Source organism: Clostridium sp. BNL1100, from assembly GCF_000244875.1.
GTDB lineage: Bacteria > Bacillota > Clostridia > Acetivibrionales > DSM-1351 > Ruminiclostridium.
Map to the genome: position 1 here is coordinate 1,792,573 of NC_016791.1, position 57,671 is coordinate 1,850,243.

A 57,671-nucleotide genomic window follows, 5' to 3' on the forward strand; every position below is an offset into this window, starting at 1 on the left:
AAAAGACGGCAACTGAAAAGCCAAAACCTCCAATTAAAAGAGGTGAGGTCAAGATACCGAATATACCGACAAATGAATGTTCCTACACAAACGTAAACATAAAATCTAAAGATACCTTAAAAGTATTCAATAAAATAAGCCTTACTCAAATAATTCTTCAACCAGTAGTTTTAATCATTCTCATTACAATTTTATCAAGTAAATTCGTAAGAATGTCAGAGAGTCCTAAAACAACTGCAATAATTTTGTCATTTATTTTTATTGGAATAGATATTCTAGCAATAAGAATTTTGAATGAAAAGAAAGTGGGAAGTCCCGAAAGCTATAAACCTTTAAAATACATTACAGAGAAAATGCGTGAAAACAGTTTTGCACCTGCTAACAAGACAACTACAGATAAGAACAATAAAAAGCTTCAAGAAATGCATATTGAAAAAGAAAACTGCCGTGGTGGTGAAACGGTTATTCTTACGCAAAGCCAGCCTCAAGACACGCCATACTTGCAAGAAAGGGAGGGCAAGGACATTATAAAAGTTGACAAAAATAGCATTTTAGTTGGCAGGATGGGAAGTTTTGTAGACCACATAATAGATAATAATGCTGTGGGCAAGGTTCATGCAGAAATTTTAAACGAAGAAGATTCATACTTTATTATGGATTGTAGTTCGAGAAATGGAACTTATTTAAATGACGACAGAATTAAGCCTAATACGAAAATAAAAGTTAACAATAATGACATTATACGATTTGCAAACAAGGAATTTACTTTTATAATTCCGTCTTAGTAGTTTTATTAAAAATATTAAAGAAATGGGTAGTACATGATTAAGTACATAATTCTTTTTATAATTTTACTCCTTTCAGTATTAAGTGACCTAAAAACATCAAAAATCAGAAATATATATACAGTATCAACCATTATTGCCGGATTTGCGGTTAACATTTACTTTTCAGGTATATATGGTTTCAAGGAAAGTATAAAAGGTAGTATTCTTCCTGTATTGATATTAGGGATATTCTTTTACGCAAGGCTCATAGGGGCAGGGGATATAAAGCTTTACTCAAGCATTGGAGCTGTTTTTGGAATAGACTTTGTAATTATGGTAGCAGCGTACTCTTTTTTAATTTGCGGTTTATATTCATTGGTAATGTTAAAAATAAAAAGGAGAGTTTTAAGTACATTGGTTCCATTTATAAGGGAAATTAAAATATGTTTTATGACACATAGCCTTTTTGTTTTTGAGAATAAAACAACCCGTACATTTGTCAGATTGTCTCCTGCAATTGCAGCGGGTTGTTTATTTCAGATACTATTAACTTTATAATGAGGAAAAATTACTACAGTCTCCGCAAAGATGAATTAATTCCGAGTATTTTTCTTCGGCATCCTTATACCCTTCAGTATAGAGCTTTTTAAGATTTTCAGGATTTCTTTCAAACCTTGAAATTTCAATTGGTTTCTTGGGCCTTATAATGATTGCTTTATTTTCTTTCTCCAATTTTTCAGCCAACTTTACGCTCTCATTATAGTGAATATGCCTGTTTTTAATTGCTTCTGAAAGATTAGGATAGTTTTTTAGCTTAAGTTTACACAGGGGATACAATTTATTTGGTTTTTTCTCATAGCCACTATGCCGTGTAAGAATAATAACATGTTTGTCAAATCCGTTATTGACAGAGTAGTGAACAGGAATTGAGTCAGAAGGGCCCCCGTCAACCAGTTTTCTTCCTGCAGCTTCAACTATGGGAGAAACCAAAGGGATTGAACTTGAAGCTCTTACATAAACGTCATCAACTCTCATATCTTTAACGGAAGCATAGTAACTCTTACCTGTTTCACAATCGGTAGCCACAACTGTTAGTCTGCAATCGGAGCTTTTAAATTTATCGTAATCAAAGGGAATAAGCTTATTAGGAATATCATCAAAAAGAAAATCCATATTAAAAATAGAACCTCTTGTAAAAAGCCCCCTGATACTGATATAACGATTATCGTTGCAATACCCTGCATTAATCTCAAGATTTCTGCCACGCTGTCCTGTAATGTAGGAAACGGAATTGCAGGCTCCTGCCGATACTCCTACGATGTCCTTAAAATACATTTTATGGTCAAGAAAGCAGTCCAAAACACCTGCGGTATACAACCCACGCATACCGCCACCTTCAAGGATTAAATTCACTCTATTCATTAATGCATTACACTCCTTATATTTCCATGCTGTTTTAAAGAATTATATCTCTTTTCCCTGTTTGATTCAATGTAGCAAATTTTATGTTTTTATAAAATCATAATAAATGTACCGAGTGTTATAAAAACTCCTCCTAAAACAGTTTTAACTGTTACGGCTTCGTGTAATATAACAAATGCAAGCACTATACTTATGACTACACTGAATTTGTCAACAGGGACTACTTTTGAAGCTTCACCGATTTGCAATGCATAATAATAAAATAGCCAGGAAAGGCCGGTAGCTATTCCTGATAAAACAAGAAACAGCCAGCTTTTAGTGCTAATGTTTGTAATACCGTGGTGTGAACCCGTTACAAATACCATACCCCAAGCAACAATCAATACAACTATAGTTCTTATAGCAGTGGCAAGATTAGAGTTTATCCCTGTTATACCTATTTTAGCCAGAATAGATGTAAGTGCAGCAAAGAATGCTGACAAAAGAGCAAATGCAAACCACATGTTTCTACCTCCTTTAACCGTAAGTCATACACCTCCTAAAATGTACTTTAAAAAAATAACTGATATAATAAATATAAAAGAAGTTTATATAAAAAGATAGGTTTAGTATTTACAAGGTTATAAGAATTTTATTGGAGGTTTGCATTATGAAATCATTCAGAAAAGAGTTGTTTTTTAATATACCGAACAGAAGAGCTTATATAAATATAACACGGGAGGTTCAGCAGTGTATTGACGAAAGTGGTATTAAAGAGGGTATGGTTTTGGTTAACGCAATGAATATAACTGCAAGTGTATTTATAAATGATGACGAAGCCGGGCTTCATGCGGATTTTGAAAAATGGCTTGAAAAACTGGCACCTGAAAAACCCTATAGTCAATACAATCATAACGGCTATGAGGACAATGCCGATGCGCATTTAAAGAGGCAAATAATGGGCAGGGAAGCAGTTATAGCAATTACTAACGGCAAATTGGATTTTGGAACCTGGGAACAGATTTTTTATGGCGAGTATGACGGTAAGAGAGAAAAAAGGGTACTTGTGAAAATAATCGGGGAATAAAAAGCATTTGAATGGGACATTTTTAAATATATGTTTAATTCAAAGAGGTAAACTAATGTTAAATCAAGAAATTAAAGAACTTCTTACACAATGCGGAATTGAAAAAGAAATGCAGGAGTTGGAAGATTGCTTTTCCGAATATTCTTCAAGATTCATTTACAAGATGTATCCAATGCCAGAAAATACTGAAAACCTGCTGGGAAGGAACAGTATGCATTATATTCAGATGGCATTGTGCAGGTCGAGATTACTGGCGGAAGGTGTATTAACTTCACTTAATACAAAAAATGGGCTGCTAGCAATGCTTTCCGTCAGAGCACATTTGGAGGTAACAGGGGCTTTAGCATTTTTCCTGAAGAAACTCCACAATTATTATAATAATATTATAACATACCAAATTCTCAATGAAGCCCTTCAAAGGTTAATACTGGGCACTAAAACAAAGGAACTATCTGAAAATGCTCCTGCACCTGTAAATGTAATGACACTAATAGATGCGGCTGATGAGTATCTTGGCAAAACAAGAAATAGTGGTATTAAGGAATTCAGAAAGAATTATAATTATTTATCAGAATACTGTCATCCGGATTTTTTCGGTATAACTATGCAAAGCCGTATTGATAGCACAGGAATAGCAACATATAGCTTTTTTAACCATATAAAAGAACAGGATTTTACGTTTTTAAACAGTCTTTTGTTAAGCTTATCCACGTTCTTTCTCCTATATGATAGTATTCTTGAACTACTTAGGGAAAATGAGAAACTACCGGAATATGAATGACAATTCCTTAAAATGTTAAGGTTATTTCTTTAATATCCGTTTCTAATTTTCTGAGTATAACACCTGCTTTTTCAAACATCCTTTTGGATGCCTTTACATTATCTGTATCAGCGTATTTATCGCTTAAATAGATTACTTCCATTATACCGGATTGAATTATAGCCTTTGCACATTCATTGCAGGGAAACAGAGCGGTATAAATTTTACTACCATCAAGTGAAACTCCTCTGTTATTTAGAATTGCATTAAGTTCTGCATGTACAACATAAGGGTATTTGGTACAAAGAACATCTCCTTCTCTTTCCCATGGAAATTCATCATCAGAACAACCAAAGGGGAATCCGTTATAGCCAACACTCAAAATTCTGTTGTTTTTCCTATCAACAATGCAAGAGCCAACTGGAGTAGAGGGGTCTTTGCTTCTTTTCCCGGATAAAACAGCTATTCCCATAAAATATTCGTCCCAGCTAATATAATCAGTTCTTTTACTCATGATAAATATCTCCTTTGGATTAATCTATAATTAATTATACAATAATTGTGAACTGAAAGATAAGAGGGACTTAATTTATACCGGTAATATGAATAAAGTATGTCTTGTATGCATTATTTGTCCATGGGGTAAACCATGAATCTTCAGTATGTTCGGCTATTACAGGTTCATACCTGACTTTTGCACTATTGTAAATCATTCCTACAATAACGGCTGCATGTGAAATGGCGGATTTATTCTTCCAGTGATACTGAATTACATCGCCGGGAATTACATATTCCCCTATTGATGCGTCATATTGATTATCTCCAATAATTACTTTCTGAGTAGCTTTTGGACCAAATTCATTATTTTTTAAATTACCTGACAGGGTGCTGTTAAGTCCTCTGGCAGTACTCCAGGTCCAAGAATAATCATCATTGGAGGTTGCCAGAGTTCCCTTTTTATTATAGTACCATTGGAAAGCTCCTGATTTGTCATTGGCAGCACCCCCGGCCCTTAAGCATTGGGAAACAAAATTAGTGCAGTCTCCGCCTTTCCATTTTTCATCACCGAAATTCAGATATTCCTTTGAGTAGTTGTTCCAGTGGTTGTATGCCCAGTTGTAAACTTCATCTCTGTTATATTCATTAGTTGTACGGGAACTTTTCCATTCCGGCACAACAGGTAATAACTTGGAAGGCATGCTTTTTTTTGCCTTATCCAATACTTTTTCTGCTTCGGATTTTAGTGTACGTACCTGTTCCTCCAAATCAGAATAACTTTTTCTAGTTATTTCGTCGGAATTACCTTTTTTTGTTTGAAACTTATCTTGTGTAATTTTCCAAATACCCTTGTCCATTGATAGTGATAATAAATGTTTCTCTGCTTTACTGCCATTTATGGGATTTCCTAAAGGGTTTGCAGCATTCCAGAAAATATCTGCTGTCAAGGTCGCCTTAATGTGTGCATAAGTACCATCAAAAAGTGCCTCATTTATTTGAACTTTGGGATTTACTTTTACTATTACGTAATCGTTGGAAGCATAAGAAAGTATATAATCCTCTAGTACCTGTTTTTTTACAAATAAAAGATTCTTTTGAGAAGCTTCGGAATTATCGGCAAAAAAATTATCTAAAGCTTCAACATTATGCGAAACGGCAGACTGAATTTTGGCACATAGGAATTCTCTTGTTACTTGCTCTGGAAGTCTCATATCTACCGGTTTAGACTGTAGACTGATAGGACATAAAATGATGAGACTTAAAAAGATTAAAATCATAACTTTTTTTTTCATAAAAACTCCTGTTTGGATATTATTTATGCAGATCGACTTTTCTTACCATTTTGTTCTCTTTTGTTTTTAATTAATGAAATTATGAGTAATATTATTGGAAACAATACTTGAAGTGGTATTGAAATTAATGTTTCTACCATACCATGCTCCCAACTGTATAATTCCATGGCATCTGGAAATGCCCAGAAAGAGATTACAATTATAAGCAACCCGAAAGCGGGAACAAGAGGCTTATATTCTATGCAAAATATTTCAGCAGTTATTTTTGTAATTGCGTACAATGAAACTAAAACCTTAATCCCTCCACCAATAAGAAGATTCATATCAACAAGTGGGTCTATACTTATAGCAGGAATAATCTGAGCTGCAATATGTGAAGGATATCTTACGTACTCAATTAGTGCCGGACCTATTATTTGAAGGTTCCGGGATGAGATTAACAGAAGCATAAGTCCTGAAATACCTGTTGCCCAATATGCTGCTTTAAACCTCCCTTTTTCGCTGTTGGTGTACGGCAAAATCATAAGAAAAACTATAAAGTCTGCAAAAACAGAGCTTACCAAATCATAAGAACTTTTAATAACAGGGGGTATCTCAAGTAATACTGGCTTAAACCCCGTAAAATCAGTTACATTTAGTAATGAAAGAGTAACGATTACAATTGCTAATGGAAGTAGTGGTACAAGTACTTCGCAGCTTTTTCCGATTACTGAAAGACCACCTCTGGCCGCATAAACGGCTATAATCATTAGCACTAATACAATTACAATAATGGGCGTCTCGGGATAACTGACAGTTACCATGAATTCGCTAAAAGCTTTAGTATCTAGTATTGCATTATGCATAAAATATAAGATATACATAAGACACAAAATTTTTCCTGTTGTTTTCCCAAAACAAAACTCAATTATTTCACGAAGATTTTTCCCGTTGCTAATTTTAGATAGATATAACTGCATGGTAATAACTATAAATCCTCCCAGAGTTCCTAAAATAACTGCTAACCAGGCATCTCTTTTTGCTCCTATGGCAGGGTTGGAGATGGTAGTACTTCCATGGAAATAACCTATGGCTATCACTGCAAGCTGAAAATTAGATAGTTTTACCTTGCTCATACTATTCATCTCCCAAACCCATGTTGTTAAATATTTCGGTGATAATTTCGTAGGGACTCGGAGGTGCTTTTTTGATACTTATAAGAATACCCAATATTAAAGAAATCCCAACAATTACAAAATAAACACCCATAACTTTACCCCTAGATGTGGATGTTAACAGTTCTTTTAGATTTAAAAGTACAAGTATTAAAATACCTATAATTACTTTTAGCAAATAATCTCACCTTACCTAATTTTTATTGTTTTACTTAAAAGTCCGGTTCTGTTAATTTTAGCATCTACTTTTACTTTTACCTGAATAGAAGGAAAAACTTGCTCACTCCATACATTTGTAACTTTTCCCCAATATTTTGGATATTTATCAAACACGTGAATTCCAAAGCCAAATATGTCACTTTTATATTCATTCTGACATTTAGTAATTGCACTATAACATTCTTTTGTGATTTGTTTTTCAAGACATTTGCTAAGAGATTTACATACTTTATCCGGACTTTGTCCCGGTTGACTTTGCTGTTCGCCAACATTGCCTTCCGCTTTGATTTTAACGTTAACTTCTATAGAATTATTACTTGAAGCTTTAACTTCAATTTTGGAAGAACCCTTCATTAATTCAATTCCGATTATTTCTTTAGGATTATCAGGACTTTCAATTTCTACAATTCCTGACTTAGCACGGCCTGTTATAAACATATACCCACGGGTTTCATACTTGTCAAGCCAACCGACCATTTTATCCTTTTGAAAAACAGCCAAACCTTCAGTAGAGGTTAAGTTTTCAGTTTTTTCTATAGTACCAATAGATAGCTCGCGGCCTTCCGTTGCCAATTCTCTTGCCATGTCCAGCAACCGTATTTCTTTAGTAAATCCTCGAGATTTAGAATTCTTTATGGTATCTCTTATATAACCGCCGGGAATTTTTGAAAGCCCATACTCCTGTTCTACTATTTCCTTTGCGGTTGTACCCTTTGCAACGATAATAAGTGACTTAAACTGGGTTTCATGGTCTCTTAGAATGAAATCTACATAGTTTTTAATTCCTGATTTAGCAAGCTCCTCACTAAAAACTATAACTTGTGAGGAACTGTAAAATATCTTTTTATTTATTTTGGCTAATAAGCTTCTTAATGCTGCAAAAATAGTACTTTCTGTATTGCTTACAGTTACAAAGCTTTTTTCACCGCCACCTCCGCCTCCGGAAACTCCTGCACCGGAGCTGTTGACATCTACAGGTTTGATAATCTGTGCTGTTACCATTATTTTACCATCATCAGTCTGATCAATTCCCATAGCTGTAAGAATAGACAATTCGCTTAGATCCCTATTGTTCCAGCAACCTGTTGTTAAAGTCATAATCATACTGATACATAGCAATAACAAAATTATTTTTTTAATCATTTTTTACTCCCCCTTGGAGCAAAAGTTTTCCCGGTTGTACGTTTTCGGTTCTGGTTTTGAGTTAATGAACGGGGGCGGTTAAACATGGACCATACAGGTGTTACTATAAAGGAATCTTTCAGGCTTTCTCCACGGAAAGGTGCAAATGGGGAGAGTAAAGGCACAAAAAATGATTTCTTTCCGCACAGATAAATAGTAAACATATACGTAACAAAGCCTATTCCCAATAACCCAAGAATATTGGCTGCGATTAATATAACAATCCTTAAAATTGCTCCTACTTTCATAAGAGGAGGTACAATAAAACTGCAAATTCCTGCTAAAGCAGCAATAATAACCAATGGGGCAGAAGCTATACCTGCACTTACTGCGGCATCTCCAAGTACAATGGCTCCTACAATGCTAACTGCCTGACCTATAGCCCTTGGCATACGAAGACCGGCTTCACGAAGAATTTCAAAAGTAATTACCATAATTAAAGCTTCTACAAAAGACGAAAATGGGATTCCTTCTCTGGTCGCTGCCATTGTCAGCATAAGCTTAAAAGGTATTATGGTTTGGTGAAAGCTTGTAACCGCAACGTATAAGCCCGGCAAGTATACTGATATAAAAAAAGACATTAATCTTAGTAACCTCATAAAGGTCGCAAAATAAAATTCTCCGAAGTAGTCCTCCTGAGCTTGAAAGCTCTCAATCATCAGGAATGGAACAGTCAGTACCGTGGGTGTTCCGTCTGCCAGAATAGCAACTCTTCCTTCAAGAAGTTTAGCTGCAACCTTATCAGGTTTTTCACTGTTTCCTACCATAGGGAAAAAAGGCATTTTGCCATCTTGTATAAACTGCTCCATATATCCGGTAGCAAGGATTGCATCTATATTTATCCTATTAAGACGGTTTTTTACTTCTTCAACAACTTCAGGTGCTGCAATACCTTGTATATAGCAAATTGCTACATCAGTATTTGTTTGCTTGCCTAACACAAGGCTTTCAACTTTAAATTTAGTATTTTTGATTCTTCTCCTAAGCAGAATTAAATTTGTCTTGAGACTTTCTGAAAAGCCTTCTCTTGAGCCTTTAATACTTATCTCAGTGTCTGGTTCTCCGACAGCCCTTTTTTCAGGAGCTTTTAATCCTATTTTAAAGGCCTTGTCCTGTCCGTCAATGAACAAAACAACATCCCCTGTGAGAATACCGCTCAAACAATCTTTAAAGGAATAGAGCTCTTTAACATCACTTACACTTAATATACTCTCACTTAAAAGTGTAAAAACCGATGAATAGCTTTTTTCACCTGAATAATTTATAATAGGTTCAATAATATTCTCAGCAAGTATTGCCTTGTCAAAAAAACCTTCTATAGAAGCAATGATAATCCTTGTATTAAGCTTTCCCAAATGCACTTCACGCAGATTAAAGTCACTGCACAGGGAAAATTCCTGATTCAGCAGTCCTCTGACTTTGTCGATAGATTTAGGAATTTGAGTATTGCTGTTATTTTCACTATCTTCAGGTACTTCGGTACCCGCACGTTTTGGTTTTTTAGGCTCTCTGGATTTAAAAAAACTAAACATTATATCACCCAAAGTCATTGTCCCCAAATAAAACATTGTTATTCTATATGTATAAATACTGCTAATTTGGAAAATAATCCATAACAGGTTAATTTATTTAATAAGGAGTTCACATATATGACCGAAAAAGACAAACAAAAGTCTGCAGATATTTGGATGTTCAAGGTATTAACTATAGCTTTGGTATTGACAAGTACTTTACTTGCTTTTTTCTGTATCAGGGTAAACAATGTAGTAGATCAGTACAAAGAAAAATATAATAATGAATGTGTTCAATCCATGCTTATTATGAAATCAAATCAATCATTAACAACAAATACAAATAATTATAAATCTCAAAGTGATGAACTCAGTAAGCTTAACAACGACCTTAAGAAACAAAATGAAGAGATAAAAAAACAGCTTGAAGATTTAAAAAAACAAAATAAGCAATTGGAATCTACAAAGAAAGAACTAGCCGATGATAACCTTCAGCTTCAGAGATCACTTAAAAAGGCAGCAGCGGTGGGTGTAAAACCTCAATCATACAAGATATACAGTGGTGACAATCTCGAAAATAACAGTAAAAGAAAGTATCTTGGGAAATTTCTTGGTACGGCATATACCCCATGTGCTGAGGAATGTGGCAATAACAAGGGGATAACCAGCTCAGGTCAGCCAATAGTACCCGGTGTATCCATAGCAATTGATAACACACATTGGCCTTATGGAACAATATTCTATATTAAAGGATTAGGATATACAATCGCTATGGACACAGGAAGTGCAATAAAAGGTAAAAACAGATTTGATTTCGCAGTATTAGATAAAAAGTTCGCATATGAGCTTGGACAACAATATTATGACGTGTACCTAGTAAAGATAGGAAACGGTAAGATTAGTGAATCTATTATAACCAAACCGGCCTAAATGAAAGAATGTTAATAAAAACCAGGAAATATTGACTTATTTATAGAATTGGTATATACTAACAGTAGATTTAAGTCTAAAAATTAATAATTTATCGCTGAATTATAGCAGTTTGATTGCTATAAGCGGGGGAACCATTTAATGGGGTGAATCCTGGGTTATCAGGTAGGGTTAGTCTCTTACAACCCGAATCCGGCAGCTAACTTCGTAAGCGTTGGGGAGAAAGTGAATTTTTACATTTTGTAATTTTCTAACCAATGCTACAGTTTATCTGTAGCATTTTTAAGTTTATCCTTATTCATTTTCTTCAAATTTAATTATTCAATTTTAAATCTTACTTTATAATTTGAAAGGGAGGGAACTTATTTGATGAAAGTTTGTATATCAGGGTTGGGCCGCACCGGAAAGGAAATCGCAAGGACAATATTATTACAAAATGAAATTCAGCTTGTTTCTGCTATATGCAGTCCGAGCAGTAAATCTTTAAATAAGGATTTGGGAGAAATACTTGGAATGAATAAAACAGGAATTACGGTTACCGGATCTGATAAACTGGAGGAAGTAATATTCAGAAATAAACCGGACGTTGTTATTGATTTTTCAAATCCAAAATCAGCATTAAAAAATGCTTTAATTTTCTCAAAATACAGGATAAACATTGTAGTAGGAACCACAGGCTTCTCGGATTATCAGCTTAAAAAGCTTTACGTAATTTGCAGAAAGTTCAAAAACGGCATTGTTTATGCACCAAACATAACTATGGGTGTAAATGTTCTGATGCTGCTGTCAAATCTTACGGCAAGCTTGCTAAGTAATTACGATTTTCAGATCACAGAGTTGCATCATAAAAACAAATTGGATTCACCATCCGGAACGGCGAAAAAAATAGCTGGCGAAATACAGAGTGGTCTTTTAAACAAAGGAGTTGTAGTTTCAAATAAGGACATACCTATAAATTCTGTAAGGGCCGGAGGTGTAATAGGTAAGCATGAAGTAATGATTGTAGGTCAGGACGACAAAATAGAAATCAGTCATGAGTCTTTTTCAAGAAAAGCCTTTGCACAGGGAGCTGTAAGTGCAGCGAAATTTATTCATAAAAAATCTGGGTACTTCGAAATGAAGGATGTCCTTGATTTGGAAAAAGTATTAAAAACTTATATTGAAAATAATAACAGGTGGTCGTCTAAGCGCCACAACAAATATAATGCCAGACCGGCTTCAAATTAAAAAAACAAGGGGCTGTTGCACAATGAATAAATTTATTCACTGTGCAACAGTCCCCTTTTTGTCCCTAAAATAGTAAAATGCGGGTCCCGTAGGGCCCGCAAGTGTTGTATAATTTAATTTGTGAAAAAACTTATGCAACATAAAAATTATACCGAATTTAACGGATACTATCAATTAGTTTTGCCTTTAAATTTGGAGATGTTAATACCTGAAGATGATTCTGTCAGACTGTTAAGCCAAATATTGGAGGGATTGAATTACACAAAGTTGTATAAGGCTTACTCTTCTACTGGAAGAAAACCGGCAGTTGACCCAAAGACCATGTTTAAGGTAATAACATATGCAAACTCAAATAACATATACTCAAGTAGAAAAATTGAAACTGCATGTAAAAGAGATATTAATTTCATGTGGTTGCTCCAAGGGGAATCAAAGCCAGATCACTCAACTATAGCCAGATTCCGTAAGGATTATCTTCCAGAGGCAATAGAAGACCTATTCTATCAAATGGTACAGCACCTGCATTCTATCGGAGAAGTTAAATTCGAAAACCTTTTTGTGGATGGTACTAAAATTGAGGCAAATGCAAACCGCTATACCTTTGTATGGAAGAAAGTAGTCAATAAAAACGAAGCAAAGATGTTTGAGAAAATAAAAGCTTGCTTAGAGGATATAAACCAGTCATATTTGACTAACTTTTCAGTATCAAAAGATAGCATATTGGCGGATTTAGAGCAAGTTCTTGAATATTTAAAGGACAAGCAAAAAGAAGATAACATAGAATTTGTTCATGGAATCGGAAAACGTAAAACTCAATTACAAAGATTCACAGAGCAGTTCAAGGAATTTAAAGAACGTCAGGAAAAATACAATGCCCATAACCAGCTGTTCGAGGGGAGAAACAGTTATTCCAAAACGGATACTGATGCAACATTCATGCATATGAAAGATGACCACATGCGTAATACTCAGCTAAAACCTGCCTACAATGTTCAGATTGGAGTTGAAAGCGAGTATGTTACTGGCATTGGAATTTTTCAGGATAGGAATGACATTGCTACACTAATCCCATTTCTAAAAAGTATGGAATCAAACTTAGGTAGATGTTATGAAAACGTAATTGCAGACTCTGGCTATGAGAGCGAAGAAAACTATCTGTATTTGGAAGAAAAGCATCAGAAAAGCTATATAAAACCTCAAACATACGAGATATGGAAGAAGAAAAGCTTCAAGAAAGATATCAGCAAGCGTGAAAATATGCAGTATGATGAAGAGAAAGATGAGTATACGTGCCATAATGGAAAACAATTAAAAATGTCAGGAACAACTCATAGAAAATCAGCAACAGGATATCGTTCCGAGATTAGCATATATGAATGTGAAGATTGCAGTAATTGCCCCTATAAGTCTAAGTGTACAAAAGCCCAAGGAAATCGCAAAATGCAGGTATCTAAGACATTTGTAAAAAAGAGACAAAAATCTTATGAAAACATCTTGACGGAGAAAGGCATTCTTCTAAGGGTAAATCGTTCCATCCAAGTTGAAGGAGCCTTTGGAGTTCTAAAAAGTGATTACAATTTCAGCCGTTTTTTAACACGAGGGAAAAACAGTGTTAAAACCGAATTTATCCTGCTGTGTTTTGGCTATAACATAAACAAATTACACTCCAAAATTCAAAATGACCGATGTGGAAAAGAACTTCATGAAGTAAAAGCCTGCTAAAATTCCAACGAAATCTAATAGGCCTATTAAAGTGCGCTCAAATTCCACAAAATAGGGAATTAACTACAGAGTAATCAACAATTTAACAACAAAAAATATTGGAGCAAAAGAAGGGAGCACCGCTGACTACTTTTTAAGTAGTTTTGCGACACTCCCTTGTTTTTTTAGCTCTAAACATAAATTTTAGAAGATTTTTTATTATCAAAATGAGTTCAATAATTCCAAGAATAGCTACGATTGTAACCAAATCTCTGTTTTCGGTAACAATGTCTTTGATTTTTGTTCTGTAATCCTCAGGTGCTGATACAGTCTTATCCGAGTATAAATTAACTTCTATTACAGTATTATCATTAAGTGTGTATTTTAAAACACCTGCAATAGTTTCGGCATTAACCGGGAGTTTCAACTTTTCATTCGGTATAAAGCTTATATTTTTAATAAAACTGTCTCCTACCGGATAGGTGTAATAAACATCAATTTTACTTGCCAGATCAATCTTAACATTATCTACTTCTATACTTCTTTGAGGGATATTTTTGGGAACCAGCACTCCCGTATAAAACTTGGAAAATCCGTAATCAAAAAGTTTTGCAGTCTCGGAAAAAGCACTTTCTTTACTGGTGTTGAATACCACAGCAATAAGACGTTTATCATTTTGAGAAGCAGTAGTAACAGCGGAAAAGCTCTGGGGGTTTGTATTTGTACCTAATTTTCCGCCATCAACGCCTTTATAACTCCAAAAAAGGGTATTTTGGTTTGTTAAAATGGAAGAATTATTTCCATTGAGCCAGCCAAAACCTCTAGCACCAAATATCACATTAAAAGTATTGTTTGATATTGCTACTTTTATAAGTAAGGCAATGTCATTGGCAGAAGTATATTGAGCCTTCTCATAAAGGCCTGTTGGATTTACAAAATATGTATCTTTTAAAGACAGCTCTTTAGCTTTCGTATTCATATATCTAACAAATTTTTTGATATCACCGTCACCTACATATTCGGCAAGTGCCACAGCTGCATCATTCCCCTGTGAAAGCATTACGGCATAAAGTAAATCCTCAACAGTATACTGATTTCCCACCACAAGATTAAGCCCATTAAAGCTGGCGGCATTTTTACTGATTGTAACCTTAGCATTTAAATCTGTTTTCTCGATGGTAACAAGAGCAGTCATAAGTTTACACATAACTGAAGGTGATAAATGCTTATAAGCATTTTTTTCAAAAAGAACTTGTCCCCTTACGGTATCCATTAGGACTACAGAGCTAGAAGTAAGACTTTCAGCCGGCGTCCATGCAAAAACCGGGAAACTATTTAATATTAAAATTAATGCCACTATAACTGAAATTATTTTTTTGCTCATCAACTTTACCTGCCGAAAGTAATTATTTCATTTCTTAATATAATGATAGAACATAGAGGCTCAATTAACAAGGCAAAAATCAATAATTAAGGTTAAAAATAGGTTACAAATTTTACAATAATTAATAAAGATATTCAACAAATGAAAACAATGCATATAAGTAACCTTAAAATAAAATAATACATTTAAACCTAAGCATAATTTATAAAAAAGGAGCTTAAAATTGGGAATTGTAAAGAGACTAAGGAAATACATTATATATGACAAAAAAAGTATAAAACATGACTTTGAATTGAACGAAATAAAGTCGGTAAATTGTGACAGGGCAAAAAACGCTGCTTCTATGGATACATTTGATAGCGAAGAGTTTAAGAATTACTTTGAAGAATGCCCTGGTAATGATGAATATCTTGAAGAGCACGTATCAGACGAAATAGATAATAATAAAAGCATAATGAAAAAAATATATAACATACCTGAAAACAGTGATATTGTATACAGGGAGTTCAATATAACCGTTCAAGATGACAATTATCAGGCTTTTATAGTATTTATTGACGGAATGACGGACAGTAGTATTATAAGTAATAATATCCTTCAGCCTTTAATGATTTTATCAAACATAGATATTAAACAAGAGGTAAAGGATGTAGGAGAATTTATATTCAACAGACTTATACCTTTTAATCAGTTAAAAAAGGTAAAGGATTTTAAAGATGTTGTTAGCAATATAAATTTTGGCGGTTGTGCTGTATTTGTGGATGGATTGGAGTATGCATACACAGCGGATACTAAAAAGTGGGAACACAGGAATGTGGGTGAGCCAAATTCCGAAACTGTCATAAGAGGGCCACAGGAGGCTTTTAATGAACAAATTAGAGCAAATACAGCTCTTTTAAGGAAAATATTAAAGGACAAAGACTTGACAATCAAGGGGCTTACTGTTGGTAAGAGAAGTAATACTCCTTGTGCTGTTATGTATATCCGTGATATTGCAAATGAATCTCTTGTACGTGAAGTATTAAAGAGAGTCAAAAGTATAAAGGTTGATTATATATTTGATTCCGGTGAATTGGAGCAACTATTGGAAGACAGCACTTTTCTGACAGCACCACAGATATTTGCAACAGAAAGACCTGATACTGTTGCAAGAATGCTGGCCCAAGGTAACATAGCCGTTATATTGGACGGAAGTCCATATGTACTTGTGATGCCTGCAACAATAACAGAATACCTTAGTACCCCTGAAGATATAAACATAAGGTTTCCATATGTAAATTTTATACGTATGATAAGAATAATCGGTGTTATCATTGCACTGTTACTACCCGGACTGTATATAGCTGTAACAAATTATCATCAGGAAATGATCCCGACTAATCTTTTATTTGCCATTGAGGCTTCAAGGGAAATCGTTCCCTTTCCAACAGTTATTGAAATAATAATAATGGAATTTTCATTTGAGCTGATAAGAGAAGCGGGTATCAGGGTCCCGGGAGCTATCGGCTCTACAATAGGCATTGTGGGAGGTCTGATTTTAGGACAGGCAGCCGTTTCAGCCAATCTTGTAAGCCCAATACTTATAATAGTAGTAGCTATTACGGCGCTTGGTTCCTTTTCAATACCAAGTTTCTCTATGTCCTTTTCCATAAGAATAATTAGATTTGCTTATATTATATTAGGGTCCATAGCAGGATTTTTTGGGATAGGATTAGGTCTGCTGTTAAATTCCCTGCTGCTTGCATCATCGAAATCTTTTGGAGTACCCTTTCTCGCACCGTTCGGGCCTATTACAAACGGAAAATATTCAGACAAGCTAATGAGAAAGCCTATGTGGAAACAGGAAAAAAGGCCTGACTATCTGAATACAAAGGATATTATCAAGCAGCCTGAAGTAAGCAGAGGTTGGACTCACGGTGATGAAGGTGAGGATGGAGGTGAGGATAATGAGAAATAATGAGGGATTTGGTTCCTGGGAGGCAATCTGTTTACTAATAAATATGATTTTTGTCCAGGTAATATTGTATTTTCCAAAAGATGCTGCAGGTATGGGGGGAAGTGCAGGATGGATTATACCTATAGCAGTAACAATAATTGCCTATATATACTTTGCCATAGCCACTGGGTTTTATAGACAACATGGAAATCTTGATTTACTTGAGATATCGGAAAAGTCTGCAGGAAGAATATTTAAGATAATTGTAGGGCTTTTAGCAGCATTATTACTTATATTACTTGAAGTATCTCTTTTGGGCGAGTACGCACACTCACTGAAAATAGTATCACTTGATAAATCTCCGTTAGCTTATATTCTCATATTTTTTGTGTTGGGGATGGCTGCGGCAGCATATTATGGAATAGAAGTTGTGGCGCGTATAAGTGCCTTTATAGTACCGATATGCGTAATAGGATTTATATTAATAACAATAGGAGTTATCCCGGAATATAGTACAGACAATTTGTTCCCCATCTTGGGAAAAGGTATTGATTCAGTGATTAACGGAAGTACTGTCAGCTTGCACATATTTTCTCCACTGCTGCTAATATTTTTTATGATACCGTTTTTTAAGAGAAGGAATTTAAATCGTGTAGGTTATTTATCAATAACCATATCAGGATTAATAATGTTTTGGTCCACATTATCATTTCTATTGACTTACCCGTATGAAATGGCAGTTGATAAAAAAATACCTATATATCAGATGGCAAGACTTATTGAAATTGGAGATTATATACAAAGAGTGGAATCTGTATTTGTGTTGGTATTTTCATTATCTTCAATATTATACATGGGTGCCTTGTTTACTTTCATAATCCATATAATTGCTAAAACTCTTGATTTGGACAGGCATCAGCCAATTATATTGCCCACTGCAGTAATAATATACACTATGACATTTTATAAAAAGGGACTTCCATTTCACCTACCGGGCAATCAAATGACAAACATACTGTGGATTTTAGCACTTTTGCTGCCGATTATTGTACTGATTATAAGTTCCATAAAAAAAGTAGATTCTGAAAATGAAGGAGGGCAAGACTATGAGTAAAATAGCCAAACTCTTTTGTACCATTTTATGTATAGCTATAATTACGGTATCTTTGACAGGCTGTTATGATAATAGAGAAATCGAAGACTTAGCTTATGTAGTAGCAATCGGGATAGATGAAGCTGATAACAATATGTTTAATCTTACCTTTCAGAGTGCTGTACCAAAATCAATAACCACCGGCGAAGGGGAAACGACAGATATAAAAACCTTCAAGACTGATAATTTCCTTTCAGGCTTCAGAAAAACAGGAAGATATCTAAGTAAAAAAATAAATTTGTCCCATACAAAAGTAATTGTAGTTTCTGAAAAAATTGCGAATAGAGGACTACTTCCATTTCTGAATGGTTTACAAAACTACATGGAGCTTCGTCCTAACGTAAATATTATTGTTTCTGCAAATGGAGCCAAAAACTATATAGAATCCCTGCAACCTAAACTTTCAGCAAGCCCTACCAAATTTTATGATATGATGTTTAAATCCTACCAAACTGATTTCCGTATTCCAAGTTCTCAGCTGGGGGACTATCTTTACAGAACACACAGCTCAGGGTCCCAACCTGTAACAATATATACAGATGTGGACAATAGCGTTATTGACAGTAAAAAGCCTGAAACAGACAAACCTGAGGAAGAGACTGATAAGGGAAAGAAAAATATGTCCGTAAAGGGTTTGGCTGTATTTAATGGGGACAAAATGATAGGAAGTCTTGATTCCGGAGAAACCTCCATATATGCATTAATGACAGGGTCTATAGATAGCATAAAACTAGAGGTTAAAGACCCTCTGGACGAAAGATATAAAATATTAAGTAATGTAAGGAAAGATAGGTCCTCCAAAACAAGTGTACAGGTATATGGGAACAAACCCCAAATAAATATAGACTTAAATCTTCATGCCGATATAGAAGCTGTTCAAAGCAACATAAATTACTTCGATCCTACAAAATTACAGAAAGTTCAAAAGGAGTATGAAGATTATATAAAAAATGAAATGAACAGCCTTCTTACCAAAGCATCATATGAGTACAAAAGCGATATATTTGGTTTTGGACAAATAGCAAAGAAAAATTACATGTCTATATCGCAATGGGAGAAAGTCAAATGGCACGAAATTTTCCCCAATGTCGCTTACAGAGTCAAAGTAAGCACGACGGTATCGGATCAGCAATAAATAAAATCGGGAGTGGATAAAATGGCAGGTAATATCATTATAGTAATATTCTTAGTCTGGATATGTATATATTCATTCAGCTTCGGAGTATATACCTGGAAAAATAGAAACTGGTTCGGCGGATTGGTAGTAATTTTATTATCCTTAACATCACTGTTGCTTCCCGCAGCAATGATGTTTTTATAGACAACCCAACACCATAAATTGGTATTGGATTATCTATTGACACAAAAGTAATGGCGTGTTAACATAATCAAGCTGTCGCGAAAAACAACACTTAAACAGTTAAGGTAGTATGAACTACCAAAAACTGAAAGTAAAAAAAGTGTTGACAACAGGATAGCAAAGTGTTAATATAATTAAGCTGCTTGCGACAAACAAACAGCAAAAACCTTACAAAGCAGTCGTAAGAAGGCTTTATGGACTTTGAAAAGTAAACAGTGATAAACATGTAAAGGAACTCGAAAAATTCCGAAATCGTAAAACGATTTCAAAATTGAGTAACTTGCGAACTTTACAACCTGGTTTTTGGAAACAAGAACTAGAAAAAAAGTCAGCAATTTTTAATGAGCTAATTAAATTTTTCAAATATTAATTTGAGAGTTTGATCCTGGCTCAGGACGAACGCTGGCGGCGTGCCTAACACATGCAAGTCGAGCGGAGTTAATTGAAAGCTTGCTTTTGATTAACTTAGCGGCGGACGGGTGAGTAACGCGTGGGCAACCTGCCTGTTACAGGGGGATAACACAGGGAAACTTGTGCTAATACCGCATAATACAGCGAGAAAGCATTTTCTTGTTGTCAAAGGAGCAATCCGGTAACAGATGGGCCCGCGTCCAATTAGCTAGTTGGTGATGTAACGGACCACCAAGGCGACGATTGGTAGCCGAACTGAGAGGTTGATCGGCCACATTGGGACTGAGACACGGCCCAGACTCCTACGGGAGGCAGCAGTGGGGAATATTGCACAATGGGGGAAACCCTGATGCAGCAACGCCGCGTGAAGGATGAAGGTTTTCGGATTGTAAACTTCTTTAGTCAGGGACGAAAAAATGACGGTACCTGAAGAATAAGCCACGGCTAACTACGTGCCAGCAGCCGCGGTAATACGTAGGTGGCAAGCGTTGTCCGGAATTACTGGGTGTAAAGGGCGTGTAGGCGGGAATGTAAGTCAGATGTGAAATCCCAGAGCTTAACTCTGGAGCTGCATCTGAAACTATGTTTCTTGAGTGCCGGAGAGGAAAGCGGAATTCCTAGTGTAGCGGTGAAATGCGTAGATATTAGGAGGAACACCAGTGGCGAAGGCGGCTTTCTGGACGGTAACTGACGCTGAGGCGCGAAAGCGTGGGGAGCAAACAGGATTAGATACCCTGGTAGTCCACGCTGTAAACGATGGATACTAGGTGTAGGAGGTATCGACCCCTTCTGTGCCGGAGTTAACACAATAAGTATCCCACCTGGGGAGTACGGCCGCAAGGTTGAAACTCAAAGGAATTGACGGGGGCCCGCACAAGCAGTGGAGTATGTGGTTTAATTCGAAGCAACGCGAAGAACCTTACCAAGGCTTGACATATAGCGGAATATGGTAGAGATATCATAGTCCTTCGGGACTGCTATACAGGTGGTGCATGGTTGTCGTCAGCTCGTGTCGTGAGATGTTGGGTTAAGTCCCGCAACGAGCGCAACCCCTGTTGCTAGTTGATAACATTTAGTTGATCACTCTAGCGAGACTGCCGGTGATAAATCGGAGGAAGGTGGGGACGACGTCAAATCATCATGCCCCTTATGTCTTGGGCTACACACGTACTACAATGGCTATAACAGAGGGAAGCTAAGCTGCAAAGTGGAGCAAATCCCCAAAAATAGTCCCAGTTCAGATTGTGGGCTGCAACCCGCCCACATGAAGTCGGAATTGCTAGTAATGGCAGGTCAGCATACTGCCGTGAATACGTTCCCGGGCCTTGTACACACCGCCCGTCACACCATGAGAGTCTGCAACACCCGAAGTCGATAGTCTAACCGCAAGGAGGACGTCGCCGAAGGTGGGGCCGATGATTGGGGTGAAGTCGTAACAAGGTAGCCGTATCGGAAGGTGCGGCTGGATCACCTCCTTTCTAAGGAGACATGATTCATGCAGAACTAGTTTCTAAGATGAATCAAATCTTTAGGTCGAAGATAAATGACAGGAAGGCTTGAGCTAAGCTCGCCGGACTGAAAATCATTATCTTAGAGTTTCTTTACAATCACTGTTTAGTTTTCAAAGCCCATGAAAATGGACTTTGATTTTATGGGGGTATAGCTCAGCTGGGAGAGCACCTGCCTTGCAAGCAGGGGGTCATGAGTTCGATTCTCATTATCTCCACCAAGGCTTTTTAGAAAAGCCTAAAAAATACCAGTTGACATGATAATTGAAACTGGTATAATAGGAACTCCGCAGTCAGTGTGGCAACACAAACAACTGCGAGGTTTGTACCTTGAGAACTGAATAATGTTATTCAAAGAATGCGTTTCAAACGAAAGTTTGAAATACGTTTTAAGAAGATGAGAAGACAAGAGATATATAATTAATTATGTATTTTCTGAAAAGTAATAAGGGTAACATGTGAAAAGGAGAAATCCTTTGAAACACGTAAAGCAGTTTACGTTGGAAACATGCAACTCTTAGGAAACTAACTCATTGATAGGTTAAGACAATCACTTTAAATCAATTACTATGTAATTGACATTGAGAATCTGATCAATCGAAGATATTCGATAAAAATTGATAGAAGCAAGCAGTACAAGGAAGGCGACCGACGAGAAGCGGAGTTTACGGTGGTAAATGAGCATCGCAGGAGGGAAGCCTGACACAGTAATGCGAAGCTTATAGCAATTTTAGAGGTCAAGCTACTAAGAGCATAGGGTGAATGCCTTGGCACCAGAAGGCGATGAAGGACGTGACAAGCTGCGAAAAGCTACGGAGAGGCGCAAATAGCCATCGACCCGTAGATATCCGAATGGGGAAACCCGGCCGAGTTAAACACTCGGTCATCGTAACATGAATACATAGTGTTACGAAGGCAGACGTTGGGAACTGAAACATCTAAGTACCAACAGGAGTAGAAATCAAAAAGAGATTCCGTAAGTAGTGGCGAGCGAAAGCGGAAGAGCCCAAACCAAAAGATAGCAATATCTTTCGGGGTTGTGGACTAGCATAATGATCCTCAAGACATAGCAGAATGAGCAGCTGGAAAGCTGAGACCATAGAGGGTAAAAGTCCCGTAAGCGAAATGTTAAGAGGCAGGCTAGTATCCAGAGTACCACGAGGCACGTGAAACCTCGTGGGAAGCAGGGTGGACCACCATCCAAGGCTAAATACTAACTGGTGACCGATAGTGAAGCAGTACCGTGAGGGAAAGGTGAAAAGAACCCCGGGAGGGGAGTGAAAGAGAACCTGAAACCCTATGTTTACAAGCAGTTGAAGAGCGTTAAAGCTCGACAGCGTACTTTTTGTAGAACGGTCCGGCGAGTTATTGTATGCAGCAAGGTTAAGTACTTAAAGGTACGGAGCCGAAGGGAAACCGAGTGTTAAAAGCGCGTCAAGTTGCATGCTATAGACCCGAAACCGGGTGACCTACCCATGGACAGGTTGAAGCGGGAGTAAAATCTCGTGGAGGACCGAACCACATGACCGTTGAAAAGGTCTGGGATGAGCTGTGGGTGGCGGAGAAATTCCAATCGAACTCGGAGATAGCTGGTTCTCCCCGAAATAGCTTTAGGGCTAGCCTCAAGGGAAAATCAAACGGAGGTAGAGCACTGAATGGGCTAGGGGCCTTACCGGGTTACCGAACCCTATCAAACTCCGAATGCCGTAATGATGTTACTTGGGAGTCAGACTATGAGAGATAAGTCCCATGGTCAAAAGGGAACAGCCCAGACCATCAGCTAAGGTCCCAAAATCACAGTTAAGTGGAAAAGGATGTGGGCTTGCTAAGACAACTAGGATGTTGGCTTAGAAGCAGCCACTCATTCAAAGAGTGCGTAATAGCTCACTAGTCGAGTGAGCCTGCGCCGAAAATTACCGGGGCTAAACTGTGTACCGAAGCTATGGATCAGCGTACATCCAATAGTATTGCTAAATAAATTAAGAAGCGATGAGGTAATTTCACGAAATGTAACATATCAAAAATGATTCAAAACATTTCGTCAAATTCCCACAGCTAAACTTGTGCCGTTAGCAGTAGTATTGGATGTACGAGGGTGGTAGGGGAGCTTACTGTTGTAGGTTGAAGCAAGATCGAAAGGACTTGTGGACGAAGCAGTAGTGAGAATGCCGGAATAAGTAGCGAGAGTAAAGTGAGAATCTTTACCGTCGAAAACCTAAGGTTTCCTGGGGAAGGTTCGTCCGCCCAGGGTAAGTCTGGACCTAAGCTGAGGCCGAAAGGCGTAAGTGATGGACAACAGGTTGAAATTCCTGTACTACCGTTAATCGATATGAGAGAGGTGGGGACGCAGGAGGATAAGTCAAGCGATCAGCTGGAAAAGATCGTGCAAGCGAGGTAGATAGTCCGGTAGGCAAATCCGCCGGATGTTTCGAAGACGTGATGCGGAGGGAAAACAAGTACCGAAGTGACAGATTCCACACTGACGAGAAAAACCACTATCCAGATTAAAGGTACCAGTACCGCAAACCGACACAGGTAGGTGAGGAGAGAATCCTAAGACGAGCGGGAGAAGCGTTGTTAAGGAACTCGGCAAATTGACCCCGTAAGTTAGCGAAAAGGGGTGCCTCAAGAGATTGAGGCCGCAGAGAATAGGCCCAAGCAACTGTTTATCAAAAACACAGGTCTCTGCTAAATCGAAAGATGAAGTATAGGGGCTGACGCCTGCCCGGTGCTGGAAGGTTACGGGAATTGCTTAGCGCAAGCGAAGGCATGAACTTAAGCCCCAGTAAACGGCGGCCGTAACTATAACGGTCCTAAGGTAGCGAAATTCCTTGTCAGGTAAGTTCTGACCCGCACGAATGGCGTAATGACTTGGGCACTGTCTCAACAACGTACCCGGCGAAATTGTAGTACTTGTGAAGATGCAAGTTACCCGCGACTAGACGGAAAGACCCCATGGAGCTTCACTGTAGCTTGATATTGGGTTTCGGTATTTTTTGTACAGGATAGGTGGGAGACTGAGAAGTGGTGGCGCCAGCCATCATGGAGTCGACGTTGGGATACCACTCTAAAAGTACTGGAACTCTAACCTGAGACCATAAGCTGGTCTAGGGACACTGTCAGGTGGGCAGTTTGACTGGGGCGGTCGCCTCCCAAAGAGTAACGGAGGCGTCCAAAGGTTACCTCAGCGCGGTTGGAAATCGCGCAACGAGTGCAAAGGCATAAGGTAGCCTGACTGCGAGAGAGACACCTCGAGCAGGTACGAAAGTAGGGCTTAGTGATCCGGTGGTATGAAAGTGGAATTGCCATCGCTCAACGGATAAAAGCTACCCTGGGGATAACAGGCTTATCTCCCCCAAGAGTCCACATCGACGGGGAGGTTTGGCACCTCGATGTCGGCTCATCGCATCCTGGAGCTGTAGCAGGTTCCAAGGGTTTGGCTGTTCGCCAATTAAAGCGGTACGCGAGCTGGGTTCAGAACGTCGTGAGACAGTTCGGTCCCTATCTGTCGCGGGCGCAGGATATTTGAGAGGATCTGTCCTTAGTACGAGAGGACCGGGATGGACGAACCTCTAGTGCACCAGTTGTCATACCAATGGCACAGCTGGGTAGCCAAGTTCGGCAGGGATAAACGCTGAAGGCATCTAAGCGTGAAACCCACCTCAAGATGAGATATCCCACTAGCAATAGGTAAGACCCCATGTAGACTACATGGTTGATAGGTCAGGAGTGTAAGCATAGTAATGTGTTAAGCTGACTGATACTAATAGGTCGAGGGTTTGACCCAAAAGAAAACAGGTATTCAAAAGTAGAAGGTCTTAAAACTAGACAATGAGAGAGCTTCACATCTTCTTAAAGGATAACATTAGTCAGTTCTGAAGGTACAAAAAGTATCTTAAAAAAAGTTAATAAAATTGTCAGAAGCGAGTAGTAATACGAAGCTTATCACAATTTTTAAATCTTCTGGTGGAAATGACGAGATGGCCACACCCGTTCCCATACCGAACACGGCAGTTAAGCATCTCAGTGCCGATAATACTTGGCTGGAAACGGCCCGGGAAAGTAGGTCTTTGCCAGATTTATATGAAAGCCTCAAGCTCATTGCTTGAGGTTTTGCTTATTATATTTTGTACATATTCACAAACAAACCCCCCACGTCGTAAAACATGGGGGGTTCTAAGTATTGAGATATATTTGAACAGCTTTACAGGTTAAATTCTTCTTTTATTGATTTAATGGCTTTATCAGCGTCCTTTTCATATATGAGATAGGATATATCAACTTCGGAGGTTGTAATTAGTTTGATTTCAATTTCATTTTCAGCCATTAATGTAAATACTTTTGCAGCAACCCCGGGTTTATCCCTCATCCCTTCCCCAAAAACACTAATTTTAGTACTGTCTGAGTCTATTTCAATTCGCAGGTTTGGAACCTTTATTTTAAATGAATTTAAAATAGCAATTACCTTTATTATGTTTTCAGCAGGTATACTAAAATAAATATTAATTTTTCCTTTGTAGGGTGGACTCTGACTAATCATATCAATATTTATTTTTTCTTCTGCAATTTTATTAAAAATTCCCGCAATGAGAACCATATCATTTGGAAGATTATCTACTGCCACTAATGCTACATTGTATACTGTACTAATACTTGTAACCGGTAAAATGGTCATAATAATTCCTCCTTGAAGCATTAACATTAACTAATTGGTTTCAGAAATAAGCTCCGACATTGAATACAATCCCGGTTTTTTTGATGCAAGAAAGATGGAAGCCTTTAAAGCACCTACAGCAAATATCTCTTTTGATAATGCAGTGTGATTTATTTCTATTATTTCATCGTTTCCGGCAAAAATAACAGAGTGGTCACCTACTATTGTACCTCCGCGCACGGCATGTATACCAATTTCCTGCTTACTGCGTTTTTTCCTTCTGGAATGCCTGTCATGCATATATTCACATTTTTCATCAAGTGAATCATTAATAGCGTCAGCAATAGCAAGTGCTGTTCCACTTGGTGCATCGATTTTTTGATTATGATGTTTTTCAACTATTTCTATATCAAATTGGCCTTCAAGAACCTTAGCAGCTTTTTTCACCAAATCTATAAGTAAATTGACTCCAAGTGACATATTTGCAGAGAAGAAAACCGGTATTCTGCGGGCAACAGAAGTTTTTAGAACTGTCACCTGCTCTGTTGATAAACCCGTAGTAGCTAGCACCAGTGGTAAATGCTTTTCCTGAGCAAACTCTACCAATGGTGAAAATGCTTTTGGGTTTGAAAAATCTATTATTACATCAACATCTACATTACAGTCTGTTAATGATGTAAAAACAGGGTATGGGTTATTTATATTATTATTAATATCAAACCCAGCCGCAATCTTTAATTCAGGAAAATTATCGGAAAGTCTTGTAATAACCTGACCCATTTTCCCATTGCATCCACTTAATAGTATATTAATCATTAGCTTTTCCACATCCTATTTTTTGTATTTTAGTTATGGCAATAAACCATACTTTACAAGTTCTGTTTTAAGTATCTCCAGATTTTTATCTGACATTTCAACCAATGGCAGCCTGCATCCGCCTACATTCATTCCCAAAAGATTCATGGCAGCCTTAATTGGTATAGGGCTTACTTCACAGAATAATGCCTTAATAAGGTCAAGAGCTTTCAATTGTAGTTTTCTACTGCCTTCAATATCACCTGAAAGATATTTAGTAACAATATCGTGTGTATCTTTTGGTGCAATGTTGGCTAAAACAGAGATAACACCTTTAGCACCCATAGACAAAAATGGCACTATGGCTCCATCTTCTCCGGAATAAACCGTTATATCATTTCCACACAGGTTAATGACATCTCCTATCTGAGAGAGATTACATTCCTTTAATGCTACAATATTATCAATCTTTGAGAGGGCCTGTATGGTTTCAGGGGCTATATTAAGATTTGTTCTTGACGGAACATTATAAAGCACAACAGGGATTTTTATGCTTTCTGCAACCATCTTAAAATGTTCATATAAACCCTTTTGCGTGGTTTTATTATAATATGGGGTAACTGTGAGGATTGCATCAGCTCCAACCTCCTCAGCATATTTACTAAGTGCTACGGCGTGAACAGTGTGATTGCTTCCTGTTCCGGCAATAACCGGTATTCTTCCGTCAACCTTCTCAACTGTAAATTTGATTGCAGCCTTATGTTCATCATCATACATGGTAGATGCTTCACCTGTTGTACCGCAAATAATAATTGCATCAGTACCTTCTTTAATCTGGTATTCAATCAGTTCTGATAATTTATTATAGTCAGTACCGTCATTTGTAAATGGGGTAATAATTGCTACACCTGAGCCCGTAAAAATTGGCTTTTTCATTGTTCCCACCCTTTCTAAAACAATAATATAATTAAAAAACGTCGGCAGTCCCGCCGACGTCTGTTTAACCAATTATAATAAAATATAATTAAAAACAGATAGCGCTCCACCATTTCTTAAATGATGACAGTCACAAGGCTATTGACCTTGAAACCAGGCATTACGATGCTCGGGGTACAGTACTGCCTTCGGCGTCTTTTCCTTTCAGAACAAATCATTAGACCCCAGAATCTTCATTGTCCGTACTATTAAAAAACGCACCTCTATCTAGCATATATTCTTTTTTTCTATAATAACATTCGTTATATCAAGTGTCAATTTTTTTACATCTGATTTTTATATTATATGAACTATATTTCAATATTGTTACAATTCAGTAAACAAGGCAGGATGTACTTTTGAACTTGTCGAAGTTAGGAGAAAATGAAAAAGTGGGGGAGTTTAGTACGAATGAAAAAAATGTGCTTATTTTTATGCATTGTAATGATATTTACGATGCTGACCGGTTTCAACAACTTGAATACATCAGCGGCTGAGGCAACGTCCGTAAAAATAGGTCTGTATTACGGATCAACGGCTCAAAGCCAGATTAATATCAGTAGCGACAAGGGAGTATTATTCTGTGCGTATGATGTAAAAACAGGAAAATATAATAATGTATACGAATCGGATGCTGGTCAGACAATTACTCTGAGAAAAGACAGCTACTTTATACAAAGCGGAACAAAGTTCACACCAGTTGTTTTAACTGGAAATCCGACCAGTGGTCCTTACCATATTCAGCTTAATGGTACATATAATACTTATAATGATACAGTTTCAGTCATCCAAAGCTATAGTCAGAAAGGTGTTATCACATATCCTGCTTACACTGATTCAGGTTGGCAAATATGGACAGGTTTTTACGTTAGCCAATCTAAAGCGCAAGCAGCTGTAAATACTGTTAAAGCAAAATTGGGAGAGAATACATATAGCGTAATTACTGAGACTAATTCAAGAATTTACGGTACAGATCAAAATGGTAAAGTCTTATTCATGTACGCATCTTTAAATAGCCTTTTAAGAGGGAGAACAATGTCAGCAGGCAATCCAAATACGATTAAAATTGGAACAAGCTTATATCGCGGACAGGTTGAGTTTAATAGATTATCCGGCAGTGATATGACAATTATTAATGTACTGCCTTTTGAAGAATATTTATACGGTGTAGTTCCCAATGAAATGCCGGCATATTCAAACATTGAAGCATTAAAGGGACAGGCTGTAGCAGCCAGAACCTATTCTTACAAATCAATTAACAAGCATTCAAAGTACGGTTTCAATTTGTGTGCTACAACCGACTGCCAAGCATATAAAGGCTATAGCTCGGAAAATGCTAATACAAACAAAGCCGTTGATGAAACACGTGATATGGTTGTAACTTATAATGGAACTCTTGTTGAAACAGTCTATTCAGCGTCTACAGGAGGTAGAACTGAGGATGTCGTAAATGTTTGGGGGAATAGCCTGCCATATCTTAAAAGTGTTGAAGACAAATATGAGTCGGGGAAATCCTATAACTACAATTGGACAATGAAGTTTACGGTAGATGAAATAAGTACAAAACTAAAAAGTTATGGGCTAGGAACTGTAACGGGCATTGAGATTACAAAGTACTCAGCGGCCGGAAGACCAATCGAAATGGTTATTACCGGAACATTGAAGCCTGAAGGTGTTGTAATCACAAAAGACAAGTGCAGGACTTTTCTTAGCCTTCCAAGTCAAATGTATAGCATTTCTTCTGATGCTAATATAAATGTTCAGGTTAATAATAAAGTAGAAAATGTTTCGTTGAGCCAGATAAAGGTAATAACCAGTAGCGGAGAAAAATCTTATAATAATCCCAACCAGAAAGTAACTATTATTGGGGCAGACGGTAACGAATCTGTTGTTTCAGCAAGCTCTCAAGAATATGTTTTTACGGGTAAGGGCTGGGGACATGCTGTAGGAATGAGTCAGGAAGGTGCCATGGGTATGGCAAAAGCCGGCTTTACATTTGAACAAATATTGACTCACTATTATACCGGAACTAAAGTTGAGATAAAGAAATAGTTGGAACATAAAAAAGGGACTCATTTAAAGTGAGTCCCTTTTAATATATATTATTTGTATAATTTGTTAAGGAAAAATTCATTGTAGAGAGATATAACAGCTTTGTGTGCTTCATTCTCTCTTACAGCAAACATCATTGTTATTTCAGAAGAACCTTGATTAATCATTTCCAAACTGATGGATGCCTTAGCTAAAGCAGTTGTGGCCCTTGAAGCAGTTCCTACGGTATTCTTCATACCTTCACCGACTATTATTATCATTGCAAGGTCGTGGTCAATAGAAACATCATCGACCTTCAATTCAGCTTTAATCCGGTCAACTATTTTTTGCTCCATACCTTCCTTCAGTTGGTTCTGTTTTAATATTACAGATATGTTGTCAATGCCTGATGGAGTATGTTCATATGAAATACCTTCATCTTCAAGAATTTGAAGGAGCTTTCTTCCAAAGCCTACTTCTCTGTTCATCATAAACTTGCTCACATATATACAGCAGAAACCTGCATCACTTGCAATTCCAACAACATGATTTGGGGAATAATCTCTGACTAGGGATATTTTTGTTCCCGGAGCAGATGGATTATTTGTATTTTTTATACAAACCGGAACTCCAGCCATAAAAACCGGAACCAGTGTATCTTCGTGTAATACTGAGAAACCGGCATAAGATAGTTCTCTCATTTCACGGTATGTTAATTCAGGTACAGCTACAGGATTGTGAACCAAACCCGGATGAGCTGCATACACAGCATCAACATCTGTAAAATTTTCGTATAGATCAGCCTTTAATGCGGCAGCCAAAATGGAACCGGTTATGTCTGAACCTCCGCGCGGGAAAGTTGCAACTTTTCCGTCTTTAGTGTAACCAAAGAAACCCGGGAAGATAACAATTCCTTCTATACTGTTAATCATTTTAAGGTTTTCATAGGATTCAGGCAAAACCTGTGCATTTCCAAATTCATCACTCATGAGTAACCCTGCTTTTTTAGGCGATACATATTCTGCTTTTTCGCCTATACTGTTCAAGTATGCAGCTACCAATTTGGCACTGTTATCTTCTCCGGCAGCTTTCATGGCATCCATGAACATACCGGTATGAGAAGTATCAAGTTTAAGTCTTTCTTCTAAATCAGACTTGATCATTTTAACAATTTCATCATCAAGTCCAAGTTCATTTGCTATATCCTTGAACCTCTTTACAACAGCTTCAAGTTCCGCTTCTGCATTTCCTGTCTGCAGGTGTTTTTGAGCACAAGCAATAAGTAAATCAGTAACCTTGGTATCTGAACTATCCCTTTTACCGGGGGCAGATACAACAATAACCTTTCTCTCGCTATCAGTAAGTACGATACTGCAAACTTTTTTAATCTGTTCTGCATTAGCTAAAGAGGTTCCTCCAAATTTTGCTACTTTCATTTTGAATCCTCCATCCATTTATATTAAAAATTTACTCTCAAAACACGGGGACTTGTTGTCCCTAAGTAAATATAAGAGCATATGGAACTTCATACGATTATCTCATAAATTATACAAAAAAAGATTATGTATGGCAATAATATTTGTAATATAAACAATTATAATGTATGATATTTATTGGTTTATTTTATGCAGTAAGTTTTATGATTGTTATTTATAATAAACAGACATAATAATAGAAGAAAAATTGGAGGTTATTTTAGGTGAACTTGCACGATTTCGATTATTACCTTCCGGAGGAACTTATAGCACAGCATCCCATGGATAAAAGGGACATGTCCAGACTGATGGTGCTGGATAAGGAAACCGGAGAGATTGAACATAAATTATTCAAGGACATAGTTAACTATCTGGGTGAAGGTGATTGTCTTGTTTTAAACAATACCAGAGTAATACCTGCAAGGCTTTTAGGCGAAAAAAAGGGTACAGGCGGAAAGATAGAATTTGTTTTACTGAAAAGGGTTGAAGGAGACAAGTGGGAAGTAATTTTAAGACCCGGTAAGAAGGCAAAACCAGGGAGTAGATTTGTTTTTGGAAACGGAGAGCTGAAAGCTGAAATTCTGGAAGTACTTGATGAAGGAAACAGACTTGTCAGGTTTATATATGAAGGAGTTTTTGAAGAAATACTGGACAGGGTAGGTATAATGCCATTGCCGCCGTACATTACCGAAAAGCTTGAAAACCCGGAAAGATACCAGACTGTATATGCCAAGGTTAATGGCTCGGCGGCCGCACCAACTGCCGGACTACATTTTACCAAAGAACTTTTGGATTCCTTGGGGCAAAAGGGTGTAAAAATAGCATATGTTATGCTTCATGTCGGTCTCGGTACATTCAGACCTGTCAAAGTTGACGATATAACTCAACATAAAATGCATTCGGAATACTATTCAATAAGTCAAGAAACATGTGATATAATAAACGATACACAACAAAAAAGTAAAAAAGTTGTAGCTGTTGGTACTACCAGTTGCAGGGTACTTGAAACTGTGGGTAAAAGCGGGAGGATTGCTCCCTGTGATGGCTGGACGGATATTTTCATATATCCCGGCTACGAGTTTAAAGTGGTAGACAGGCTTATTACAAACTTTCATTTACCCGAATCAACACTTATCATGCTGGTAAGTTCTTTAGCCGGCAGGGATAATGTAATGCATGCATACAACGTAGCTGTAGAAGAAAAATACAGATTTTTCAGCTTCGGAGACGCAATGTTTATTAAATAAACTAATTAATAGAAAGGTAATTACTATGGCAGCAGTTACTTATGAATTAATAAAAACTTGCAAGCAGACAGGTGCAAGATTAGGTAAGGTGCATACGCCTCACGGCTCATTTGATACCCCTGTTTTTATGCCTGTTGGAACCCTTGCAACTGTTAAAGGTATGTCTCCTGAGGAACTAAAGGAGATAGATGCGAGAATAATTTTAAGCAACACATATCATTGCTACCTTAGGCCCGGCCAGGATATTGTAAAGCAGGCAGGAGGCCTTCATGGTTTTATGAACTGGGACAGACCGATACTAACGGACAGTGGTGGTTTTCAGGTATTCAGCCTGAGCGGACTCAGAAAGATTACAGAAGAAGGTGTAACCTTCAGATCCCATCTGGACGGTTCAAAACATGTATTTACACCTGAATCGGTAATGGGAATAGAGAATGATCTCGGTGCAGACATAATAATGGCTTTTGATGAATGTGCACCGTATCCGGCTGAATATGATTATGTTAAGAAGTCAATGGAGCGTACAACAAGATGGGCAAAAAGATGTAAGGAAGCTCATACAAATACTGAAAAACAATCTCTTTTCGGCATAATTCAGGGTGGAATGTACAAAGATTTGAGGATAGAAAGTGCTAACCAACTAAAGGAATTGGATTTTCCGGGTTATGCAATAGGCGGTCTAAGTGTTGGTGAGCCGGCCGAGATTATGTATGAGGTACTGGACTATACAGCCCCTCTTATGCCAGCCGATAAACCCAGATACCTGATGGGGGTTGGTACACCGGATTATCTTATAGAGGGAGCTATAAGGGGTATTGATATGTTTGACTGTGTCCTTCCAACAAGAATCGGAAGAAACGGTACAGTACTTACAAGCAAGGGTAGAGTTATTATCCGTGATGCAAAATACTCTAGAGATTTTTCAAAGCTGGATCCGGAATGTGATTGCTATGTCTGCCGAAACTATTCAAGAGCTTACATCAGACACCTTCTCAAATGCGGAGAGGTTTTGGGCTTGAGACTTACAACCTGGCACAACTTATATTTCTTAATAAACTTGATGAAACAAGTAAGACAGGCTATAATGGATGATAGGCTTGCCAGCTTCAGGGATGAATTTTATCTGAAATATGGCTATACTAAATAATATGGATAATACAGTTTAACTGTGTTAAATAAAATAATTACAGGAGGTTTTTAGTAATGGCAGTAGCAGCGTTAGTTCAATTAGTATTACCTATGGCTTTAATTCTGGGACTTATGTATGTAATGCTTATTCTCCCACAGAAAAAGAAGGAAAAGAAGACCCAGCAAATGCTTAATTCACTTCAAGTTGGGTGGGGTGTTACAACTATCGGAGGTATAGTAGGTAAGATTATAAACATAAAAGATGACGAAATATATATCGAATCCGGCGTTGATAAAAACAAGATACTTGTAAAGCGTTGGGCAATTAAAGATGTTATAAAGCCTGTTGAAGGCTAATAAGTAAAAATATAATTAATTATAGCCAACTGTTCTAAGTGGACTACCTCAAAAATATGATATACAAAGAACATTTTATATTATATTTTTGGAGGTACACTATGAGCGTACAGACACCTGGATTAAAGAAAACATTGGATGAGCACATAAACCTGATGAGGGTTATAAAAGGCTTAATAATTGCTTTTCTTATAACGCTTCCGTGTTTTTTAGGGTTCGCATTATTTTTAACATATACGGATTTTCCTGAAAAACACACCTACATTGCAGTTCTTATTACAACTGTATTGAGTGTACTGGTGGCATCAGCTTACTCCACAAAAAATGTTAAGAGTAAAGGTTGGATGAACGGCTGCTTTGTGGGAATCCTTTATGTGGCTTTACTTTACATTGCCAGCAGTATTGTTTTCCTAAATTTTAAAGTCGATGTTCAGGTGATATTATCTGTGGTTATCGGTGCCATTGTGGGGTGCCTGGGTGGCATCTTTGGAATTAATTTACGATAACGGGTTTTCTAAAAAATGGCTTTTCAAAACTAAATAGATATGCTATAATCTGCTAAGAAAATTGATGGGGGGGACTACATAATGAAACATATAAAGACTATTAACAATGCTACTCTTAAAAACAGCCTTGCAAAAGGTGGATGTGGCGAATGTCAGACTTCTTGCCAGTCAGCTTGCAAGACATCATGCACGGTTGCTAATCAAAGCTGCGAAAACAAGTAATATTAGATATGCATATTGATTTATCTTAATATGTATGAATTTATAAATTAGTGAAAGGTGAATTAACACTTTTCACTTTTTTAAATGTTCTAACCCGGTGTTGTATCCAGGATTTTTTAGCTTTAGGAGGTCACTTTAAATGATTCACAAGTATACTATGTTCGATACCAATATAGTCTTGGACGTAAACAGCGGTGCTGTCCATGTATTTGATGATGCTGCTTTTGATATAGTAGGTTTATATAAGAATGAAGCAAGGAAACAGATAATTGAATCACTATCAGAAAAATACTCAGGACAAGTTATTGAAGATGCTTATGAGGAAATTGCCGAACTTGAATCCCAAGGTTTGATTTTTAGTGAGGATGCATATTCCGATGCTCTAAATAAGTGGGAAAGAAAACCGGTAGTAAAGGCTTTATGTCTACATATTTGTCATGACTGTAACCTCAGGTGCAAATATTGTTTTGCCTCCACAGGAAGTTTTGGTGGTCACAGAACTATGATGGATCTTGAAACAGGTAAGAAAGCAATAGATTTTTTGATTGAAAAATCTGCAGGCAGACGTAATCTGGAAGTAGACTTTTTTGGCGGTGAGCCGCTAATGAACTTCGACGTGGTAAAAGGTATCGTTGAATATGCCAGAATCAGGGAAAAAGAATCTGGCAAGAATTTCAGATTTACTATTACTACAAATGCTGTATTATTAAATGAAGAAATAAAAGATTTTATTAATAAGAATATGCATAATGTGGTTCTCAGTATTGACGGACGTAAGGAAACCAATGACAATATGAGGCCTAGAGTTGACGGGTCAGGAACTTATGACAGAATTCTTCCTAAAATCCAGGATATGGCTGAATCAAGAAATCAGGATAATTACTATGTAAGAGGTACTTTTACAAGAGAAAATCTTGATTTTTCCGAAGATGTACTTCATCTGGCTGATCAGGGCTTCAAGCAGATATCTATAGAGCCTGTTGTTGCTGCTAAGGATTCCGGTTATGACATCCGCGAACAGGATCTTCCAAAACTTTTTGAAGAGTATGAAAACCTTGCAAGAGAATATGTAAAAAGAGATAGTGAAAAGTGCGGCTTTAATTTCTTCCATTTTATGATTGATTTGCAGCAGGGGCCCTGTGTCATCAAGAGACTTGGTGGATGCGGTTCCGGCCATGAATATCTGGCAGTTACGCCGGAAGGTGATTTATATCCTTGCCATCAGTTTGTGGGGGATGAGAAGTTTAAAATGGGCAATGTTCATGAAGGTGTATTCAATAGTGATTTTCAGAAAGATTTTCAAAAGTCTAATGTTTACACAAAAAAGGACTGCGCTGAATGTTGGGCTAAATTTTATTGCAGTGGAGGGTGTGCTGCAAATGCGTACCAGTTTAATAATGATATTAATGTTCCATACAAAATTGGTTGCGAACTTGAGAAAAAGAGAGTAGAATGTGCAATCTGGATAAAAACTCAAGAATAGAGGGGTTCATTGTGGTAAAGGATTTCAACAACATAACACCTAAAATCCACGAAACTGCGTTTGTTGCACCGAACAGTACAGTTATTGGAGACGTAGTTTTGGGTGAAAATACAACTATCTGGTACAATGCAGTTTTAAGAGGAGACATCGATAGTATAGTTGTCGGTGATAATACAAATATACAGGAAGGCTGTATATTACATTGTAAAAAGGGTATCGAAGTGAGACTGGGTTCTCATGTAACAATCGGTCACGGAGCAATTTTGCACAGCTGTAGTATAGGTAATAATACACTTGTCGGAATGGGTGCAATAGTACTTGACAGTGCGGAAATAGGCAACAATTGTCTTGTAGCAGCTGGAAGTGTAGTTACACCAAGGACTAAGATACCTGATGGCTGTCTTGTTGCGGGCAGTCCGGCAGAAATCAAAAGGACATTGTCAGAGCAAGAGATTGCTGAAATCAAATGTAATGCAAATGAGTATATTAATCTATTAAAATACTACAAATAAATAGTTTTCAGCAAAAGTGAATATCCTAAAATCACAGGATATTCATTTTAAATTCATAATATATCTTACAAAGGATGACATGTTTAAATTGATTAGTTGAATAATAAACTAAAATTAATTACTTAATTTGTAAATTTATGTTTAATATTGAGACTTATTTATTGACTAGCTTTTTTGTAAGTTATATAATGGCGTAAGTGGATTATAATTTAAGGGGGAATACTACAAATGAGAGGAAGCAACGCGGTTAAATTTTTCTCGATATTGCTTATCATCGGAATTTTAACCTGGATAGCAGCTTACGGTTCTATCCTAGGGTTTGAAATACCTGGTGTTAAGGAAATTAGAACAGGTATTGATATTCAGGGAGGCGTGGATGCTAGACTTTATGCAGTAACCAAGGACAACAGCAAGGCAAAAGCTGAAGACTTGGATGCTGCAAGAATTACCATAGGTAAGAGATTGGATTCTAAAAATATCTTTGATAGAGTTATCACTGTAGATAAAGATAAAGGATACATTCTGGTACAAATACCACACAAAAAAGGTGAAGCATTCGATCCACAGAAGTCAATAGAAGAAATTGGTAAAACCGCATTATTAACCTTCCAAGAGGTTGACGAAAGTAAAAAAGATGCAAATGGAAATTATCTTCCAACCAATAAGATTATACTTGAAGGTGGAGATGTAAAGGATGCCACTCCTGAAGTTGATGGTGAAAATGGTGGTTATTGTGTTTCACTGAAGCTTTCATCAGAAGGCGGTAAAAAGTTTGCAGAAGCAACAGGAAGACTTATTGGAAAACCTATAGCAATTTTTATGGATAATGATTTGATTAGTGCTCCAAACGTTCAGTCACAAATTACCGGTACTTCCGCAAGAATTACTCTTGGTGGTACTGCCAGTGATGAACAAAGAGAAGAAGCAAAAAATCTTGCCGGCCTTATTAAGTCAGGTTCATTGCCATTTAAGTTAGAGGCAAGACAGGTAAATAATATTAGCCCTACCCTTGGATCTAACGCACTTAATGTAAGTATAAACGCATTTATAGTTGCACTTATACTGATTTGTTTATTTATGATATTCTACTACAGACTGCCGGGATTAATAGCAAGTATTGCATTAATACTCCATACAGTAATGGAATTACTGGCACTGTCTTGGACTCATATAATTGTTACTTTACCTGGTATTGCGGGTCTCATACTGACAATAGGTATGGCTGTTGATGCCAACGTTATAATATTTGAAAGAATCAAGGATGAACTTAAAAACGGAAAAACTCTTCATGCAGCAATTGATGTTGGATTTAAGAGAGCATTCTCTGCCGTACTTGACTCAAATGTAACCACTCTTATATCTGCCGTAGTTTTATGGAAATTTGGTACAGGCCCTATACAGAGTTTTGCATATACTCTGGGAATAGGTGTTGTGTTAAGTTTTATAACCGCTGTAACTGCTTCCAGAATAATGCTGAAGTCGATACAGGATATAGAAGTTGCAAAACACCATTGGTTATATGGCGTAAGCATGAGAGGAGGAAAAGCAAATGGTTAATTTATATGCTAAGAGATACTACTTTTTTATACTCTCAGCCCTAATTATTTTATCAGGTGTTGTTATGTATCTAGTTGAAGGCTTTAAACTTGACATTGAGTTTGAAGGCGGAACAATAATAGAAATGAGAGCAAATGATAAAATGTTTACTGAGGCAAACACTCAGGATTTACAGACTAAAATCGCAGATTTTGTTACAAAGACAATTAATAAACCTGCAAAGGTACAGAAGTCAACTTCATATGATGTAAGCGGCACAAACTCTAAAAGTTTTGACATAATAACAATAAGTATAGGAAGTGAGAATACACTTTCAAACACTGAATTGACTAAGGTTGAAGAAGCAGTAGTAAAAGAGTTTAAGCTCAATGCTAAAGACGCTGTTGTCAGTGAAGAAAGTGTTGAACCATTCATTGGTAAGGAAATAATGAATAACGGTTTGAAAGCTGTTGTTATAGCTTTTGTATTGATTATATTATATGTTTGGTACAGATTTAAAGCTATGTCAGGATTATCAGCCGGTGTATTTGCGGTTGTAGGAGTTCTGCATGATGTTCTGATAATGCTCTCTGTATATGTTATTTTCCAAATACCATTAAATGAGTCATTTATTGCTGCGATACTGACTGTTGTCGGATACTCAATGAATGATACAGTTATAATTTATGACCGTATCAGAGAAAATAACAGGCTACTTAGGAAAGTACCTCTTCCTGAATTGGTAAACAGCAGTATAATTCAGACTTTAAACAGATCAATAAACACAGTTGTGACATCGTTAATAGCAATAACAACTGTATATATATTCTCTAAAGTAAACGGAATCAATTCAATGGAACAATTCAGCTTCCCGTTGATTATCGGTATTGCAGCAGGTTGCTATTCATCAATATTTATTGCAAGCCCACTGTATGTAATGTGGAAAGAAAGTCAGAAAAAGAAAAAGATTTCTGGAAAACCTGCAAAAGCTTAATAAATAAAAATAGACTGTTGGACATTCACTGTTCAGCAGTCTTTTTTTATACCCTGATTATGAAAAATGCGGGTCCTAAAAGGGACCCGCAAAGTGGTTGTTATACCAGGTAAAACTTAAGCCTTTTTTTTGATAACAATATCAATTACAAATGCTGCTATGAGAAACTCACACAAAACATAAAAGCTGTTAATAATAAAAGATGTTGCTGTACTATCAAAAATACTGCTATAGCTATTACTCATTCTGTTAATTATAAAAAATACCGTGCCTAATATTATCAATAAAAGTGCAGCCGGAGTGGCATATTTAATCATCTTTTTCGGTAAATCAGCCATATTGCATATAGCTGAACTTAACATACTAAGTTTGGCTTTTTTATCTTTTTGATTACTATTCATCTATTACCCCCCTAAATATTTAGACCTCTGATTATTAAAGAAAATTTTAAAGAACATGTATATACTTGGTTTATAAGATAAAATGATTTTACGTACAAATAAAATAGTAACATTTAAAATTTAGAACAGCAATGTTAATAATTGATAATAATCCATTATTCGACAAAAAACATCAAACAGAGTAAATTTTTTATGTAAAGTTGGTCGAATTAGAATAAAACTTTTGTATAGTTTAATATATTCCAATATATTATAATTACCATAAAAAGATGCGAAGGAGGAGAGCGGGAATGAGAGATTATGAAACAAATCTTATTTACTCAAAAAAAGTTGTTGTCTCCGAAGGTAAAGTAAAGGAATTATATCTCAAGTACTATCTTATCGCAAGCGAACAGACTAATTCCACTACTACGTATGGTATACAGGTAATTATGGAATATGATAGGGGAGGAATTGAAAAGGCATTTATTCCGGATGTCCTTCCATCCAAAACAGGTATAAATAACCTCATTTATTTGCTATACTCGAATTCAGTTACTCCGGTAAGCGTTTATGATGTTATATATGACTGTATAGCATAAAGATCAGTTACTTAATTGGATTATAAAGTATGTTCTAGCAGAACATGCTTTTTTTGTGCGATTAAAGGCTTTAATGATTGAATTTGTTATTAAAAATATTATTAAAAAAGAAGGATTATTAATAATAATGTCGAACACATATTAAGTGATTTTGGCTAAGTTTAAAATAAATTATAGCAGATATGTCTATAATATTTGCATATCAGTAAAAATAAGTAGATAGGGATATTGAGCATAATGGCAAATTTATTTCCAGACGACCTTATTGAAGAGATAAGAGTAAGTAATGACATTGTCGATGTTATATCAGAATATGTCAAGCTGGAGAAGAAAGGAAAGAATTTTTTTGGTAAATGTCCTTTTCATAACGAAAAGACAGGATCATTTTCTGTTGAACCTGTAAAACAGATATTTCATTGTTTTGGATGCGGTAAAGGCGGAAACGTTATACACTTTATTATGTCTATTGAAAATCTGGAATTTCCGGATGCCTTGAGGCTTCTTGCTGATAGGGCCAAAATTCAGATACCGGATATAACCGAAGGTGTTCGTAATGACGAAAAAGCCGAATTAAAAAAGGAACTCTTGGATATAAACCTTGAAGCAGCGAGGTTTTTTAGAGACAACCTTAATAATGAAAAGAATACCCTTCCAAATTCATACCTAATGAGCAGGAAGATACAGAAACAAACTGTAGCCAAGTTTGGAATTGGTTATGCCGAGGACAGATTTGATACACTTTATAAACACTTAAAAGCTAAAGGCTTTAGTGAGTCATCTATTATAAAAAGTGGGCTTGTTATATATAAGGAAGAAAGTGGTAAAATTTACGATAGATTTAGAGGTAGGATTATGTTTCCAATATTTAACATCAGAGGAAATGTAATTGCCTTTGGAGGGAGAGTTCTTGATTCGTCTCAGCCAAAATATATGAATTCTCCTGAAACTGAAGTTTATCAGAAAGGTAAACACTTGTATGCCTTGAATTTTGCTAAAAGTGCTTGTTCTAAACAACTGATTTTATCCGAAGGTTACATGGATGTTATATCATTACACCAAAGTGGAATAATAAATTCAGTTGCTCCGTTAGGAACAGCATTAACAGAAAATCAGGGCAGACTTTTGAAGAAGTACACTGAAGAAATAGTTCTTTCCTTTGATTCTGATTCAGCTGGCCAGGCTGCTGCATTCAGAAGCCTTGATTTATTAAATGAAATTGGCTGTAATGTTAGGGTTTTAACAATCCCATCAGGCAAAGACCCTGATGAGTTTATTAAAGCTCATGGAGTTACAGAGTTTAAACGGCTTGTTGATAGATCCAAAGGTTTGCTTGATTTTAAGCTTGGTTCGTTAAAAAATGATATAGATACCTCAACAAATGAAGGAAAAGTTAGGTTTCTTGATAAAGCTGTACTTATATTGGACAAAATTGACAATAATGTAGAAAAAGAACTTTATGTAAAAAAATTATCTGAGGAGTTGGGCGTAAGTACACAATCAATTTTATCAGAAATAGCAAAGCAGCAAAAGGACGTAGATACAAATTTTAAAAAACAAGTACCAAGTAATAATAACTTTAGCCGAAATCCAATACGAAAGAGTACAGTTGTTAAAAATCAGGAAGAATGGTTGGTCAGATTGCAATTAATGCTGTTGGCAACTATATGCATTGATAATAGTGTATACTTTAACATTAAAGATGTTGTTGGTTGGGACAGATTTGAATCGGATGAAGTAAAAAATGCATTCGATTTTGCAGTCGAAAGAATTGAAAGTAAGGCAGGGATATTAACGGGTGAAATATTAAATAAACTTTCTCCCGGAATGGCAGAAAGTTTTGCAAATATAGTGCAGTCTCAGAGCATATTTGAGGATAATAAAAAAGCGGCTTTGGATATAATTAGAAAGATAGACCTGTTTAGCTTGGAAGAAAGAAAAAATGAAATAATCGAGCTTAAAAAGAGAAGTGATCTGACAGAAGGAGATGTTGAATTATTAAATCGGGAATTAAGCAGTATTGTATCGAATATAGCTATAAAGAAAAAAGGTTTGTAATTGAGCTCGAAAGGAGGGGAAATAAGTGAAACATAGTCAGGAAAGTAGAAAGGCATTACTAAAAGAACTAATAGATAGAGGAAAGCAAAAGGGAATGCTAACCTACAAAGAGATTATGGATGCTTTTGAGGAAATCGAGCTTGAGCCGGAGCACATTGAAAAAATATACGAAACCCTTGAAACAATGGGAGTTGATGTTGTTGGCGATATGGAAGCTGAAATGGAAGAAATTCAGCTTACGGACGAGGAACTTGATATTAGTATTCCAGAGGGTATAAGTATAGATGACCCTGTACGTATGTACCTTAAAGAAATTGGTAAAGTCCCCCTTTTATCAGCAGATGAAGAAATTGATCTTGCTCATAGAATGGAAAACGGTGATATAGAAGCAAAAAGGAGATTAGCAGAGGCTAATCTAAGGCTTGTTGTTAGTATAGCTAAAAGGTATGTTGGTAGAGGAATGCAGTTCCTTGACTTGATTCAGGAGGGTAATCTCGGATTAATTAAGGCAGTTGAAAAATTTGATTATAGAAGAGGTTTCAAATTCAGTACCTATGCCACATGGTGGATCAGACAAGCTATCACAAGGGCAATTGCCGACCAGGCGAGGACTATACGTATTCCTGTTCATATGGTAGAAACTATCAATAAATTGATTAGAGTTTCAAGGCAATTGTTGCAGGAATTGGGTAGAGAACCACAACCTGACGAAATTGCAAAAGAAATTGGTATGTCTGTAGACAAGGTTCGTGAAATAATGAAAATTTCACAAGAGCCGGTATCGTTAGAAACTCCTATAGGAGAAGAGGAAGACAGTCATTTGGGTGACTTTATTCCCGATGATGATGCTCCTGCACCTGCTGAAGCTGCTGCATTTACTTTGCTTAAAGAACAGCTTATTGACGTGCTAGATACTTTAACTGCACGTGAAGAGAAAGTTCTGAGGCTTAGATTTGGTTTGGATGATGGAAGAGCAAGAACTCTTGAGGAAGTTGGTAAGGAGTTTAACGTAACCAGAGAGCGTATTCGTCAAATAGAGGCAAAGGCGTTAAGAAAATTGAGACATCCAAGCAGAAGCAAAAAGTTAAAGGATTATTTAGACTAATCTTTGGACCCGCTATCCGGAATAAATCAAGGATAGGGGGTTTTTTTGCACCTTAATAGTCATAATTTAGAAAATTAAAAATAATAGATATTATTCGATTGGTTTATTATAAGTTAGAAAAACGACAATAAACTATTTAAATAGTCTATATATAGTTATTTTGGTGTTGACCAGTTTAGAGTTCGTAAGTATAATAGTTTATGTGCTCGCGAGAGCAAGGCCCTCAGATGAGCGGCATAGAGATATTCCTCAATAGCTCAGTCGGTAGAGCATGCGGCTGTTAACCGCAGGGTCGTAGGTTCAAGTCCTACTTGAGGAGCCAATTCGGGCCTTTAGCTCAGTTGGTTAGAGCAACCGGCTCATAACCGGTTGGTCCGGGGTTCGAGTCCCTGAAGGCCCACCAAATAAAAAGAACACGCAAAAGCGTGTTTTTTTTATTTTATTTAATTCTGCTGGTATAGTCCGTACTTAACTTTTCGTCCTGCAAATCGATAGTTGTTTTATTTAATGCAGGGTCATTTGGATTAACCCCTAAAATATCTCTTCCCAAAAGAGTGCTTGATATGGGGGCTTCAATATCGTTTACCACGGTCTTATTTCTGAAAAAGCTCACAGCAGATACCTCATTTCATATTTTTTGTCCTACTTTCAAATCAAACATTGATTAATTATCTTTAGTATGTGTATAATTTAATCTGGTAATACAGAAAATGACGATATTAGTTACAATACTTGGAGGATGTTTTGATTTTAAATTTAAAGGGAAGGCTCAAATTAATCGCTGATAAAGTTCCTAAATGTAATGTGTTGGCTGATATAGGAACTGACCATGCATATATTCCTATTTATCTGGTTCAGAACGGTGTTTGCCAAAAGGCAATTGCATCTGATATTAAAATAGGGCCTGTAAAGATGGCTAGTAACAACATTTCTCTATATAAATTATCTGAAAAGATCGAAACAAGACTTGGCAACGGTTTGGATACTATAGAAATTAACGAAGCGGACTCAATAATCATTGCCGGAATGGGTGGAACACTTCTGACAGAGCTTTTGGAGTCAAACAGGCAAAAAGCCGTTAATACTGATGCACTGGTATTACAGCCTATGAATGATCTTCACGTTGTACGAAAATGGTTGTATGACAACGCTTTTGAAATATATGATGAAGAAATGGTTGCTGAAGGTCCTAAAATGTACTGTGTGCTCTCTGCCAAGTTCAGTGGAAATAAAAAACAATACTCTGACTTTGAACTTCATGTTGGACAAAGTCTTATAGATAAAAAAGATCCATTACTTGGTTCTTATTGTCGAATGAAGGTAAAGCAAATTGACAGGGTACTTGAACAGTTGGAAGATATGAAAGAAAATGATGCGCTTAAAACTCAATACGTAAGACAAAAGAAGGAGTATATAAGCTTGATTAATAAACTATAAATATGATTATTAGTAAGGGTGAAGGACATGAATGTAGGAGATATAATTAATTATTTAAATGAAATTGCACCTTGGCGGTATGCTGAGGAGTGGGATAGTGTAGGGCTGATGGTAGGCAGCAGGGACAGTAATGTAACAAAAATACTCCTTTGTATGGATGTAACATCTAACGTGATTTCGGAAGCTGTAGGAAATGGTGCTCAAATGATTCTTTCGCATCACCCTTTTATCTTTTCAAAGCTGAAATCTATAGATATGGAAACCTTTAAGGGAGATCAGATTGCAAAGCTGATAAAAAACAATATCACAGTTGTTAGTGCACATACAAATCTTGATACAGCCCCAGGCGGAGTTAATGATACTTTGGCAGAGTCCTTACACCTGACAAATTGTCAGAATTTGAAACCTTATATTCCAAAAGGATTGAATTGCGATTTAGGAATGGGGAAAATAGGAGAATTACTAAATTATAAGAGATTTGATGAATTTATTAAAGACATTAAGAAAAACTTAGCTATAGAGAATATCAGGATAATCGGTAAAAAACCTGAAAAGGTAAAAAAAATTGCAGTGTTTTGCGGCAGCTTTGATGACGACCTGGAGAACTTAAAAAGCCACAAGGTGGATATTTTAGTAACAGGTGATATTAAATACCATACTGCGCTAGATGCCGCTCAAATGGGCCTGTGTATCGTTGACGCGGGGCATTTTTCAACAGAACGAATAATTCTACCTAAATTAAGGGATATACTAAACAAAAGATTCAAGGAACTTGATATAATTTGTAGTAAAATGGAAGCTGATCCATTTACTTTTGCTTGACTTATATTAATTCAACATCTATAATTAATAGTCCTAAGAGAATTTTAAAGTTCTTAATTTATGAGTAAGCCAGATGATCGCAGATACTGCCTGAAAAGGCGTAGATGAGGAAAGTCCGGGCTCCATAGGGCAATGGTGCCGGGTAACTCCCGGTGAAGGTGACTTTAAGGAAAGTGCAACAGAGATATACCGCCATATTAGGGTCTACCATATATGGTAAGGGTGGAAAGGCGAGGTAAGAGCTCACCAGCGACTTGGCGACTTGTCGGCTATGTAAACCCCACCTGGAGCAACACCGTGGAGGGACGCAATGACTGCCCGTCAGTCCCGGGGAGGTGGCTTGAGCCATGCAGAAATGTATGGCCTAGATAGATGATCGTCTAATACAGAACCCGGCTTATAGACTTACTCGTAATTCATCAAAAACACTGGCTTTTTAGGCCAGTGTTTTTGCTTTTAACCAGTAGTAAGGTTTACTTTTGTTTACAAAAACATTTAATAGTCTGTAAATTTGGTATTGAGTTTAATATGCGAATAATGTAATATTAAATCCAAGTGTTTTTCTAATTCATTTGTTATGGTAACTTATATTTTTCTATTATATTGGGGAGAAGGGTAATGACAAACAGGAACAAAACTGAAGTTTACATATATGGAAGCAGGTACACGGTTTCAGGAGCAGAATCCGAAGAATATATTCATAAGCTTGCTCTCTACGTTGATAAAAAAATGAGGGAGTTTTCTGAAGTTAATAGTGCACTTAATTCGGGGATGATTTCAGTACTGGCTGCAATTAATATTGCAGATGACTATTTTAAAACTTTAGATAAATTAGAAAATATAACAAAGAACCAACATATTGAAACTGAATTAATAGAAAAAGAATACAAACAGAAAGTAGAAGAACTGACCTTACAAATACAAAAGTTTAAGTCCGATTCAGTTACCATGGAAGAAGCTATGACTTCTAAGACCAATGAATTGGAAGTTATAAAAAGCGAGTTTGAAAAGAATGAAAAAAGTCTTAAAGAGCAAATAGAATTATTGATGGTTGAAGCCGAATATAAGGATGAAGCAATTGCAAATCAGTTGGAGGAACTGACAAATGAGCATACTCAAAATAAAGATGACCTTAAAGATCAGATAAATAAGTTAAAGGATGAGAACGCTGCAAAAGAACAGGCAATGGCAGAATTAACGAGAAAGTTTGAACAATTAGAATCTGAATACAAGCAAATGGAAGAATTATATCAGGAAGAGTATAACCGAATTAAAAATGAAAAGTTTTAACAATCAGGTGTTTATTCCAAAATAAAAAGACATCCCTTTAATTACTTGCCTAATGGGATGTCTTTTAATATGTTCTATTCCTCCAGATCAATAACGCTTACCGGACAGGCATCTCTGGCATCCTCGGCTTCCTGAAGGTTTTCTTCCGGTATATCTTCTTCAATAGCTTCGGCTTTATTATCCTCGTTCATACTAAATACTGCGGGGCATATAGAGGTACATAATTCACAACTTATACAACCGTCCTGATCTACAGATGCTCTCATTTACAGTCCTCCTTAAAAAAATATTAATCCATAACTATAAACTATTATTCTCCCAAAACAAATATATATACAAAAAATGTAAGAGGGAATTCAGCTGTAATATTATGGAGTTTGATTATTGCTTTTACAGGGGACATGAGTTATATTAAATACAAATATAAATGGAGAAATACGAAAAAATGAATGATAAATTTGAGATAATTGACTGCCATGTCCATACATTTGCCAATGATGGTATAGCAGCCAAAATTATGACTTCCTTTAATAAACTATATGATATTGAGTTTAAAAATCCCGGTAACGGAACAATACCCAATGTATTACAAAATATGAACGAGGTGGGGATAGACCGAACAGTAATGGCGAATTTTGCACCACCAAAGATTTTAGACAGTAATAATTTGTGGACTATAGATACTGCAAATTGCTCAGAAGGGAGACTTGTACCACTTGTAAATTTTCACCCTGATATGGAGGGGCGGCTGGCTGAGAATTTTGAAAAGTATGTGGAGCTTGGAGCAAAAGGCATAAAGCTTCATCCAATGGCTCAAGGGTTTGATATCAACGATTCCAGAATGGACGAACTATATAAAAAGTGCAGCGAGAACAAGTTTACTATCCTTATACATTGTGGTAGGGTTTCAAATGCAAGACTAAATGAATTTTCAGATTTTGAGTCCATAGTTCCTATAATAGACAAATATCCGGATATTCCAATAATTCTTGCTCACATGGCGGATGGAGACAAGGAATGTGTTTTAAAAGTATCAAAACAATATGAAAATGTATACTTTGACACATCCATAGTTATAACAGGCTATCCTGAAATAGCCCGTGTCAATGAACCGAGTTGGTTGGATGACAGTGAAGTGGTTGATATTATCAATGAAGCAGGAGAGGACAAGATACTTTTTGGGTCTGATTTTCCATGGGGAAGCTCAGTACATGACGTAAAAAGATTTATGAAATTAAAATTGACTGACAGGCAGAAAAAAACTATTCTTAGTGAAAATGCTAAACGTCTATTTAGAATATAAGGATTAGATTTTAATATAAAAATCAATACGTAACATTACGCACCTCGCTTAATATAATAAAAAGCGGGGTTTTTTTGTCAAAAGGTATACAAGAAACTTTTTTGTACAAAATATCATCAAAATGGTATCCAAAGAGGAGGCAGTATATGAAGAACAAAAAGCTATTTCTTTCAATTTCATATGTCGTATTGCTTTCGCTGTTGATAGCAGGTGCAATTTTATTTAGCAAGCCATCAAATAACAGTATTATACCTCAAAGAAATTCATTAACAGAGGAAAATCTCAATAATGGTATTCTTGCATATAAAAGTGAAATTAACAGTAAAGAGGATATAAAAATTGTAAATAACCGGCAAAAACTAGATTTACAAGCCAGCCTTATTGAAAATATGAACGGTGAGGTAACTATAGATATTTCATATAAAATTGAAGGAAAGAAAGTAAATAAAACAATAGATACTTCAAAAGTACCCGAAATTAGAAATCTTCTAAGATTCAGGGAAAAATTTAAGAAAGGCTATCGAATAGATAAAATACTGGTAAATGATAAGGTAGAAAAATTATACTTCTATGTTAGAGGAAGAGAAGATAACAGGCTAACTCAAACCTGGCTATACACATATAATTTAAAAACTTCGAGTACCCATAAGTTGTTTTACGACATAGGAGATTTTAGTGATTTTAACCTATCACCTGATGGTAAATATAATGCTTTTGCATACCAGAATAATTTAGAAAGTCAAAAACACGAAAGTATAAAAAATAAGGTAGTAATAATACGATGTGAAGACGATAAGATTATTCTTAATGGCGACAAGGATGTAAACGGCAAAACCATTGGTCAGGACAGCGGTTTATATATTTACAAGTATGATTTTATTAAATGGGAAAATCCTGAGAACTGTTTATTGAAACAGATTTCAGAAATAAAGGACGGTTCGAGTAAAGTACATGAACAAAATGTTTATTACAATGTAGTAGAAAATAAAATAAAAGTTAAGTAAGTTATTGTTTGGTGTTAAGGCGGCAGGCATATCAAGATGCTTACCGTCTTTTATTTGATCTTTTTTCCTCGTCTTGTTTTAATAGTACATTTAGTGTATCCTTTTAGTAATGTTAATTTTTTAAAGTTTTGGAGTGATGAGTGTGTATATAGTAGGTTTGAATGGGAGTCCCAACGTAGAAGGAAACACAGGTTTCTTGGTTAAAAAGGTTCTGGAGGAATGTGAAACAAGAGGTGCGAAAACCATTCTTCTCAATGTGGGAAAAATAATGCAGGAGCAAAAGTGTGGTTTCTGTACGGTTTGCTCAAATCCATGTACTGGAAATTGCTATAAGGGTACAAAGCTTGAAGAAGCTTTTGAAATATTAAGAAATGCAGATGGTGTAGTGGTTGCCAGTCCTGTTTACTTTGGCAGTGTTTCTGCACAGCTAAAGGCGATGTTTGATAAAACAAGGAAGGTCAGGGCAAACAAAGGTTTGTACAATAAAGTTGGACTTTGTATGGCAGTGGGAGCCTCTCAATACGGCGGAGAAGAAACAACAATAAAAGCGATGCATGATATGATGCTTATTAATGGAATGATAATAGTAGGAGACGGCTATATCGATGATAATTGCGGACATCAGGGGGTGTGTGCTACCCGTCCTGCCAAAGATGATGAAGAGGCAGTAAAAAGAGCAGTAATGTCTGCAAAGAGGCTTATAGAAGTGTGTAGCGCAACTGAAAGCATAAGACAAAGCTAATTTAATTTAAATTTTTCACCGCAGGTGCGGATTACGGAGGATATGACAATAATATGTTGCACGAGTTTTCCAGAAGCGAATTAATTATTGGAACAGAAGGACTAGAAAAACTAAAAAACAGCAAGGTAGCAGTATTCGGGGTGGGGGGAGTAGGTTCATTTACTGTAGAGGCACTTACCAGAACAGGAGTAGGCCATCTCGTGCTGATAGATGACGACTGTGTATGCCTTACAAATCTAAACAGGCAGCTTCATGCTACCAGAAAAACCGTAGGCAAGCCCAAGGTTGAAGTTATGCGAGACAGAGTTCTTGAAATAAACCCAAAATGTGATGTTACTATCATTCAGAAGTTTTATATGCCGGATGTAGCTGAAGAGATACTGGATAGCAGCTTTGACTATATTGTAGATGCAATTGACACAGTAACCGCAAAAATTGACTTGGTAGTAAGGGCGAATCAATTGGGAATACCCATAATAAGTGCGATGGGAGCGGGTAACAAGACTGATCCGACCAGGTTTCAGGTTTCGGACATATTCAAAACAACAGTTGATCCTCTTGCAAAAGTGGTAAGAAAGGAACTTAGAAACAGGGGAATTAAAAAACTAAAGGTAGTGTATTCCACAGAAGAACCTATAAAACCTGTTGAAACCGAGACTTCCAGCTGCAGTGCAGGTTGTATATGTCCTAAAGGAACAGCCAGAAAGTGTACCGTGAAGCATCAGATACCGGGAAGCCTTTCATTTGTTCCTTCAGTTATGGGTTTAATTATTGGAGGAGAAGTAATAAAAGATTTGATTGGATTTAAAAAGGATACAAATTGTAATTAATTAAGAGGAGATTTTACAAATGTTTGATAAACGTATCAACATATTTACCGGTCACTTCGGAAGCGGAAAAACAGAGGTCGCAGTCAATTATGCCATGAAAATGGCAGAAGCTGGGTATAGAACAGCTATAGTAGATTTTGACATAATAAACCCCTATTTCAGAACAGCGGATGCAAAGGATGCACTGGAAGAACAAAATATAAAAGTAATTCTTCCTATGTATGCCAATACCAACGTTGATATACCTGCTATACCACCGGAAATATACTCATTGTTTGAAGACAAGGATACAAAAGTGGTATTGGATGTAGGAGGAGACGACCTTGGTGCTAAAGCTGTATCAAGGTTCAAGGAAGAAATAGTCAGCGACGACTATGAAATGTTTTTTGTAATAAATACAAAGAGGATTATGACAGATTCACCTGAAAAGATAGCCGAGATGATTGCTATTATTGAAGACGGAGCAAATATAAAGGTTACAAAATTGGTAAATAATAGTAACCTGTTAGAGGAAACTACCCCTGAAATAATTCTTGAAGGAAACCGTATAATATCTCAGGTTTCAGAAAAGACAGGAATACCAATTGCTATCACTGCAGGTATGGAAGAAGTCGTAAATAGAATACAAAAAAGTGATATCGGTAAAACGGAAATATTATCCATGAGGAAACAGATACATCTTCCATGGAATAGAGGTTAGGCGAGGACGTTATGACATTTTTTTATATTATTCTAGCAATAGTTGCGGGATGTATAATTCTAAGTTTGACCGGAAAAATATCCCGTACAAATAAAAACAGAAGACAAATACGAGCCCAATGGGGGAAAGCTCCTAATACAAAGTATACAGAGGATATATATAACTCGGTTAGAAATTATTTTGATAACCAAAAAGACCAGGGAAAAAACTTTTTTATAGACGACATAACTTGGAATGATTTAGATATGAACAGGATTTTTTCCAGGGTTAACATAACCCGAACGGATGTAGGAGAAGAATATCTATACAATATGCTGAGGGAATTGGTCTATGATCAGAATGAGCTGACGGAGAGGGACAGGCTAATAGAGTACTTTAGAAAAAACCCTTTTGAACGTGAAAAGATTCAGTTGATTTTATCCGATTTGGGAAAACTCAGGTTTTTAAGTATATCAGAATATATAAACGGTAAAAGAAGCGGGGGTGGCATAAAGGGAATATACTATAAGATTTTATCATTAATCTTCATAGCATCAATATTTGCCACAATATTCTTCCCCGGAGCAATAGTTGTTTTTTTAATATCACTTGCTGTTAATGTAACAGTTTATTTCAAGGCCAGGGATCAGATAATAGGTCACTTGCAATCTCTTGGATATATTGCAAATATGCTGGGAATTTCAAGAAGAATATCAAAACTCAATATAAAAGAACTGGATACATATTTAAATCAATTGAGAAAAAGTACTGCCAAAGTAAAGGGAGTTAGCCTAAATGCTTTTTACTTTTTATTCTATACAAGTGAGAATTATTTATTTGAGCTTATAAAGATATTTTTTCTTGGTGAACCAATTGCATTTTACAGTATCTTTAAAATTGTAACAAAACACAGTCAGGAAATTAAATCTGTCTATGAGACAGTTGGGCATCTTGATAGTCTGATATCAGTGGCATCCTACAGAGATAGCCTTGATTACTATGTAACGCCTGTATTGGTAAAAGGGAATATCAATAACAAAAAGATAGAATTTACAGATATGTATCATCCCTTAATAAAAAATCCTGTAACAAATTCCTTTTCAGTAGCAGGAGGGGCATTGATAACAGGGTCAAATGCAAGCGGAAAATCAACGTTTCTCAAGTCGGTAGCAATAAATGCAATTTTTGCTCAGACTATTTATACATGTCTTGCAAAGGAGTATTATTCCAGTTACTTTAATATTTACAGTTCTATGGCTTTGAGTGACAATCTTGAAATGAATGAGAGCTACTACATTGTTGAAATAAAATCACTTAAACGTATTTTGAAGGGCCTCAACGACAATGTTCCATGCCTTTGTGTCATAGATGAAGTGCTGAGAGGTACAAATACTATTGAAAGAATTGCAGCATCGTCTGAAATACTGAACTACATTGCAGGTAATAATTGTATATGCCTTTGTGCTTCCCACGATATAGAGCTTACTCAAATATTAGCAGATAAAGTTGACAATTACCACTTTCAGGAGTTCTTTGAGGATGACAACATAAAGTTCGACTATAAAATATATCCGGGTAAATCAACTACCCGTAATGCTATAAAATTATTAAAAATACTTGGCTATGATGAAAGCATAGTTGACAGTGCCGAACAAAGAGCCTGTCAATTTAACCAAAACGGATATTGGTCAAAAGTGTAAAAATTGAAGTTTTTGGTCACACAACTTGCAAATAAATACAAAGAGTTTTATAATAAAACAATAGTTTTAGTTCTCTAAATTACTAAAAATCATAAGTAACAAAGTTAATAAAATAAAGTGAGGTTTTGATAATGGCAAAAGTTATATTCCACGAGGAAAGATGCAAAGGCTGTAAACTGTGCGTTACAGTTTGTCCTAAAAAAATTGTCATAATGAAATCTGATAAATTAAATCAGAAAGGTTTCCATCCTGCAGGAGTCGAAGAAATGGACAAATGCATCGGATGTGCATTCTGTGCTACAATTTGTCCTGATTGCGTTATAGAGGTAGAGAAGTAAGAATTAGTAATTTAATTACATCCATTAAGCTATAACATATATAATGAGGCAATTATGTCCTACCACTATAGGTGGCGGGAACTGTTTAGATTTTTAGGCGGCGAACACATATCACCCGCCTTATTGAAACGTAGCTAAGGCAAGAAAATTTTCCTATAGCCGAAAAATTTTCTCTGAACTGATGCGTTATAATAAAAATTTTGGAGCCGCTTTTGTGGCTCATGGAGGTTAATATGGCAGAAAAATTATTAATGAAGGGTAATGAGGTAATAGCAGAAGCTGCCTTAAGAGCCGGCTGTAGGCATTATTTTGGATATCCTATTACACCACAGACTGAAGTAGCACATTATATGGCAAAAGCTATGCCAAAAATAAATGGTACATTTGTTCAGGCTGAGAGCGAGGTTGCAGCAATTAATATGGTTTATGGTGCAGCAGCAGCAGGAGCACGTGTTCTGACATCATCTTCAAGTCCGGGAGTAAGCTTGAAGCAGGAGGGTATTTCATACATAGCTGGAGCAGAGCTTCCAGCAGTAATGGTAAATATCGTTCGCTGCGGTCCTGGTCTTGGCGGTATACTTCCTGCACAGTGTGATTATTTTCAGTCAGTCAAGGGCGGAGGACACGGGGACTATAAAAACGTAGTTCTAGCTCCATCAAGTGTTCAAGAACTGTACGAGTTGACAGTAGAAGCCTTCAACATATCCGATAAATACAGAATACTTACCATTATATTGGGAGACGGTATGCTGGGTCAGATGATGGAGGCAGTTGAATTCAAGGATAAGGAAGATATTTACCAGGATGATAAAAAGTGGGCCTGTACAGGAACAAAAATGGAGAGGGAAAGTAATGACGTTACCTCCATATATATCCAACCGGAAATCCTTGAAAATCATAACCTGAAGCTTCAGGCTAAATATAAGAAGATTGAAGAGAATGAAACAAGAGTAGAAACATATAATTGTGAAAATGCAGATATAATTGTAACAGCATACGGAACTGTAGCGAGAATTGTAAAGAATGTAATAAAAATGGCTGAGAAAGAAGGCATAAAGGTAGGATTGATAAGACCTATCTCATTGTGGCCATTCCCGACTGCTGAATTTGAAAAGTATGCGGAAACACCAAAGGCATTCCTCAGTGTAGAACTGAGTGCAGGACAGATGGTTGAGGATGTTCGCCTTGCTGTTAACGGAAAACGACCTGTTCATTTCTATGGACGTATGGGTGGTATGGTTCCAAGCCAAAAAGAAGTTCTTGATAAAATAAAGGAAATCTTAAATAAATAAGATTCAGATGGAGGGAAAAAAATGGCAACTGTGTTTAAAAAACCACATGCTTTAAAGGATTTATCTCTTCACTATTGTCCCGGTTGTACTCACGGTATTATTCATAGGATAATAGCTGAAGTAATTGACGAATTAGGTATAGAAGGCACTACGATAGGTGTTTCACCTGTAGGATGTGCATACAATAATTATGAGTATTTTCATGTAGATATGGTACAGGCTGCTCATGGTAGAGCTCCGGCTGTTGCAACCGGAATAAAAAGAGTCCATCCTGATAACTACGTATTTACTTACCAAGGAGATGGAGACCTTGCTGCTATTGGAACAGCTGAAATAATTCATGCTGCTACAAGAGGAGAAAAAATAACAACTGTTTTTGTAAATAATGCAATTTACGGTATGACATCAGGCCAAATGGCTCCAACAACTCTTATGAATCAGGTTACAACTACTTCACCTTTCGGTAGAAAACCTGAGATTCATGGATTTCCTATAAAGGTATGTGAGCTGCTTTCACAATTGGAAGGTGCTGTATATGTTGAAAGAACATCGGTACATGATGTTAAAAATATTAGAAATACCAAAGAAGCAATTAAAAAGGCTTTTAAGGTTCAAGAAGCAAACAAGGGATTTTCAATAGTTGAGGTCTTGTCAACATGCCCTACAAACTGGGGATTGAATCCGGTAGATTCACTAAAATGGCTTGAAAGCAACATGTTGCCCTTCTATCCTTTGGGTAATTTCAAAGGAAAGGATTTGGAGGTGTAGAAATGAAGCAGCTTGAATTGATAATTGCAGGTTTCGGGGGACAAGGTATATTATCCGCAGGAAGATTGTTAGCATATGCCGGAATGCTTGAAGGAAAAAATGTTTCATGGTTGCCGTCATATGGACCGGAAATGAGAGGCGGTACTGCAAACTGCAGTGTTGTTATTTCTGATGAACCTGTGGGTTCTCCTATATTGGATACAGCCAACGTACTTGTTGTAATGAATGGTCCATCCCTTGAGAAGTTTGAGAAATCAGTAGTAAGCGGTGGGTTAATCATATCTGACTGTTCTTTGGTAGAAGCCAAGCCCATGAGAACGGATATTGACTTTGTAGGTGTTCCTGCAACACAGATAGCCTCTGATATGGGCAATCTTACTTATGCAAATATTATAATTCTGGGTAAATTGTTGGCAAAAACCGGAATTATTTCAAAGGAAAGCTTTGAGGCTGCTTTGAAGAAAGTTCTTCCTCCAAAAAAGCATCATATGATTCCTGATGAAATGAAAGCCCTTGATATGGGACATGATTATTAAACAAAAAATGCATGCTTAACTTTATATATTTTGTCACAAGATTGTAAGAACTGTGCTTTATAATTCAAGCTATAGACTATCTGATTGATCAGTGTATAGCTTGAATTTTTTTAGTTTGGAGATGATTTTTATGAGTATATTGAAAACAGAGGGATTAAGAAAATACTATGGCAAGGATGAAAACCTTGTAAAGGCTCTTGACGGTATAAATATGGAAATACTGGAAGGAGAGTTTGTAGCGATTGTCGGTACATCCGGAAGTGGAAAATCAACGCTTTTACATATGCTCGGTGGGCTTGACAAGGCTACGGAGGGTAAAGTAACGGTGGCAGGTAAGGAAATTTTTGATTTGAATGATGAGCAGAAAACTGTTTTTCGCAGAAGGAATATTGGTTTTATATTTCAGAATTACAATCTGGTCCCTATCCTGAATGTTTATGAAAACATCACTCTCCCGGTTGAACTGGATGGGGGAACCATTGATAAAGCATTTATAGAAGATATAATAAAAACCCTTGGCCTTGGCGGCAAGCTTACAAACCTTCCAAACAATCTTTCGGGAGGTCAGCAGCAAAGGGTAGCCATAGCAAGGGCCCTGGCAACAAAACCCGCCATAGTCCTTGCAGATGAGCCAACAGGCAACCTTGACAGCAGAACAGGGCTGGAGGTAGTAGGCTTGCTTAAAATGACAAGTAAAAGATTCCATCAGACAATCGTTATGATTACACATAATGAAGAGATTGCCCAGCTGGCGGATAGGGTCATCCGCATTGAGGACGGTAAAATAGTCGGGGGTGAAGTCAAATGATGTTTCCTACCGATAACAAGCTTGTGATAAAAAAATTGACTGTAAGAACTATAAAAGCAAACAAAGTCAGAAATATATTTGTTATTACTGCGATAGCATTAACTGCTTTACTTCTGTCAACCATCTTTAGCATAGGAATAAGTGGGACAGAGTCCATTCAATTACAAAAAATAAGAACTATGGGAACAATAGAGCATGGGGGCTTGACTTTTCCCACGGATGAACAGGTAAAAAAGCTAAAATTATTGGATTATATTGAAGATGTAGGTATAATGGCACATGCCGGAGATATAATAGAAACTCCTGACATGGGAAATTTATCTCTGTCGTTGTTCTGGTTTGATAAAACAGAATGGGAAAAACTCAGAGTTCCTGCAATGAGCAATATTAAGGGAAAATATCCTCAGGCATATAATGAGATAATGATACCCGAATGGATTCTTAAAAGAATGGGGATAACCAATCCTAAAATAGGAATGGATATACCAATTAAATATGGAAAGGCAGGCGGTCCCGAGTCTGAAGCCACAAGTGAAAACTTTAAACTTTCGGCATATTACACAGAATACTCTAATTTGCGTTCA

55 protein-coding genes, 3 tRNA genes, 3 rRNA genes, 1 other RNA gene and 2 riboswitches (2 of these 64 only partly in view) are annotated in these 57,671 nt (G+C 36.6%); of the genes, 46 read left to right on the top strand and 16 right to left on the bottom strand.

The window, feature by feature from the left end:
- Positions 1-785, top strand: the 3' portion of a protein-coding gene (locus CLO1100_RS07380) for a DUF6382 domain-containing protein (RefSeq protein ID WP_014313138.1). It extends 604 nt beyond the left edge of the window; only the last 785 of its 1,389 coding nucleotides appear in the window; its start codon lies off the left edge, out of view; its stop codon occupies positions 783-785.
- 36 nt (positions 786-821) lie between these two features.
- A complete protein-coding gene (locus tag CLO1100_RS07385) occupies positions 822-1,325 on the top strand; it encodes an A24 family peptidase (protein ID WP_014313139.1) in 504 nt (167 codons plus the stop codon).
- On the opposite strand, the gene CLO1100_RS07390 is transcribed toward CLO1100_RS07385, so the two are convergent.
- Together CLO1100_RS07390 and CLO1100_RS07395 are read right to left on the bottom strand one after the other, a co-directional pair.
- Positions 1,320-2,189, bottom strand: a complete 870-nt coding sequence (locus CLO1100_RS07390) for a patatin family protein (RefSeq protein ID WP_014313140.1) — start codon at positions 2,187-2,189, stop codon at positions 1,320-1,322. The genes CLO1100_RS07385 and CLO1100_RS07390 overlap by 6 nt on opposite strands.
- Before the next feature lie 89 nt (positions 2,190-2,278).
- On the bottom strand, positions 2,279-2,692 hold the full coding sequence (locus CLO1100_RS07395) for an EamA family transporter (RefSeq protein ID WP_014313141.1): 414 nt from the start codon (positions 2,690-2,692) through the stop codon (positions 2,279-2,281).
- 146 nt (positions 2,693-2,838) lie between these two features.
- Here CLO1100_RS07395 and CLO1100_RS07400 point away from each other — a divergent pair, with 146 nt between their 5' ends.
- The gene (locus tag CLO1100_RS07400) at positions 2,839-3,255 is read left to right on the top strand and encodes a secondary thiamine-phosphate synthase enzyme YjbQ (RefSeq protein WP_014313142.1); all 417 of its coding nucleotides are present in this window, start codon (positions 2,839-2,841) and stop codon (positions 3,253-3,255) included.
- A gap of 55 nt (positions 3,256-3,310) precedes the next feature.
- Entirely contained in the window at positions 3,311-4,036 is a 726-nt protein-coding gene (locus CLO1100_RS07405; protein ID WP_014313143.1) for a hypothetical protein, read from the top strand.
- A 7-nt stretch (positions 4,037-4,043) separates the two neighbouring features.
- On the opposite strand, the gene CLO1100_RS07410 is transcribed toward CLO1100_RS07405, so the two are convergent.
- The 6 genes from CLO1100_RS07410 to CLO1100_RS07435 all read right to left on the bottom strand — a co-directional run bounded on the left by CLO1100_RS07410 (position 4,044) and on the right by CLO1100_RS07435 (position 9,904).
- Positions 4,044-4,529, bottom strand: a complete 486-nt coding sequence (locus tag CLO1100_RS07410; RefSeq protein ID WP_014313144.1) for a dCMP deaminase family protein — start codon at positions 4,527-4,529, stop codon at positions 4,044-4,046.
- Positions 4,530-4,599: 70 nt separating this feature from the next.
- Entirely contained in the window at positions 4,600-5,805 is a 1,206-nt protein-coding gene (locus tag CLO1100_RS07415; protein WP_014313145.1) for an amidase domain-containing protein, read from the bottom strand.
- 23 nt (positions 5,806-5,828) lie between these two features.
- A complete protein-coding gene (locus tag CLO1100_RS07420) occupies positions 5,829-6,920 on the bottom strand; it encodes an endospore germination permease (protein ID WP_014313146.1) in 1,092 nt (363 codons plus the stop codon).
- A 1-nt stretch (position 6,921) separates the two neighbouring features.
- Positions 6,922-7,137: a hypothetical protein gene (locus CLO1100_RS07425; protein WP_014313147.1), complete on the bottom strand. Its 216-nt coding sequence runs from the start codon at positions 7,135-7,137 to the stop codon at positions 6,922-6,924.
- 11 nt (positions 7,138-7,148) lie between these two features.
- Entirely contained in the window at positions 7,149-8,321 is a 1,173-nt protein-coding gene (locus CLO1100_RS07430) for a Ger(x)C family spore germination protein (RefSeq protein ID WP_014313148.1), read from the bottom strand.
- Positions 8,318-9,904: a spore germination protein gene (locus CLO1100_RS07435; RefSeq protein WP_014313149.1), complete on the bottom strand. Its 1,587-nt coding sequence runs from the start codon at positions 9,902-9,904 to the stop codon at positions 8,318-8,320. Before CLO1100_RS07435 ends, CLO1100_RS07430 begins: the two co-directional genes overlap by 4 nt.
- A 105-nt stretch (positions 9,905-10,009) precedes the next feature.
- Here CLO1100_RS07435 and CLO1100_RS07440 point away from each other — a divergent pair, with 105 nt between their 5' ends.
- The 3 genes from CLO1100_RS07440 to CLO1100_RS07450 all read left to right on the top strand — a co-directional run bounded on the left by CLO1100_RS07440 (position 10,010) and on the right by CLO1100_RS07450 (position 13,750).
- A complete protein-coding gene (locus CLO1100_RS07440) occupies positions 10,010-10,801 on the top strand; it encodes a 3D domain-containing protein (protein WP_014313150.1) in 792 nt (263 codons plus the stop codon).
- A gap of 85 nt (positions 10,802-10,886) precedes the next feature.
- A riboswitch (cyclic di-AMP (ydaO/yuaA leader) is annotated at positions 10,887-11,030 on the top strand.
- Between the two features lie 140 nt (positions 11,031-11,170).
- Positions 11,171-12,028: a 4-hydroxy-tetrahydrodipicolinate reductase gene (gene dapB, locus CLO1100_RS07445; RefSeq protein ID WP_014313151.1), complete on the top strand. Its 858-nt coding sequence runs from the start codon at positions 11,171-11,173 to the stop codon at positions 12,026-12,028.
- A gap of 132 nt (positions 12,029-12,160) precedes the next feature.
- Positions 12,161-13,750: an IS1182 family transposase gene (locus CLO1100_RS07450; RefSeq protein ID WP_014312332.1), complete on the top strand. Its 1,590-nt coding sequence runs from the start codon at positions 12,161-12,163 to the stop codon at positions 13,748-13,750.
- A 133-nt stretch (positions 13,751-13,883) separates the two neighbouring features.
- Here CLO1100_RS07450 and CLO1100_RS07455 read toward each other — a convergent pair whose 3' ends face one another.
- Complete coding sequence (locus tag CLO1100_RS07455; RefSeq protein ID WP_014313152.1) at positions 13,884-15,113, bottom strand: D-alanyl-D-alanine carboxypeptidase family protein; 1,230 nt, start codon at positions 15,111-15,113, stop codon at positions 13,884-13,886.
- Between the two features lie 223 nt (positions 15,114-15,336).
- On the opposite strand from CLO1100_RS07455, the gene CLO1100_RS07460 reads away from it, so the two are divergent.
- From CLO1100_RS07460 to rrf, 8 genes are all read left to right on the top strand, one after another.
- Complete coding sequence (locus CLO1100_RS07460; RefSeq protein ID WP_014313153.1) at positions 15,337-17,070, top strand: spore germination protein; 1,734 nt, start codon at positions 15,337-15,339, stop codon at positions 17,068-17,070.
- Entirely contained in the window at positions 17,060-18,163 is a 1,104-nt protein-coding gene (locus tag CLO1100_RS07465) for a GerAB/ArcD/ProY family transporter (protein ID WP_014313154.1), read from the top strand. Before CLO1100_RS07460 ends, CLO1100_RS07465 begins: the two co-directional genes overlap by 11 nt.
- Positions 18,156-19,337, top strand: coding sequence for a Ger(x)C family spore germination protein (locus CLO1100_RS07470; protein WP_014313155.1), 1,182 nt, complete (start codon positions 18,156-18,158; stop codon positions 19,335-19,337). The genes CLO1100_RS07465 and CLO1100_RS07470 overlap by 8 nt, the downstream gene beginning before the upstream one ends.
- 21 nt (positions 19,338-19,358) lie before the next feature.
- Positions 19,359-19,523 (top strand): hypothetical protein, encoded by a 165-nt coding sequence (locus CLO1100_RS20755; protein ID WP_014313156.1) that lies wholly within the window; start codon positions 19,359-19,361, stop codon positions 19,521-19,523.
- A 406-nt stretch (positions 19,524-19,929) separates the two neighbouring features.
- A 16S ribosomal RNA gene (locus tag CLO1100_RS07475) occupies positions 19,930-21,451 on the top strand.
- Positions 21,452-21,626: 175 nt separating this feature from the next.
- Positions 21,627-21,702 (top strand) — tRNA-Ala (locus CLO1100_RS07480).
- 514 nt (positions 21,703-22,216) lie between these two features.
- A 23S ribosomal RNA gene (locus tag CLO1100_RS07485) occupies positions 22,217-25,268 on the top strand.
- Positions 25,269-25,443: 175 nt separating this feature from the next.
- Positions 25,444-25,560 (top strand): 5S ribosomal RNA (gene rrf / locus CLO1100_RS07490).
- Together the 16S, 23S and 5S rRNA genes with 1 tRNA gene alongside form the textbook arrangement of a ribosomal RNA operon.
- Positions 25,561-25,685: 125 nt before the next feature.
- Here rrf and CLO1100_RS07495 read toward each other — a convergent pair.
- The 3 genes from CLO1100_RS07495 to dapA are packed head-to-tail and all read right to left on the bottom strand — an operon-like array spanning position 25,686 to position 27,866.
- Positions 25,686-26,156, bottom strand: coding sequence for an ACT domain-containing protein (locus CLO1100_RS07495; RefSeq protein ID WP_014313157.1), 471 nt, complete (start codon positions 26,154-26,156; stop codon positions 25,686-25,688).
- Positions 26,157-26,186: 30 nt separating this feature from the next.
- Positions 26,187-26,951, bottom strand: a complete 765-nt coding sequence (gene dapB / locus CLO1100_RS07500) for a 4-hydroxy-tetrahydrodipicolinate reductase (RefSeq protein WP_014313158.1) — start codon at positions 26,949-26,951, stop codon at positions 26,187-26,189.
- Positions 26,952-26,984: 33 nt separating this feature from the next.
- On the bottom strand, positions 26,985-27,866 hold the full coding sequence (dapA, locus tag CLO1100_RS07505) for a 4-hydroxy-tetrahydrodipicolinate synthase (protein WP_014313159.1): 882 nt from the start codon (positions 27,864-27,866) through the stop codon (positions 26,985-26,987).
- Between the two features lie 91 nt (positions 27,867-27,957).
- A riboswitch (Lysine riboswitch) is annotated at positions 27,958-28,140 on the bottom strand.
- Between the two features lie 176 nt (positions 28,141-28,316).
- Here dapA and CLO1100_RS07510 point away from each other — a divergent pair.
- Positions 28,317-29,957 (top strand): SpoIID/LytB domain-containing protein, encoded by a 1,641-nt coding sequence (locus CLO1100_RS07510; protein ID WP_014313160.1) that lies wholly within the window; start codon positions 28,317-28,319, stop codon positions 29,955-29,957.
- Between the two features lie 50 nt (positions 29,958-30,007).
- Here the strand turns inward: CLO1100_RS07510 and CLO1100_RS07515 are convergent, their stop codons facing one another.
- Positions 30,008-31,372 (bottom strand): aspartate kinase, encoded by a 1,365-nt coding sequence (locus tag CLO1100_RS07515; RefSeq protein WP_014313161.1) that lies wholly within the window; start codon positions 31,370-31,372, stop codon positions 30,008-30,010.
- A gap of 263 nt (positions 31,373-31,635) precedes the next feature.
- On the opposite strand from CLO1100_RS07515, the gene queA reads away from it, so the two are divergent.
- From queA to secF, 9 genes are all read left to right on the top strand, one after another.
- Entirely contained in the window at positions 31,636-32,658 is a 1,023-nt protein-coding gene (gene queA / locus CLO1100_RS07520) for a tRNA preQ1(34) S-adenosylmethionine ribosyltransferase-isomerase QueA (protein ID WP_014313162.1), read from the top strand.
- Positions 32,659-32,683: 25 nt separating this feature from the next.
- Positions 32,684-33,805 (top strand): tRNA guanosine(34) transglycosylase Tgt, encoded by a 1,122-nt coding sequence (tgt, locus tag CLO1100_RS07525; RefSeq protein WP_014313163.1) that lies wholly within the window; start codon positions 32,684-32,686, stop codon positions 33,803-33,805.
- Between the two features lie 56 nt (positions 33,806-33,861).
- Positions 33,862-34,143: a preprotein translocase subunit YajC gene (gene yajC / locus CLO1100_RS07530; protein ID WP_014313164.1), complete on the top strand. Its 282-nt coding sequence runs from the start codon at positions 33,862-33,864 to the stop codon at positions 34,141-34,143.
- Positions 34,144-34,244: 101 nt separating this feature from the next.
- Positions 34,245-34,649 carry a TIGR04086 family membrane protein gene (locus CLO1100_RS07535; protein WP_014313165.1) on the top strand — a complete coding sequence of 135 codons (405 nt, stop codon included), beginning with the start codon at positions 34,245-34,247 and terminating at the stop codon, positions 34,647-34,649.
- 81 nt (positions 34,650-34,730) lie between these two features.
- Complete coding sequence (gene scfA, locus CLO1100_RS20210; RefSeq protein ID WP_004621760.1) at positions 34,731-34,871, top strand: six-cysteine ranthipeptide SCIFF; 141 nt, start codon at positions 34,731-34,733, stop codon at positions 34,869-34,871.
- 139 nt (positions 34,872-35,010) lie between these two features.
- Positions 35,011-36,354, top strand: a complete 1,344-nt coding sequence (scfB, locus tag CLO1100_RS07540) for a thioether cross-link-forming SCIFF peptide maturase (RefSeq protein ID WP_014313166.1) — start codon at positions 35,011-35,013, stop codon at positions 36,352-36,354.
- An 11-nt stretch (positions 36,355-36,365) separates the two neighbouring features.
- On the top strand, positions 36,366-36,866 hold the full coding sequence (locus CLO1100_RS07545) for a gamma carbonic anhydrase family protein (RefSeq protein WP_014313167.1): 501 nt from the start codon (positions 36,366-36,368) through the stop codon (positions 36,864-36,866).
- A 228-nt stretch (positions 36,867-37,094) separates the two neighbouring features.
- The gene (secD, locus tag CLO1100_RS07550; protein ID WP_014313168.1) at positions 37,095-38,423 is read left to right on the top strand and encodes a protein translocase subunit SecD; all 1,329 of its coding nucleotides are present in this window, start codon (positions 37,095-37,097) and stop codon (positions 38,421-38,423) included.
- Positions 38,416-39,396 carry a protein translocase subunit SecF gene (gene secF, locus CLO1100_RS07555; RefSeq protein WP_014313169.1) on the top strand — a complete coding sequence of 327 codons (981 nt, stop codon included), beginning with the start codon at positions 38,416-38,418 and terminating at the stop codon, positions 39,394-39,396. The genes secD and secF overlap by 8 nt, the downstream gene beginning before the upstream one ends.
- Before the next feature lie 116 nt (positions 39,397-39,512).
- Here secF and CLO1100_RS07560 read toward each other — a convergent pair whose 3' ends face one another.
- On the bottom strand, positions 39,513-39,797 hold the full coding sequence (locus CLO1100_RS07560; RefSeq protein WP_014313170.1) for a hypothetical protein: 285 nt from the start codon (positions 39,795-39,797) through the stop codon (positions 39,513-39,515).
- Between the two features lie 290 nt (positions 39,798-40,087).
- Between CLO1100_RS07560 and CLO1100_RS07565 the strand changes: the two genes are divergently transcribed.
- The 5 genes from CLO1100_RS07565 (at position 40,088) to CLO1100_RS07585 (ending at position 43,941) form a co-directional block, all read left to right on the top strand.
- Entirely contained in the window at positions 40,088-40,378 is a 291-nt protein-coding gene (locus CLO1100_RS07565; RefSeq protein WP_014313171.1) for a DUF6514 family protein, read from the top strand.
- 237 nt (positions 40,379-40,615) lie between these two features.
- The gene (dnaG, locus tag CLO1100_RS07570; protein WP_014313172.1) at positions 40,616-42,433 is read left to right on the top strand and encodes a DNA primase; all 1,818 of its coding nucleotides are present in this window, start codon (positions 40,616-40,618) and stop codon (positions 42,431-42,433) included.
- A gap of 25 nt (positions 42,434-42,458) precedes the next feature.
- A complete protein-coding gene (gene rpoD / locus CLO1100_RS07575; protein ID WP_014313173.1) occupies positions 42,459-43,538 on the top strand; it encodes an RNA polymerase sigma factor RpoD in 1,080 nt (359 codons plus the stop codon).
- Positions 43,539-43,784: 246 nt separating this feature from the next.
- A tRNA-Asn gene (locus tag CLO1100_RS07580) sits at positions 43,785-43,860 on the top strand.
- A 4-nt stretch (positions 43,861-43,864) separates the two neighbouring features.
- Positions 43,865-43,941, top strand: a tRNA-Ile gene (locus CLO1100_RS07585).
- A 36-nt stretch (positions 43,942-43,977) separates the two neighbouring features.
- Here the strand turns inward: CLO1100_RS07585 and CLO1100_RS20760 are convergent.
- The gene (locus CLO1100_RS20760) at positions 43,978-44,151 is read right to left on the bottom strand and encodes a hypothetical protein (protein ID WP_014313174.1); all 174 of its coding nucleotides are present in this window, start codon (positions 44,149-44,151) and stop codon (positions 43,978-43,980) included.
- Between the two features lie 131 nt (positions 44,152-44,282).
- On the opposite strand from CLO1100_RS20760, the gene CLO1100_RS07590 reads away from it, so the two are divergent.
- From CLO1100_RS07590 to zapA, 4 genes are all read left to right on the top strand, one after another.
- The gene (locus CLO1100_RS07590; RefSeq protein WP_014313175.1) at positions 44,283-44,975 is read left to right on the top strand and encodes a class I SAM-dependent methyltransferase; all 693 of its coding nucleotides are present in this window, start codon (positions 44,283-44,285) and stop codon (positions 44,973-44,975) included.
- A 27-nt stretch (positions 44,976-45,002) separates the two neighbouring features.
- Positions 45,003-45,797 (top strand): Nif3-like dinuclear metal center hexameric protein, encoded by a 795-nt coding sequence (locus CLO1100_RS07595; RefSeq protein ID WP_014313176.1) that lies wholly within the window; start codon positions 45,003-45,005, stop codon positions 45,795-45,797.
- Between the two features lie 61 nt (positions 45,798-45,858).
- Positions 45,859-46,213, top strand: an RNA gene (gene rnpB / locus CLO1100_RS20110) — RNase P RNA component class A.
- A gap of 202 nt (positions 46,214-46,415) precedes the next feature.
- The gene (gene zapA / locus CLO1100_RS07600) at positions 46,416-47,087 is read left to right on the top strand and encodes a cell division protein ZapA (protein WP_014313177.1); all 672 of its coding nucleotides are present in this window, start codon (positions 46,416-46,418) and stop codon (positions 47,085-47,087) included.
- A gap of 74 nt (positions 47,088-47,161) precedes the next feature.
- Here the strand turns inward: zapA and CLO1100_RS07605 are convergent, their stop codons facing one another.
- Positions 47,162-47,353: a ferredoxin gene (locus tag CLO1100_RS07605; protein WP_014313178.1), complete on the bottom strand. Its 192-nt coding sequence runs from the start codon at positions 47,351-47,353 to the stop codon at positions 47,162-47,164.
- A 179-nt stretch (positions 47,354-47,532) separates the two neighbouring features.
- On the opposite strand from CLO1100_RS07605, the gene CLO1100_RS07610 reads away from it, so the two are divergent.
- The 12 genes from CLO1100_RS07610 to CLO1100_RS07665 form a co-directional block, all read left to right on the top strand.
- On the top strand, positions 47,533-48,390 hold the full coding sequence (locus CLO1100_RS07610; protein WP_014313179.1) for an amidohydrolase family protein: 858 nt from the start codon (positions 47,533-47,535) through the stop codon (positions 48,388-48,390).
- Positions 48,391-48,536: 146 nt separating this feature from the next.
- Positions 48,537-49,394, top strand: coding sequence for a hypothetical protein (locus CLO1100_RS07615; RefSeq protein WP_014313180.1), 858 nt, complete (start codon positions 48,537-48,539; stop codon positions 49,392-49,394).
- A 142-nt stretch (positions 49,395-49,536) separates the two neighbouring features.
- The gene (locus CLO1100_RS07620; RefSeq protein ID WP_014313181.1) at positions 49,537-50,136 is read left to right on the top strand and encodes a flavodoxin family protein; all 600 of its coding nucleotides are present in this window, start codon (positions 49,537-49,539) and stop codon (positions 50,134-50,136) included.
- Between the two features lie 53 nt (positions 50,137-50,189).
- The gene (locus CLO1100_RS07625) at positions 50,190-50,966 is read left to right on the top strand and encodes a tRNA threonylcarbamoyladenosine dehydratase (RefSeq protein ID WP_014313182.1); all 777 of its coding nucleotides are present in this window, start codon (positions 50,190-50,192) and stop codon (positions 50,964-50,966) included.
- 19 nt (positions 50,967-50,985) lie between these two features.
- Positions 50,986-51,666 (top strand): P-loop NTPase, encoded by a 681-nt coding sequence (locus CLO1100_RS07630; RefSeq protein WP_014313183.1) that lies wholly within the window; start codon positions 50,986-50,988, stop codon positions 51,664-51,666.
- A gap of 11 nt (positions 51,667-51,677) precedes the next feature.
- A complete protein-coding gene (locus tag CLO1100_RS07635) occupies positions 51,678-53,345 on the top strand; it encodes a DNA mismatch repair protein MutS (protein WP_014313184.1) in 1,668 nt (555 codons plus the stop codon).
- A gap of 131 nt (positions 53,346-53,476) precedes the next feature.
- Positions 53,477-53,683, top strand: coding sequence for a 4Fe-4S dicluster domain-containing protein (locus CLO1100_RS07640; RefSeq protein WP_004621910.1), 207 nt, complete (start codon positions 53,477-53,479; stop codon positions 53,681-53,683).
- A gap of 233 nt (positions 53,684-53,916) precedes the next feature.
- Positions 53,917-54,975, top strand: a complete 1,059-nt coding sequence (locus tag CLO1100_RS07645) for a 3-methyl-2-oxobutanoate dehydrogenase subunit VorB (protein ID WP_014313185.1) — start codon at positions 53,917-53,919, stop codon at positions 54,973-54,975.
- A 21-nt stretch (positions 54,976-54,996) separates the two neighbouring features.
- On the top strand, positions 54,997-55,743 hold the full coding sequence (locus CLO1100_RS07650) for a thiamine pyrophosphate-dependent enzyme (protein ID WP_014313186.1): 747 nt from the start codon (positions 54,997-54,999) through the stop codon (positions 55,741-55,743).
- Between the two features lie 2 nt (positions 55,744-55,745).
- Positions 55,746-56,279: a 2-oxoacid:acceptor oxidoreductase family protein gene (locus CLO1100_RS07655; RefSeq protein WP_014313187.1), complete on the top strand. Its 534-nt coding sequence runs from the start codon at positions 55,746-55,748 to the stop codon at positions 56,277-56,279.
- A 130-nt stretch (positions 56,280-56,409) separates the two neighbouring features.
- Positions 56,410-57,087 carry an ABC transporter ATP-binding protein gene (locus tag CLO1100_RS07660; protein ID WP_014313188.1) on the top strand — a complete coding sequence of 226 codons (678 nt, stop codon included), beginning with the start codon at positions 56,410-56,412 and terminating at the stop codon, positions 57,085-57,087.
- A protein-coding gene (locus tag CLO1100_RS07665) for an FtsX-like permease family protein (protein ID WP_014313189.1) crosses the window boundary here: on the top strand, positions 57,084-57,671 show its 5' portion. The gene runs 1,908 nt beyond the window's last position; 588 of the gene's 2,496 nt are visible here — the first part of the coding sequence; it begins with the start codon at positions 57,084-57,086; its stop codon lies off the right edge, out of view. Before CLO1100_RS07660 ends, CLO1100_RS07665 begins: the two co-directional genes overlap by 4 nt.

Coding starts and splice junctions, on each gene's coding strand:
- CLO1100_RS07390 (WP_014313140.1), bottom strand. CDS start 2,189: ATGAATAGAGTGAATTTAATCCTTGAAGGTGGCGGTATGCGTGGGTTG.
- CLO1100_RS07635 (WP_014313184.1), top strand. CDS start 51,678: ATGACATTTTTTTATATTATTCTAGCAATAGTTGCGGGATGTATAATT.
- CLO1100_RS07615 (WP_014313180.1), top strand. CDS start 48,537: ATGAAGAACAAAAAGCTATTTCTTTCAATTTCATATGTCGTATTGCTT.
- CLO1100_RS07645 (WP_014313185.1), top strand. CDS start 53,917: ATGGCAGAAAAATTATTAATGAAGGGTAATGAGGTAATAGCAGAAGCT.
- CLO1100_RS07450 (WP_014312332.1), top strand. CDS start 12,161: ATGCAACATAAAAATTATACCGAATTTAACGGATACTATCAATTAGTT.
- CLO1100_RS07630 (WP_014313183.1), top strand. CDS start 50,986: ATGTTTGATAAACGTATCAACATATTTACCGGTCACTTCGGAAGCGGA.
- CLO1100_RS07420 (WP_014313146.1), bottom strand. CDS start 6,920: ATGAGCAAGGTAAAACTATCTAATTTTCAGCTTGCAGTGATAGCCATA.
- scfA (WP_004621760.1), top strand. CDS start 34,731: ATGAAACATATAAAGACTATTAACAATGCTACTCTTAAAAACAGCCTT.
- secF (WP_014313169.1), top strand. CDS start 38,416: ATGGTTAATTTATATGCTAAGAGATACTACTTTTTTATACTCTCAGCC.
- dapB (WP_014313151.1), top strand. CDS start 11,171: ATGAAAGTTTGTATATCAGGGTTGGGCCGCACCGGAAAGGAAATCGCA.
- CLO1100_RS07400 (WP_014313142.1), top strand. CDS start 2,839: ATGAAATCATTCAGAAAAGAGTTGTTTTTTAATATACCGAACAGAAGA.
- CLO1100_RS07405 (WP_014313143.1), top strand. CDS start 3,311: ATGTTAAATCAAGAAATTAAAGAACTTCTTACACAATGCGGAATTGAA.
- CLO1100_RS07410 (WP_014313144.1), bottom strand. CDS start 4,529: ATGAGTAAAAGAACTGATTATATTAGCTGGGACGAATATTTTATGGGA.
- scfB (WP_014313166.1), top strand. CDS start 35,011: ATGATTCACAAGTATACTATGTTCGATACCAATATAGTCTTGGACGTA.
- CLO1100_RS07440 (WP_014313150.1), top strand. CDS start 10,010: ATGACCGAAAAAGACAAACAAAAGTCTGCAGATATTTGGATGTTCAAG.
- CLO1100_RS07535 (WP_014313165.1), top strand. CDS start 34,245: ATGAGCGTACAGACACCTGGATTAAAGAAAACATTGGATGAGCACATA.
- CLO1100_RS07660 (WP_014313188.1), top strand. CDS start 56,410: ATGAGTATATTGAAAACAGAGGGATTAAGAAAATACTATGGCAAGGAT.
- CLO1100_RS07495 (WP_014313157.1), bottom strand. CDS start 26,156: ATGACCATTTTACCGGTTACAAGTATTAGTACAGTATACAATGTAGCA.
- CLO1100_RS07470 (WP_014313155.1), top strand. CDS start 18,156: ATGAGTAAAATAGCCAAACTCTTTTGTACCATTTTATGTATAGCTATA.
- CLO1100_RS07465 (WP_014313154.1), top strand. CDS start 17,060: ATGAGAAATAATGAGGGATTTGGTTCCTGGGAGGCAATCTGTTTACTA.
- CLO1100_RS07515 (WP_014313161.1), bottom strand. CDS start 31,372: ATGAAAGTAGCAAAATTTGGAGGAACCTCTTTAGCTAATGCAGAACAG.
- CLO1100_RS07640 (WP_004621910.1), top strand. CDS start 53,477: ATGGCAAAAGTTATATTCCACGAGGAAAGATGCAAAGGCTGTAAACTG.
- CLO1100_RS07655 (WP_014313187.1), top strand. CDS start 55,746: ATGAAGCAGCTTGAATTGATAATTGCAGGTTTCGGGGGACAAGGTATA.
- CLO1100_RS07510 (WP_014313160.1), top strand. CDS start 28,317: ATGAAAAAAATGTGCTTATTTTTATGCATTGTAATGATATTTACGATG.
- CLO1100_RS07565 (WP_014313171.1), top strand. CDS start 40,088: ATGAGAGATTATGAAACAAATCTTATTTACTCAAAAAAAGTTGTTGTC.
- CLO1100_RS07385 (WP_014313139.1), top strand. CDS start 822: ATGATTAAGTACATAATTCTTTTTATAATTTTACTCCTTTCAGTATTA.
- CLO1100_RS07605 (WP_014313178.1), bottom strand. CDS start 47,353: ATGAGAGCATCTGTAGATCAGGACGGTTGTATAAGTTGTGAATTATGT.
- dapA (WP_014313159.1), bottom strand. CDS start 27,866: ATGAAAAAGCCAATTTTTACGGGCTCAGGTGTAGCAATTATTACCCCA.
- CLO1100_RS07415 (WP_014313145.1), bottom strand. CDS start 5,805: ATGAAAAAAAAAGTTATGATTTTAATCTTTTTAAGTCTCATCATTTTA.
- yajC (WP_014313164.1), top strand. CDS start 33,862: ATGGCAGTAGCAGCGTTAGTTCAATTAGTATTACCTATGGCTTTAATT.
- CLO1100_RS07595 (WP_014313176.1), top strand. CDS start 45,003: ATGAATGTAGGAGATATAATTAATTATTTAAATGAAATTGCACCTTGG.
- secD (WP_014313168.1), top strand. CDS start 37,095: ATGAGAGGAAGCAACGCGGTTAAATTTTTCTCGATATTGCTTATCATC.
- CLO1100_RS07650 (WP_014313186.1), top strand. CDS start 54,997: ATGGCAACTGTGTTTAAAAAACCACATGCTTTAAAGGATTTATCTCTT.
- CLO1100_RS07395 (WP_014313141.1), bottom strand. CDS start 2,692: ATGTGGTTTGCATTTGCTCTTTTGTCAGCATTCTTTGCTGCACTTACA.
- CLO1100_RS07560 (WP_014313170.1), bottom strand. CDS start 39,797: ATGAATAGTAATCAAAAAGATAAAAAAGCCAAACTTAGTATGTTAAGT.
- zapA (WP_014313177.1), top strand. CDS start 46,416: ATGACAAACAGGAACAAAACTGAAGTTTACATATATGGAAGCAGGTAC.
- dnaG (WP_014313172.1), top strand. CDS start 40,616: ATGGCAAATTTATTTCCAGACGACCTTATTGAAGAGATAAGAGTAAGT.
- dapB (WP_014313158.1), bottom strand. CDS start 26,951: ATGATTAATATACTATTAAGTGGATGCAATGGGAAAATGGGTCAGGTT.
- tgt (WP_014313163.1), top strand. CDS start 32,684: ATGGCAGCAGTTACTTATGAATTAATAAAAACTTGCAAGCAGACAGGT.
- CLO1100_RS07625 (WP_014313182.1), top strand. CDS start 50,190: ATGTTGCACGAGTTTTCCAGAAGCGAATTAATTATTGGAACAGAAGGA.
- CLO1100_RS07610 (WP_014313179.1), top strand. CDS start 47,533: ATGAATGATAAATTTGAGATAATTGACTGCCATGTCCATACATTTGCC.
- CLO1100_RS07455 (WP_014313152.1), bottom strand. CDS start 15,113: ATGAGCAAAAAAATAATTTCAGTTATAGTGGCATTAATTTTAATATTA.
- CLO1100_RS20755 (WP_014313156.1), top strand. CDS start 19,359: ATGGCAGGTAATATCATTATAGTAATATTCTTAGTCTGGATATGTATA.
- CLO1100_RS07430 (WP_014313148.1), bottom strand. CDS start 8,321: ATGATTAAAAAAATAATTTTGTTATTGCTATGTATCAGTATGATTATG.